Source organism: Streptomyces sp. NPDC002619 (assembly GCF_042889305.1).
GTDB lineage: Bacteria > Actinomycetota > Actinomycetes > Streptomycetales > Streptomycetaceae > Streptomyces.
On the sequence record NZ_JBIAQV010000033.1, the window covers coordinates 1 to 57,371 of the forward strand.

Annotated in this window: 48 protein-coding genes, 1 tRNA gene and 7 pseudogenes (1 of these 56 running past the window's edge); 28 read left to right on the top strand and 28 right to left on the bottom strand. The window is 69.4% G+C overall.

The window, feature by feature from the left end:
- Positions 1–191 precede the first annotated feature (191 nt).
- Both ACFYXB_RS34255 and ACFYXB_RS34260 read right to left on the bottom strand, forming a co-directional pair.
- A pseudogene (locus ACFYXB_RS34255) lies at positions 192–747 on the bottom strand (transposase); the annotation flags it as partial.
- Positions 743–1,552 (bottom strand): annotated as a pseudogene (locus ACFYXB_RS34260) (ISL3 family transposase); the annotation flags it as partial. The pseudogenes ACFYXB_RS34255 and ACFYXB_RS34260, both read right to left, overlap by 5 nt.
- Before the next feature lie 180 nt (positions 1,553–1,732).
- On the opposite strand from ACFYXB_RS34260, the gene ACFYXB_RS34265 reads away from it, so the two are divergent.
- The 5 genes from ACFYXB_RS34265 to ACFYXB_RS34285 are packed head-to-tail and all read left to right on the top strand — an operon-like array spanning position 1,733 to position 5,982.
- Complete coding sequence (locus tag ACFYXB_RS34265) at positions 1,733–2,317, top strand: RNA polymerase sigma factor (protein ID WP_389588968.1); 585 nt, start codon at positions 1,733–1,735, stop codon at positions 2,315–2,317.
- On the top strand, positions 2,317–3,045 hold the full coding sequence (locus tag ACFYXB_RS34270; RefSeq protein WP_389588969.1) for a hypothetical protein: 729 nt from the start codon (positions 2,317–2,319) through the stop codon (positions 3,043–3,045). Before ACFYXB_RS34265 ends, ACFYXB_RS34270 begins: the two co-directional genes overlap by 1 nt.
- Positions 3,042–3,788 carry an ABC transporter ATP-binding protein gene (locus ACFYXB_RS34275; RefSeq protein ID WP_389588970.1) on the top strand — a complete coding sequence of 249 codons (747 nt, stop codon included), beginning with the start codon at positions 3,042–3,044 and terminating at the stop codon, positions 3,786–3,788. Before ACFYXB_RS34270 ends, ACFYXB_RS34275 begins: the two co-directional genes overlap by 4 nt.
- A gap of 50 nt (positions 3,789–3,838) precedes the next feature.
- Entirely contained in the window at positions 3,839–5,341 is a 1,503-nt protein-coding gene (locus ACFYXB_RS34280; RefSeq protein WP_389588971.1) for a hypothetical protein, read from the top strand.
- Positions 5,338–5,982, top strand: coding sequence for a hypothetical protein (locus ACFYXB_RS34285; protein ID WP_389588972.1), 645 nt, complete (start codon positions 5,338–5,340; stop codon positions 5,980–5,982). The genes ACFYXB_RS34280 and ACFYXB_RS34285 overlap by 4 nt, the downstream gene beginning before the upstream one ends.
- A gap of 519 nt (positions 5,983–6,501) precedes the next feature.
- Here ACFYXB_RS34285 and ACFYXB_RS34290 read toward each other — a convergent pair.
- Positions 6,502–6,882 (bottom strand): annotated as a pseudogene (locus ACFYXB_RS34290) (ArsI/CadI family heavy metal resistance metalloenzyme); the annotation flags it as partial.
- A complete protein-coding gene (locus ACFYXB_RS34295) occupies positions 6,879–7,463 on the bottom strand; it encodes a TetR family transcriptional regulator (protein WP_351365675.1) in 585 nt (194 codons plus the stop codon). The pseudogene ACFYXB_RS34290 and the gene ACFYXB_RS34295, both read right to left, overlap by 4 nt.
- A 249-nt stretch (positions 7,464–7,712) precedes the next feature.
- On the opposite strand from ACFYXB_RS34295, the gene ACFYXB_RS34300 reads away from it, so the two are divergent.
- From ACFYXB_RS34300 to ACFYXB_RS34315, 4 genes are all read left to right on the top strand, one after another.
- Positions 7,713–9,302 (top strand): MFS transporter, encoded by a 1,590-nt coding sequence (locus tag ACFYXB_RS34300; protein ID WP_389589025.1) that lies wholly within the window; start codon positions 7,713–7,715, stop codon positions 9,300–9,302.
- Between the two features lie 405 nt (positions 9,303–9,707).
- On the top strand, positions 9,708–9,917 hold the full coding sequence (locus ACFYXB_RS34305) for a TetR-like C-terminal domain-containing protein (protein ID WP_389589026.1): 210 nt from the start codon (positions 9,708–9,710) through the stop codon (positions 9,915–9,917).
- Positions 9,918–10,113: 196 nt separating this feature from the next.
- On the top strand, positions 10,114–11,016 hold the full coding sequence (locus tag ACFYXB_RS34310) for an NmrA family NAD(P)-binding protein (RefSeq protein WP_389588973.1): 903 nt from the start codon (positions 10,114–10,116) through the stop codon (positions 11,014–11,016).
- A 211-nt stretch (positions 11,017–11,227) separates the two neighbouring features.
- Positions 11,228–12,760, top strand: coding sequence for a SpoIIE family protein phosphatase (locus ACFYXB_RS34315; RefSeq protein WP_389588974.1), 1,533 nt, complete (start codon positions 11,228–11,230; stop codon positions 12,758–12,760).
- Between the two features lie 1,182 nt (positions 12,761–13,942).
- Here ACFYXB_RS34315 and ACFYXB_RS34320 read toward each other — a convergent pair.
- Entirely contained in the window at positions 13,943–16,975 is a 3,033-nt protein-coding gene (locus tag ACFYXB_RS34320) for a SpoIIE family protein phosphatase (RefSeq protein ID WP_389588975.1), read from the bottom strand.
- Between the two features lie 645 nt (positions 16,976–17,620).
- Between ACFYXB_RS34320 and ACFYXB_RS34325 the strand changes: the two genes are divergently transcribed.
- Complete coding sequence (locus ACFYXB_RS34325; protein ID WP_389588976.1) at positions 17,621–18,034, top strand: hypothetical protein; 414 nt, start codon at positions 17,621–17,623, stop codon at positions 18,032–18,034.
- Between the two features lie 18 nt (positions 18,035–18,052).
- Positions 18,053–18,613 carry a hypothetical protein gene (locus ACFYXB_RS34330; protein WP_389588977.1) on the top strand — a complete coding sequence of 187 codons (561 nt, stop codon included), beginning with the start codon at positions 18,053–18,055 and terminating at the stop codon, positions 18,611–18,613.
- 84 nt (positions 18,614–18,697) lie between these two features.
- On the opposite strand, the gene ACFYXB_RS34335 is transcribed toward ACFYXB_RS34330, so the two are convergent.
- The 6 genes from ACFYXB_RS34335 to ACFYXB_RS34360 all read right to left on the bottom strand — a co-directional run bounded on the left by ACFYXB_RS34335 (position 18,698) and on the right by ACFYXB_RS34360 (position 24,132).
- Positions 18,698–19,108 (bottom strand): hypothetical protein, encoded by a 411-nt coding sequence (locus ACFYXB_RS34335; protein WP_389588978.1) that lies wholly within the window; start codon positions 19,106–19,108, stop codon positions 18,698–18,700.
- A 179-nt stretch (positions 19,109–19,287) separates the two neighbouring features.
- Positions 19,288–20,040, bottom strand: a complete 753-nt coding sequence (locus ACFYXB_RS34340) for an SDR family NAD(P)-dependent oxidoreductase (RefSeq protein WP_389588979.1) — start codon at positions 20,038–20,040, stop codon at positions 19,288–19,290.
- Positions 20,041–20,051: 11 nt separating this feature from the next.
- Entirely contained in the window at positions 20,052–20,855 is an 804-nt protein-coding gene (locus ACFYXB_RS34345) for an SDR family NAD(P)-dependent oxidoreductase (RefSeq protein ID WP_389588980.1), read from the bottom strand.
- Positions 20,852–22,204 (bottom strand): MFS transporter, encoded by a 1,353-nt coding sequence (locus ACFYXB_RS34350; protein ID WP_389588981.1) that lies wholly within the window; start codon positions 22,202–22,204, stop codon positions 20,852–20,854. The genes ACFYXB_RS34345 and ACFYXB_RS34350 overlap by 4 nt, the downstream gene beginning before the upstream one ends.
- Positions 22,205–22,206: 2 nt before the next feature.
- Positions 22,207–23,088, bottom strand: coding sequence for a polysaccharide deacetylase (locus ACFYXB_RS34355; RefSeq protein WP_389588982.1), 882 nt, complete (start codon positions 23,086–23,088; stop codon positions 22,207–22,209).
- A gap of 57 nt (positions 23,089–23,145) precedes the next feature.
- Entirely contained in the window at positions 23,146–24,132 is a 987-nt protein-coding gene (locus ACFYXB_RS34360; protein WP_389588983.1) for an asparaginase, read from the bottom strand.
- Between the two features lie 173 nt (positions 24,133–24,305).
- Here ACFYXB_RS34360 and ACFYXB_RS34365 point away from each other — a divergent pair, with 173 nt between their 5' ends.
- On the top strand, positions 24,306–25,331 hold the full coding sequence (locus tag ACFYXB_RS34365) for a LacI family DNA-binding transcriptional regulator (protein WP_389588984.1): 1,026 nt from the start codon (positions 24,306–24,308) through the stop codon (positions 25,329–25,331).
- Between the two features lie 104 nt (positions 25,332–25,435).
- On the opposite strand, the gene ACFYXB_RS34370 is transcribed toward ACFYXB_RS34365, so the two are convergent.
- The 8 genes from ACFYXB_RS34370 to fdh all read right to left on the bottom strand — a co-directional run bounded on the left by ACFYXB_RS34370 (position 25,436) and on the right by fdh (position 33,215).
- Entirely contained in the window at positions 25,436–25,615 is a 180-nt protein-coding gene (locus ACFYXB_RS34370; protein ID WP_389588985.1) for a hypothetical protein, read from the bottom strand.
- A gap of 325 nt (positions 25,616–25,940) precedes the next feature.
- Positions 25,941–26,351: an SRPBCC family protein gene (locus ACFYXB_RS34375; protein WP_351366613.1), complete on the bottom strand. Its 411-nt coding sequence runs from the start codon at positions 26,349–26,351 to the stop codon at positions 25,941–25,943.
- A 2-nt stretch (positions 26,352–26,353) separates the two neighbouring features.
- Positions 26,354–26,701 (bottom strand): metalloregulator ArsR/SmtB family transcription factor, encoded by a 348-nt coding sequence (locus tag ACFYXB_RS34380; protein ID WP_351366616.1) that lies wholly within the window; start codon positions 26,699–26,701, stop codon positions 26,354–26,356.
- Between the two features lie 12 nt (positions 26,702–26,713).
- The gene (locus ACFYXB_RS34385) at positions 26,714–27,175 is read right to left on the bottom strand and encodes an SRPBCC domain-containing protein (protein ID WP_389588986.1); all 462 of its coding nucleotides are present in this window, start codon (positions 27,173–27,175) and stop codon (positions 26,714–26,716) included.
- A 110-nt stretch (positions 27,176–27,285) separates the two neighbouring features.
- Complete coding sequence (locus ACFYXB_RS34390; protein ID WP_389588987.1) at positions 27,286–27,579, bottom strand: transposase; 294 nt, start codon at positions 27,577–27,579, stop codon at positions 27,286–27,288.
- A 280-nt stretch (positions 27,580–27,859) separates the two neighbouring features.
- Positions 27,860–28,915, bottom strand: coding sequence for an NrfD/PsrC family molybdoenzyme membrane anchor subunit (gene nrfD / locus ACFYXB_RS34395; protein WP_389588988.1), 1,056 nt, complete (start codon positions 28,913–28,915; stop codon positions 27,860–27,862).
- Positions 28,912–29,931, bottom strand: a complete 1,020-nt coding sequence (locus ACFYXB_RS34400) for a 4Fe-4S dicluster domain-containing protein (RefSeq protein WP_389588989.1) — start codon at positions 29,929–29,931, stop codon at positions 28,912–28,914. The genes nrfD and ACFYXB_RS34400 overlap by 4 nt, the downstream gene beginning before the upstream one ends.
- Entirely contained in the window at positions 29,928–33,215 is a 3,288-nt protein-coding gene (gene fdh, locus ACFYXB_RS34405) for a formate dehydrogenase (RefSeq protein WP_389588990.1), read from the bottom strand. The genes ACFYXB_RS34400 and fdh overlap by 4 nt, the downstream gene beginning before the upstream one ends.
- Positions 33,216–34,034: 819 nt before the next feature.
- On the opposite strand from fdh, the gene selA reads away from it, so the two are divergent.
- Entirely contained in the window at positions 34,035–35,366 is a 1,332-nt protein-coding gene (selA, locus tag ACFYXB_RS34410) for an L-seryl-tRNA(Sec) selenium transferase (RefSeq protein WP_389589027.1), read from the top strand.
- Between the two features lie 5 nt (positions 35,367–35,371).
- Positions 35,372–35,845, top strand: a pseudogene (locus ACFYXB_RS34415) (GTP-binding protein); the annotation flags it as partial.
- A 561-nt stretch (positions 35,846–36,406) separates the two neighbouring features.
- Here the strand turns inward: ACFYXB_RS34415 and ACFYXB_RS34420 are convergent.
- Positions 36,407–36,859, bottom strand: a complete 453-nt coding sequence (locus tag ACFYXB_RS34420) for a hypothetical protein (RefSeq protein ID WP_389588991.1) — start codon at positions 36,857–36,859, stop codon at positions 36,407–36,409.
- A 99-nt stretch (positions 36,860–36,958) separates the two neighbouring features.
- Between ACFYXB_RS34420 and ACFYXB_RS34425 the strand changes: the two are divergent.
- A pseudogene (locus ACFYXB_RS34425) lies at positions 36,959–37,120 on the top strand (SelB C-terminal domain-containing protein); the annotation flags it as partial.
- A gap of 34 nt (positions 37,121–37,154) precedes the next feature.
- Here the strand turns inward: ACFYXB_RS34425 and ACFYXB_RS34430 are convergent.
- A tRNA-Sec gene (locus ACFYXB_RS34430) sits at positions 37,155–37,248 on the bottom strand.
- Between the two features lie 176 nt (positions 37,249–37,424).
- On the opposite strand from ACFYXB_RS34430, the gene selD reads away from it, so the two are divergent.
- A complete protein-coding gene (gene selD / locus ACFYXB_RS34435) occupies positions 37,425–38,450 on the top strand; it encodes a selenide, water dikinase SelD (protein WP_389588992.1) in 1,026 nt (341 codons plus the stop codon).
- 234 nt (positions 38,451–38,684) lie between these two features.
- Here the strand turns inward: selD and ACFYXB_RS34440 are convergent.
- The 3 genes and pseudogenes from ACFYXB_RS34440 to ACFYXB_RS34450 form a co-directional block, all read right to left on the bottom strand.
- Positions 38,685–38,939, bottom strand: a pseudogene (locus ACFYXB_RS34440) (transcriptional regulator); the annotation flags it as partial.
- 81 nt (positions 38,940–39,020) lie between these two features.
- Complete coding sequence (locus tag ACFYXB_RS34445) at positions 39,021–39,167, bottom strand: hypothetical protein (protein ID WP_389588993.1); 147 nt, start codon at positions 39,165–39,167, stop codon at positions 39,021–39,023.
- Between the two features lie 369 nt (positions 39,168–39,536).
- Entirely contained in the window at positions 39,537–40,553 is a 1,017-nt protein-coding gene (locus tag ACFYXB_RS34450; protein WP_389588994.1) for a DNA-directed RNA polymerase subunit alpha, read from the bottom strand.
- Between the two features lie 304 nt (positions 40,554–40,857).
- On the opposite strand from ACFYXB_RS34450, the gene ACFYXB_RS34455 reads away from it, so the two are divergent.
- Positions 40,858–41,124 carry a Ku protein gene (locus ACFYXB_RS34455; protein WP_389588995.1) on the top strand — a complete coding sequence of 89 codons (267 nt, stop codon included), beginning with the start codon at positions 40,858–40,860 and terminating at the stop codon, positions 41,122–41,124.
- A gap of 242 nt (positions 41,125–41,366) precedes the next feature.
- Here the strand turns inward: ACFYXB_RS34455 and ACFYXB_RS34460 are convergent, their stop codons facing one another.
- From ACFYXB_RS34460 to ACFYXB_RS34470, 3 genes are all read right to left on the bottom strand, one after another.
- Positions 41,367–43,241, bottom strand: coding sequence for a SpoIIE family protein phosphatase (locus ACFYXB_RS34460; RefSeq protein ID WP_389589028.1), 1,875 nt, complete (start codon positions 43,239–43,241; stop codon positions 41,367–41,369).
- Positions 43,242–43,529: 288 nt separating this feature from the next.
- Positions 43,530–44,120, bottom strand: coding sequence for a cupin domain-containing protein (locus tag ACFYXB_RS34465; RefSeq protein ID WP_389588996.1), 591 nt, complete (start codon positions 44,118–44,120; stop codon positions 43,530–43,532).
- Positions 44,066–44,293, bottom strand: coding sequence for a DUF6188 family protein (locus ACFYXB_RS34470; RefSeq protein WP_389589029.1), 228 nt, complete (start codon positions 44,291–44,293; stop codon positions 44,066–44,068). The genes ACFYXB_RS34465 and ACFYXB_RS34470 overlap by 55 nt, the downstream gene beginning before the upstream one ends.
- Between ACFYXB_RS34470 and ACFYXB_RS34475 the strand changes: the two genes are divergently transcribed.
- The 9 genes and pseudogenes from ACFYXB_RS34475 (at position 44,256) to ACFYXB_RS34515 (ending at position 55,409) form a co-directional block, all read left to right on the top strand.
- Positions 44,256–44,456, top strand: a complete 201-nt coding sequence (locus ACFYXB_RS34475) for a hypothetical protein (RefSeq protein WP_389588997.1) — start codon at positions 44,256–44,258, stop codon at positions 44,454–44,456. The two genes, ACFYXB_RS34470 and ACFYXB_RS34475, sit on opposite strands and share 38 nt — an antisense overlap.
- A gap of 396 nt (positions 44,457–44,852) precedes the next feature.
- Positions 44,853–46,145: an extracellular solute-binding protein gene (locus tag ACFYXB_RS34480; protein ID WP_351362091.1), complete on the top strand. Its 1,293-nt coding sequence runs from the start codon at positions 44,853–44,855 to the stop codon at positions 46,143–46,145.
- Positions 46,142–47,110 (top strand): carbohydrate ABC transporter permease, encoded by a 969-nt coding sequence (locus tag ACFYXB_RS34485; protein ID WP_389588998.1) that lies wholly within the window; start codon positions 46,142–46,144, stop codon positions 47,108–47,110. The genes ACFYXB_RS34480 and ACFYXB_RS34485 overlap by 4 nt, the downstream gene beginning before the upstream one ends.
- On the top strand, positions 47,107–47,928 hold the full coding sequence (locus ACFYXB_RS34490) for a carbohydrate ABC transporter permease (RefSeq protein WP_389588999.1): 822 nt from the start codon (positions 47,107–47,109) through the stop codon (positions 47,926–47,928). The genes ACFYXB_RS34485 and ACFYXB_RS34490 overlap by 4 nt, the downstream gene beginning before the upstream one ends.
- A gap of 11 nt (positions 47,929–47,939) precedes the next feature.
- Positions 47,940–50,198 (top strand): alpha-xylosidase, encoded by a 2,259-nt coding sequence (gene yicI / locus ACFYXB_RS34495; protein ID WP_389589000.1) that lies wholly within the window; start codon positions 47,940–47,942, stop codon positions 50,196–50,198.
- A gap of 31 nt (positions 50,199–50,229) precedes the next feature.
- Positions 50,230–51,240, top strand: a complete 1,011-nt coding sequence (locus tag ACFYXB_RS34500; RefSeq protein WP_351362079.1) for a LacI family DNA-binding transcriptional regulator — start codon at positions 50,230–50,232, stop codon at positions 51,238–51,240.
- A 40-nt stretch (positions 51,241–51,280) separates the two neighbouring features.
- Entirely contained in the window at positions 51,281–54,184 is a 2,904-nt protein-coding gene (locus tag ACFYXB_RS34505; protein ID WP_389589001.1) for a glycoside hydrolase family 3 C-terminal domain-containing protein, read from the top strand.
- 88 nt (positions 54,185–54,272) lie between these two features.
- Positions 54,273–54,495, top strand: a pseudogene (locus tag ACFYXB_RS34510) (IS5/IS1182 family transposase); the annotation flags it as partial.
- A 65-nt stretch (positions 54,496–54,560) separates the two neighbouring features.
- Entirely contained in the window at positions 54,561–55,409 is an 849-nt protein-coding gene (locus ACFYXB_RS34515; RefSeq protein WP_389589002.1) for a hypothetical protein, read from the top strand.
- A 196-nt stretch (positions 55,410–55,605) separates the two neighbouring features.
- Here the strand turns inward: ACFYXB_RS34515 and ACFYXB_RS34520 are convergent, their stop codons facing one another.
- Positions 55,606–55,842, bottom strand: coding sequence for a dihydrofolate reductase family protein (locus ACFYXB_RS34520; protein ID WP_389589030.1), 237 nt, complete (start codon positions 55,840–55,842; stop codon positions 55,606–55,608).
- Positions 55,843–56,096: 254 nt separating this feature from the next.
- Here ACFYXB_RS34520 and ACFYXB_RS34525 point away from each other — a divergent pair, with 254 nt between their 5' ends.
- Both ACFYXB_RS34525 and ACFYXB_RS34530 read left to right on the top strand, forming a co-directional pair.
- Complete coding sequence (locus ACFYXB_RS34525) at positions 56,097–56,633, top strand: hypothetical protein (RefSeq protein WP_389589003.1); 537 nt, start codon at positions 56,097–56,099, stop codon at positions 56,631–56,633.
- A 263-nt stretch (positions 56,634–56,896) separates the two neighbouring features.
- Positions 56,897–57,371: the 5' portion of an acyl-CoA dehydrogenase family protein gene (locus tag ACFYXB_RS34530; RefSeq protein ID WP_389589004.1), read on the top strand. Its footprint extends 821 nt past the window's final position; the window shows 475 of its 1,296 coding nt (coding positions 1–475); its start codon is at positions 56,897–56,899; its stop codon lies beyond the right edge, outside the window.

Consider the following 57,371-nt stretch of genomic DNA (forward strand, 5'->3'; position numbering starts at 1 on the left):
GCTGGAACTGCCTCTCGCCAGAGGGCTACGATCATGAAGGCGCCCAGCGTCGCTGAGCCATGTTTGGTAAGTGAAGGGCACCGAGACCTGGCCGCGGGCGCAGGCTCACCCCTCGGCGCGCAGGAGCGGCGCATGGGTCACGTCCGCGGAAGCGGTGTATCGACGGCCACTCGGTGATCTCGTATTTGAGGCTATGCGGTGAGTTCGGTCGGGAGAACGGTCTCGTCGGTTTCTGACTCGATCGGGTGGAGGCGGGCCTTGGCGAGGAGTTCGCGGCCCATGTAGCGGCGGGCCTCGGTCCATTCGTCGCTCTGCTCGGCCAGCACCGCGCCGACCAGCCGGATCACGGCGGTGCGGTCGGGGAAGATGCCGACCACGTCGGTGCGGCGGCGGATCTCCTTGTTCAGCCGTTCCTGGATTGTTCGACCAGATCTGCCGCCAGATCTCGCGTGGGAACGCCGTGAACGCCAGCACGTCGTACCGGGCGGTATCCAAGTGGGCTGCCGTCTTGGGGAACTTGGCCTCCAGGGCGTCCAGGACGTGCCGGATCTGGGCCTGGACGGCGTCGATGTCGGGCTGCTCGAAGACCGTCCTGAGCAGGGTGGCCACCCAAGGCTGGGCCGACTTGGGCAGCTGGCTCGGCAGCGCGCGGGCGTAGTGGGTGCGGCAGCGCTGCCACGAGGCGCCGGGCAGGGTGGCGCCGATCGCGTTGACCAGGCCCATGTGGGCGTCGGAGATGACCACGGATCTTGGTGTTCATGCTCTCCACGCGACCGTTGCTCAAGCCGTGCTCGGCAGCGGCGGTGATGGCGTTCCAGTGCCGGACGATGGCGCGTTGCAGCTTCACGAAGGGATCCAGGCGGCAGCGCCTGGCCCACAGAACCCAGTCCCAGAGGGCTTCGACGATGTTCGCGCCCTGCTTGAGAGCGACCCGCAGACCCTCCTTGAGCAGATAGGCACGGTGCAGAACCGGATGCGCCTTGGCAATGAAGGCGAGTTGGGACTGCTGGCCGACGGTGAGGACCTCGGGATTCTTCCACAATGCCCAGCGGGCCCTCTTCAACGACTTCGAGCCCGGGGTGGAGCGGCCCTTGCCACCCCGTTCGGCGTTCCACACGGTCCGGCGGACCTGGTCCAGGGCCTCGGTGGCCCACTGCACGACGTGGAACGGGTCCATCACCCGCACCGCGTTCGGGCAGCGCTCCGCGACCACGGTGGAGATCCACTCGGCGGCGTCCGCGGTCACATGTGTGATCTTCGCCGAGCGCTCGGTGCCGAGCAGGTCGAAGAAGGAGCGCACGGTGACCGCGTCCCGGCCGGGTGCCGCCGCCCAGACCAGGCGCCCGGTGTCGTGGTCGACCACGACGGTGAGGTACTTGTGGTGGCGCTTGTAGAAGATTTCGTCAATCCCGATCCGACGCAGTCCGGCCAGCAGGTCCACGCGCTCCTCGACATCCGCCCACACCCGGGTGCAGATAGCGCCGACCGTGCGCCAGCCGATCCGCATCAGCTGGGTGATCGCGGTCTTGGAGCAGTGCGTGGCCAGCCAGGCCCGTGCCAGGCGGCCCCTAGCGGACGGCACCTTCACGGAGTCGGCGTACGAGGGATTCGGCTTGACGACCGCCTCTTCCGCACTCTTTGGACCTGCAAAGGGCCGCGTAGGAGGGTAGCGCTGTTGGGAAGTCCCGGGATCTGGTGAACCTGACCCCGGTACGCAGCAATAGAGGGAGTGATGGACGACGACGAGCTGATCGCCCGCCTGGCCGGCGGCGACGAGGGTGCGCTCCGCGAGCTGTTCGGCCGGCATGCGCCGTGGCTGTCGGTCCGGTTGCGCACGGCGCTTCCGGTCCAGGATGTCGAGGACGTGCTGCAGGAGACATTCCTGGCGGTCTGGCGCAGTGCGCGGGACTACCGTCCGCAGGGATCGGCGGGCGGCTGGCTTTGGGTGATAGCCCGTCGGCAGGCCGCTGGATGGCTGCGCCGCCATGGCTCTGACGCGAGCCCGGTCGACACCGCCGCTCTCGACGACACCACTTTCGACGGCGCTCTCGCGGCCGCGGGACGGGCCGCCGCGCGGGACCCGATGGAGGCCGTGATGGCGCGGACCGACCTGGCCGCCGCCCTGGCAGTGCTCGGCCCGGAGGGCAGCCCAGAGCGGGAGGTCTGGCGGCTGCTGTACGTGGAGGATCAGCCGGTCGCGCAGGTGGCGCAGCTGATGGGTGTGCCCCAGGGCACCGTCAAGAGCCGGGCCCACCGGGTGCGGCGGTTGATGAGGACGGCGCTGGTCGGGCGTGCGGCGCAGGAGGAGGGACTGTGATGGAAGTGCCGCGTGACGCGGACGGCGTGGCCCCGGACGGCGCGGGTCTGGACGGCGTTGACCTGGACCGTGTGTGGCTGGGCGTAGCCGCCCGGGTGTGGCGTCGCGAACCGGGGTGGATCGAGCGCCTGGCCGCGCGTCTGTTGTGCTCGCCCGGCCTGGCCCGGGCGCTGCTGACCACGCCGTCGCTGCTGCTGCCGTGGCTGATCGCCACGGTCGTGGTGTTCGCCGTCGGGGCCGTGGCAACCGCCGGAACCGGACAGCCGGTGGTGGCGTTGGCCGCCCCGGGGCTGGCCGGGGCCGCAGTCGCCTACTCCTACGGACCCGGACTGGACCCGGCCTGGGAGCTGTCGCGCACCATGGCGGTCGGCGACCGGATGGTGCTGCTGGCCCGGGTTCTCGCGGTCTTCGCGGTCAACGCCCTGCTGGCCCTGGCCGCCTCGGCGGTGTCGCCCACCGCTGCGGGCATCGCCTTCGGCTGGCTGGTGCCGATGGCTGCCGTGTCGGCGCTCGCTCTGGCCGTCGCCACCGTGGCCGAGTCGGCGAACAGCGGAGTCGGTGCCGCCCTCGCCGTATGGACCATCACCGTGGTCGGGGGCCAGTCCGCCACCGGGCAGTTCGCCGCTGCCGTCACCCGATCCGCCCTCGTCCTTCCCTATCTGGCGGTCGCCGCCTGCTGCGTCGCCGTCGTGCTGCACACCACCAGGACCACGAAGGGAACCCGGTGAACATCGAGATCACTGACCTGACCAGGCGGTTCGGCCGCACTCGGGCGGTGGACGGCGTGGACCTGAGCACTGGGACCGGCGTGTTCGGCCTGCTCGGCCCCAACGGCGCCGGCAAGACCTCGCTGCTGCGGATGCTGGCCACGGTCATCCAGCCGAGCTCCGGCAGCATGCGCCTGCTGGAGCGGGATCCGTCCGAGCACGGACCGCGCCGGGAGATCCGGCACAGGCTCGGCTATCTGCCGCAGAACCTGGGCTACTACCCCGGGTTCACCGTGGTGGAGTTCGTCGAATACTTCGCACTGCTCAAGGAAATGCCGCCGCGCCAGGTGCCCGGGGCGGTGGCCGCCGCCGTGGAGCGGGTCGGCCTGGGCGAGAAGGCCAAGGCGAAGCTGCGCACCCTGTCCGGCGGGATGCTGCGCCGGGTCGGGATCGCACAGGCGATCGTCAATGAGCCCGAACTTCTCCTCTTCGACGAGCCGACGGCCGGGCTCGATCCCGAGCAGCGCGTCGAGTTCCGGTCCCTTGTCCGGGAGTTGGGGCAGCGCTCCACTGTCGTGGTCAGCACGCACCTGGTCGAGGACATCGGCGCTGCCTGCGCCGAGGTCGCGCTGATGCACCAGGGCAGGATCGCCTTCCAGGGCACCCCCGACGAGCTCACCGCCCGCGGTGTGGGCCACGGCACCGGCGACGCACCGCCGCTGGAGCGCGGTTACAGCGCGGTCCTCGCGGCGGCGCGGGCATGAGCGCCGTCACGCTGCCGGGGCCGAGCCCCAGGATCCCGAGGATCCCGAGGGTGATCAGGCTCTCGGCGGGCCGGTTGCTGCGGCTGGAACTGCGCCGCAGCACAATGATGTGGATGGTGCCGCTGGCCCTGGTGGCCTTCTGGCTCGACACCTACCGCAGCAGCATGGCCCTTCCAGCGCTCTGGAGTTCACGCACCCTGATCCTGCGTCAGGGAATGGCCGTGGACGACTTCGCCCCGTTCGTGGTGGGCGCGGCCGCCTGGATTGGGGGACGCGACCACAGGCGCGGCATCGGGGAGCAGGTGGACGTCACCCCGCTGCCGCGATGGGCGGGCCGGTTGACCACCTGGGCCGCCACCGCCGGCTGGGCGCTGGGGACCTATCTGGCCTGCGCGGGCTTCCTGTACGGGATGATCGCCTGGCAGGGGGCCGCAGGCAGCCCGCTGTGGTGGCCGGTCGTGGTCGGCGCCGTGGCGCTGGCGGCGTTCAGTGCCCTGGGCTTCGCCGTCGGGGTCCTCGTCCCCAGCCGATTCACCGCACCGCTGGCCGCGATCGTGACCGCCCTCGTCCTTCGGCAGAGCCTGCGGAGCGGCGGACGGTACAACCTGCTCTCTCCCATGACCTCCCCCGCGTACTCGCTGGCCCCGCCCAAGAGCGACGCGGGGGTCTTCTATCCGTACCTGCCCGACCTCTCCCTCACACAGCTGCTGTTCCTCGGCGGCCTGGCCGTCGCGGCACTCGGCGTGTTGGGGATGCAGGCCGTCTGCGGCGGACCCGGGCTGCGTCGCCTGGCGGCGGCCGTCGTCGCCGTCGGCCTGGCCTCGTCCGGGACCGGAATCGCCCTGATCGGGACCGCCCGGGTGGAGGCGAACGGCGTGGTCGTACCCGCCCTGCACGACGCGGCCGACGACCGGCCCATCGCCTACACGCCGGTGTGCGGCGGTTCCGCGATCCAGGTCTGCCTGAATCCCGTCTACAAGGCATATCTGCCGACCCTGACCACGGCCCTGGATCCGCTGCTGCGCGAGCTGGCCGGATTGCCGGGCGCGCCCGTGCGTGTCGACCAGGTCGCCTTGTCCGGCCAGCGCGCGGCGCTCGCCGGGGCGACCGTCAGCGGCGAGCCGCCGGTGGTCCATCTGGCCCTCAACATCGGCTATGAAGGCGCGATGTGGATCGGATCCAGCCCGTCCGGGCAAGCGTCCCGCGGACGCTGCTGCACCTCTCAGCAGATGTGGTCCAGCGTCTCCCGGGTCACCGCGGAGGTGCTGCCCCCGGTCGCCGGGGCGGTCGTCGACAGTCTCATCGGCCACGCGGACCAGGCACAGCAGGCGGTCTTGGAGGGGCTGCTGCGGGCGGTCGGGGTACCGCTGGACAGCATGGCGGTCTTCGCCCGGATCGACGGGACGCTGATTGCCCTACCGCAGCCCGGAACCCCGGCCTACGCCGCAGGCGGCCGCTTCGCCGCACTTCCCGCGGCCGACCGGCATGCCTGGTTGACCACTCACCTCGCCGAACTGCGGGTTGGCCACATCACTCTGGAGCAGTTGCCGTGACCAGTACGATCCCCACGCTGGACCTGGCCGGCCCACGGCAGGCCGGACCCCGGCTGCTCCGACTCCATCTGATGAGCCGTCAAGCTCCAGGTGCGCTAGTGGTACTGGCCGGCTGCGCGGCGCTGCTGCGGATCGCCCTGCAATTGCACTGGATTCAGGGCGACGGCGCCGCCGCCCAGCAGATGCTGCTGTTGATCGAATGCGGGGCCGCCTCCGTCGTGGCCGTCGCCGCCCGGAATCCGTTCGGCGAGAGCGAGCGGACCACCGGCCACCTGGTGCCGCTGCTGCGCCTCGGCGCTGCCCTGCTGCTGAGTGGAGCCGCAGTCGGCGCCCTGGTGCTCGGCGCCGTGGACGCGCGGTTGCCGGGCGGCGGGCCCGAGACGCTGCGCGATGTCGCCGGGCTGGTGGGTGTCGGGCTGCTCACGGCCGCGGTGCTCGGCGGCGCGCTCGCCTGGGCCGGCCCGCTGGCCTACACCGTGGTGGCCGAGTTCGCGCTCCTGGAGGACTGGCGGACCCCGTGGATGTGGCCGGCCCGGCCTGCGCACGACCCGGGTGCGTGGTTGTGCGCCGGCCTCACCTTCGCCGCCGGGACAGCGGTCATAGCCGCCCGCGGCCCCAGGGACACCGGCGGCGACTCGTAGGGCATGGTCACGAGCTCCCGGATTTCCGGGCCGTTTCACCCGGTGGTGTCTTGGGTTGCGGCGAGGGCTGTGTCATGACGGCCCAGTCATCCAGGTTTCGGCTTCGACTGGTTCAGCCGATGAGGAGAGCGGCACTCCCGATTCTTCCACCCGCGGTCGGACGGTTTGCGGCTTCCAGATCGTCGCGCCGGTCTGGTGCCTCTTCGGTCTTCCCCTGGTCCAGGGCGAGTTCATCGCGGTGGCGCGGGAAAATCTGTTGCCCGTTGATTGCTGACCCGGGATGACGCGCGTGTCCGAGTGTGGGGGAGGATGTATGGCCGTATTCGTATGTGCGGGATGCGGCGCCGTGCTGACTACCTACGGATGATCGGTTGGGGGGCGCTCGCGGGGGAACGGCAGGGCACGCCGCCGGTCGAGCCGCCCGAGGTGTGGAGCCCGCGGTGGGAGGCGGCGGTCGGTGCGGCGCTGGCCCACCTGCTGGCGGCGTCTGCGGATACCCCCTTGGCTGTTCGCTGACCGCCCTGTCGCGGCTGTCGCCTCGGTGGCCTGGCTGGTGCAGCAGCCGTCGCCGGTGACGTCAGGGGCGGCGCTCTTGCCGAGGGTGTCGGCGTCGGCCTTCACGAGGTAGACCTCCCAGGGCTCCTGGCCGGGTCCGTGCACCCAGACCTTGTCCTGGAGGGCGTAGCAGCAGGAGGTGTCGTTCTCCTCGAAGGTGGCCAGTCCGGCGCTCTTCAACCGGTCGGTGGCTGCGTTGACCTGCTCGGTGGACTCGACCTCCACGCCGAGGTGGTCAAGGCGGGTCTTCTGCCCGGGCCCGGCCTGGAGCCGACCTGCGGGCCCCGGTCGGCCGTGCAGCCGGGCCCGGGCGGCGGCCGACGCCGTCGGCCGGCCCCCGGTCAGTCCGTGCGCTGCTGCGGTTCGGACTGCCCGGTGCCGCTCTCGGTGAGAGCCGTGCGCGCGGCCTGCAGCAGTTCTTCGGAGAGCGGGTTGCCCCGGGTGGCGCGGGCGAGGACGAGGGCACCGACCATGGTGCAGAGCTGGGCCATGCCGTCGTCGTCGCCGGTGGCCAGCCGAGCGGCGCGGTTCCGTACCCCGTTGATGTAGACGTGGCGGGCGCGGGCCGCCTGGTCGGGCTCGCGCCCCAGGTCAGCGGCGAATCCGGAGACGGGGCAGCCGTCCCCGGCGTGATCGCGGTGCCAGACCGAGAGGTAGTCCTCGATCAGCGTCCGGCGGGCGGCCTCGTGCTCCTCGAGCGCCACCACCGAGTGTGCCGCCTGCTCGGCGAAGGCGTGGGCGATGGCCTCGTCGACCAGGTCCTCCTTCGAGGCGAACTGCTTGTAGAACCCGCCGTGGGTGAGCCCGACGGCCTTCATCAGGTCGGCGACGCTGACCGCGGTGCCTTTCTCGCGGAACATCCGGGAGGCGGTGGCTACGACGCGCTGCCGGTTCTCCTGTGCTTGCGCCTGGGACACGCGGCCCACGGAATCACTCTCCTCGGATGGATGTCACTTGCCATCTATCCTAGCCTCCATTTAGATTCTTAGCGACATCTATTTGAGGCCGATGAGATCACCCCGGCAGGTCAAGCAGGACCTTGCGCTGCCTCCCACCGTCTGAGGCCGACGGCCTCCGCCCCGCAATCGCAGAACCGCCGACAGCACTGGAGACCCCCTGTGGCATCACCACCCACCCCCACCGACTCCTCGACGCCCGCGGGGCCCACGCCACCCGTGCCGCCTGCCCAGCGACGAAGCGTTTCCGAGGCGGTCCACCGCCGGCGCTGGGCCATCCTGACCGTGCTCTGTTCCAGCCTCCTGGTGGTGGTGCTGGACAACTCGATCCTCAACGTGGCGACGAAGACCATCGCCCAGCCCGCTCCGACCGGACTCGGCTCCACCCAGAGCCAGTTGGAGTGGGCGATCAACTCCTACACGCTGGTCTTCGCCGGACTGCTCTTCACCGCGGGTCTGCTCGGTGACCGGCTCGGCCGCAAGAAGGTGCTGCTCTTCGGCATGCTGGTGTTCGGCGCGGGATCGGCGCTGTCCGCGTCGTCGGCCTCCCCCGGGCAGCTCATCGCCTTCCGCGCTGTGATGGGCTTCGGCGGCGCCTTCATCCTGCCCGCAACCCTCGCGATCATCATGAACGTCTTCGAGCGCGAGGAGCAGCCCAAGGCCATCGGCATCTGGACCAGTGTGGTCGGTTTCGCCATCGCCCTCGGCCCCATCACCGGCGGCATCCTGCTGCAGCACTTCTGGTGGGGCTCGGTCTTCCTGGTCAACGTGCCCATCGTGGTCGCCGCGGCGGTCGCGATGGTGGCGATCGTCCCCGACTCGAAGAACCCCAAGCCCGGCAAGCTCGACCCGGTCGGCGTCGTGCTCTCGATCCTGGGCCTGGTCTCGCTGATCTACGGCATCATCAAGGGCGGCCAGGAGGGCGACTTCACTGTGCCCCAGTCCTGGGGCCCGATCGTGGCCGGCCTGGCGGTCCTCGCGGTCTTCATCGTCTACCAGCGCAGCAGCGACCATCCGGCCCTCGACGTCACCTGGTTCCGCAACCGGCGGTTCTCCGCGTCCGTCGCCGCCATCGGCCTGGTCTTCTTCGCCCTCACGGGCGTCACGTTTTTCAGCGTCTTCTACAACCAGAGCGTGCGCGGCTACAGCGTCCTGCAGTCCGGTCTGCTCGTGCTGCCGCTGGCCGCCTCCCAGATGTTCTTCGCCCCGCGGGCCCGGCTGGTCGTCGACCGCTTCGGTGCCCGAGCCGTGTGCGCCAGCGGCCTCGTCCTGACCGCCGTGGCCTTCGCCGGCTTCCTGCTGCTCGGCCAGGACACCCCCATCTGGGTGCTGGAGGTGCTGTTCTTCCTGATGGGCACGGGGATGGCGCATGTGATGCCGCCCGCCACCGTCATGATCATGTCGTCGCTGCCCCGGGAGAAGGCCGGCTCCGGATCCGCGATCAACAACACCTTCCGGCAGGTCGGCGGGGCCTTGGGGGTCGCCGTGCTGGGGGCGTTGCTGTCCACCAGCTACCGCAGCGGCATCGACGGCCACCTGGGCGTACTTCCCGCCTCCGACCGGCACGCCGCAGGTGAATCCGTCGAGGCGACCCTGTCCGTCGCCGAGAAGCTGGGACCGGCCGGCAAGGTGCTGGTGCAGCCCGCTCACGACGCCTTCATCCATGCCATGCACATCACCGCAATAGGGTCGGCGGCCGTCGCCCTGGTCGGCGCGGTCGTCGTACTGCTCTTCCTGCCGCGCAAGGACGCCGCCATGGCCGCCGGCGGTGATAAGTCCCAGCGCCAGACCGCGGGAGCCCAACGGTGATCACGAACCATCCCCGCGAGACACCGGAGGCGACCGCCTGCCGGGCACGTCCCCGCAGTGCCGCCGCCGACACCGCCATCATCGAGACCGTGCTGCGGCTGCTCGAGGAGGGCGCCACGACAGGCGGGCTCACCATGGAGGGCATCGCCCGCAGCGCCGGCGTCGACAAGGCCACAATCTACCGGCGGTGGCCCGGCAAAGACGCCCTGCTCATGGACGTCTTGAGGACCCTGGACGAGCCTACGCCGGAGCTGCCGGGCCGCAGCGTACGGGACGACCTGGCCCTGCTCGTCGAGTTCGTCCGGCGGTGCGGGCCGGCCAAGCGGGACTCCGCCGTGCTGCGCAACGTCATGCTGCAGTTCCTACGCGCCCGAGCTGTGGCAGCTCTACCGCGACACCGTCATCCTGGTCCGCCGGACCCAGGTCCTCGAGGTGCTGCAGCGCGGCATCGACACCGGGGAGATCCGCGGCGACGTCGATCTGGAGCTGCTCGGCGATCTGATCGTGGGGCCGATGCCCTCGCGCGCGATGCTGCGGCCGGGCTCCTCGCTGGAGGAGGGGCTGTCCGAGCAGATGGTCGACAAGGTGCTCGAAGGGGTGCGCCCACACGGGTGAGGCATATGCCGACTTCGGTGCCAGTGACCTCCTCCGCCCGGCAATCGCAGAACAACCGACAGCACTGGAGACCCCTGTGAAATCGCCACCCGGATCAGCGGTGACATCGCCGGGGCCAACGCCTTGCTGACAGCACCGCTGACGCTCTGATCACACCTCAACTCAGATATTCCATTGCTCCGAAGGAGATCGACTGATGATTGCCAACAACCTTGTTCTTATCCCCGGTGCCGGCGGCGTGGGCCGTACGGTCTTCGAGCACTTGCGTGCTCAGGATGTGCCGGTGCGTTTCATGGTCCGTCGCGAGGACGAGCGTGCGGTTGAGCTGCGGGCGCTCGGCGCGGAGGTCGTCATCGGCGACCTGACCCGGCCCGAGACGGTAGCGGCCGCGCTGCAAGGCGTGGCACGGATGTACTTCGCGATGCGCGTGTCGCCGGACCACCTGCTGGCGGCGACCGTGGTGGCCTCCGTTGCGAGGGAGTACGGGAAGCTGGAGGCCCTGGTCGACCTGTCGCAGATGACGGTGTCGCAGATGACCGCCACCAGCACCGAGGAGTCGCACCAGCAGCGGCTGCACTGGCTGGCGGAGCAGGTCTTCAACTGGTCGGGTCTGCCCGTGGTGCACATCCGGCCGACGGCGTTCCTGGACACTCCGCTCTTCACCACGATGGCGGCGCGGTCGATTCAGGAGAACGGCACGATCGCGCTGCCGTTCGGCACCGGACGCACCTCGCCGGTCGCCGTGGACGACGTCGCCCGGGTCCTTGCCACCGTGCTCCGCGACCCGGCTCCGCACATCGGGCAGGTCTACGAGCTGACCGGGCCGCGCTCGGTCAACATGACGGAGCTGGCCGCGGAATTCTCGCGGGCGCTGGGACGACCGGTGTCCTACGTGGACGTGCCGCCGGAGAGGTGGGAGGCACAGCTCCCGAAGCTGGGGATGCCGCCGCACCTCGAACAGCACGTCGCCACCATGGCCCAGCTGCACCGGGACAACCGTTACGACCGCACGACCGACGGCGTCAAGCGCGTGACGGGCATCCCCGCCCAGTCGATCGAGGCGTTCGTGGCCGCCCGCAGGGACTTCTACCTGGGCTGAGCCGCGTCCGATAGCCGGCGGAGAGCGCGATGTGCAGCGCTCGTTGACTTGCCTCGCCCATGGGGACTCCGCCGACCTCGCTCGGATTCGCTGTCTGAGTGGCGCCAGACAGAACCGGTGGAAAGGCTCCGGAGCTGGTGGAAAGGTGCCGGACCCGGCGACGGCGTATCGTCATCGTTTACGAGTTCCCTCGCACAACGAGGTCGGTGAGATGGGCACCCTGCATGGGGCATCTTCCGTCCGTACCTCGGACTTCTTTGGCGGCCCGGCTGCGTTCGTGGTGGACGCCCGAGGACTGGTGTCCGCGTGGAGTCCGACGGCCGAGCGTCTGTTGGGCTATGAGACGGCTGAGGTCGTAGGCCGGCCGGTCGCTGAGCTTTGGCCAGTATTCCCGTGGGACGCTCCCCAGCAGCTGTCGTCAGCCTTTGCGGCCGGCACCCCCGGGCCTACTGCCGTCCTCACACATCGGCAGGGTCATCCTGTGCCCGTCACACTCGCGGCCTATCCCGTGACATCGGTCGTACCTGGCAGCGAGGGGACGGTGATCCTGGTGACTGCCGTTTCGCGGGCGACGGCGGTCGAAGACTGGCTTCACCACCGCGAGCACATCGCAGCGGGTGCCCTGAGAAGCCGCATGGAGCCCGCCGATGCACCTGACCACAGCGCGGCTTGGATCACTCGCTCGTACGTACCCGCGCGTGGCGGCACGGGTGTGAACGGCTCCTGGGCTGACGTGATCCCGCTATCCAGTGCGCGTGTCGCTCTTGTGGTCTCCGATGTCCCAGCCTCCGGCATGCAGGCCACTGTGTGCATCGGACTGATCGGCGCCGCAGTCCGCGCCCTGGCGGAGCTGGATCTCGCACCTGAGGAAGTGCTTGCTCGGCTGGACGACATCGTGTCGCGCTTTACCGCAGGCCAGGGCAACAAGTGGTCTCTGTCGTTGGTGGAACGATTGGTCGGCGCGACGTACCTCTACGCGGTGTATGACCCCATCGCGCGCCGGTGCGTCATGGCGAGCGCTGGACACCCCCCGCCCGCGGTCGCCGATCCGGACGGATCTGTCCACGTCCCCGAGCTCCCCAGCAACAGACCTCTGGGCATGGGCGAGCCTGTCTTCGAGTCGCTTGACCTTGAGCTCGCCGAAGGCAGCACCCTTCTCTTCTACACCGGCGGTCTGGTGCGGGCATGCGGCACGGACGATGCCATAGCTGGGCTGCTCAGCAGAGCCATGCGTCAAAGCGGCCCGTCGATCAAGGACGCCTGGCGGGTCACCGTCGACACCATGACGCCTCTCCTGGCGGCTGAGGACGATCTGGCGCTCCTGGTCGTTCGGACACGCGCGCTCAGCGGCGACCGAGTGGTTACCTGGGAGCTGCCAGGGGACCCAGCCTCCGTCGCCGGCATTCGCTCCCTCGTTCTACAACAGCTCGATCAGTGGGACCTGGGGAGCCTTGGCTTCACCACGGAGCTGATTGCAAGCGAACTCGTCACCAACGCCATCCGGTACGGCCGTGAGCCGATGCAGCTGCGGCTGATCTACGACCGGATCCTGATCTGCGAGGTGTCCGACGGCAGCAGCACCTCTCCGCACATCCGCCGGGCGAGTGCCACCGACGAAGGAGGACGCGGCTTGTTCCTCGTGGCCGACTGCGCGCAGCGCTGGGGTGTGCGCTACACCAACCAAGGCAAGACCATCTGGGCCGAACAAGCACTCAACACCGAAGCTACTCCTGAACGGCCGTAGCACTATCTCCGTCGAGCAGCGCCGGGTTGCTAGCTCCGGTCAGCCGAGCGGCCCACCCCAGGCCGAGCAGGCCATTGGCCCCTCAACACCGTGCCCGCCTCTGTTCGGATGATGATGTCGACACCGGAGAGGGGCCAGGTCGTCACGTTACAATCCCAATTGACCCGCTATGCCCTGCTATACGAATCCGTGAACACGCCCCGGACGGGGCCTCAGCGGTCGGCGGAGTCTGATTCGAAAATCCCCCAACGCCGCAGTTCAGGCCGGTTCCGTTGATTGGAGGGACACTTGATAACCGAGCATGTTGAGCTGGCTGACCAGGCGCCGTGTCTGGCGTGCCCGGCCGGTTCGCTGGAGGAAGTAGTCCGCTCCGAGGTCGGCGTACTCGGCGTTGTCACGCAGTTAGACACTCACCCTGCGCCTCAGCCTCACTTCTTGCGGCGCTTGCTCGCCCTCCTCTTCAGTTCGGCCTGGCCGCGTTTCGTCCACTCACCTTGATGGAGGTAGCAGCGTGCCGTGCCCTTCATCGTCTTGGAAACACGGGCTATGTGGCCGCTCGATGCGTAGCGACCCGCCCGCTCTCAGCTTGGGAAGTTGGGGGCGTTTAGGGGAGGTTGCCGGACTGACCTGCGGCGAAGGGGCGTCGGGGCTTGGACGTCCATCGCCCTGATCCCCGGTGTTCCCCGCGGTTCCCCGTACGACCTGGCACGGGACTGGCACGGCCTCTTCGTCGAGGGGCACGGCAAGTTCTCTCAGATCGTTCGCGACCATGGCCCGAGCGAGGGGTCCGGCGGCTGCCACGACTTCTGGCCAGACGGATGCCTGGCGCTCGAGCACGACCCAGGGTCGGCCTGGGCGTTGCCGGACTGTCGCCGTCTTCCTGTCTGCCTCAGCGGCTCATAGGTCATGCGGGACGCACTGTCGCTGCGACTGACGACGATGCGTGTCGGCCGGAATGGCAGACCGTGCAGCGTCGGCACCGTCACCTCGAGCATGTGGCCCTTGCCTTGAGCCGGGATGCCACGCCGGGCGTGGGCCGGTGCGCGGAAAACGGGGACACACATCCTCAGCGGCCGTTCCTTCGCGCTCCGTTGCTCGACATCTCGAAGTCTGGGAACGGCCGTGTCACGTGCCCCCGGAAACGGGAGATCTCAGCAGGTCGGGTGACGTGCGAGGTTAAAATCAAACGGAGGCGGTGGGGAGGGGCTGTTCGGTCCAGATGGACTTGCCGGTGCGGGTGTGGCGGGTGCCCCAGCGCTGGGAGAGTGCGGAGATGAGCTGCAGACCGCGGCCGCCCTCGTCGGTAGCGGAGGTGTGGCGGATGTGCGGCGTGGTCAGGCTGGCGTCGGAGACCTCGCAGATCAGTACGCGGCTGCGGAGCATGCGCAGCCGGATGGGGCCGCCGGCGTGCCGGATGACGTTCCCGACCAGCTCGCTGACCAGGAGTTCGGTAGTCATGATCAGGTCCTCATCGGCCAGGTCCCAGTCGGCGAGCTGGGCGCGGACCAGGTCGCGGGCCTGGCCCGCCGCCACCGGGTCCTCCGGCAACGGCCACTCGGCGACGTTCTCCGCGTCCAACGGGTGGGTGCGGGCCAGCAGCAGGGCGGCATCGTCGATCAGCGCGCCGTGGGCGGGGAGGAGAGCGGAGGTGAGGGTGTCGCAGAGGGCGTCCAGGTCGGACGCGTCCGCCGGTGAGGTCGGCATGGCGTTCACGGACTGAAAGAGGAGCTCGGCGAGGCGGCTCATGCCGGTGGTGACATCCCTGTCCTTGCTCTCGACCAGGCCGTCGCTGTAAAGGGCGAGCAGGCTGTCGGCGGGCAGTAGGGTCTCAAGGGTTTCGAAGGGTGGAGTGGCCACCCCCAGCGGCGGGTCCGGGGTCATGGACAGGAAGGTGACGGTGCCGTCGGGGTGGGCCACCGCCGGGGGCGGCTGACCGGCGCTGGCGTACGACAGACGCCGGGTCACCGGGTCGTAGATGCTGTACAGGCAGGTTGCGAAGGCATCGGTGCCCGGCTCGCCGACGATGTCGTTGAGGTGGCCGAGGATTTCGTCGGGCGGCAGCTCCAGCTCCGAGAGGGTGCGGACGGCCGTGCGGAGCCCGCCCATGGTGGCGGCCTCGGCCATGCCGTGACCCATGACGTCGCCGATCACGAGCGCCACCCGGGCTGCGGAGAGCGGGATCACGTCGTACCAGTCGCCGCCGACGTCGGCTCCCTGCTTGGCCGGCTGGTAGCGCGCCGCCGCCGTCACCTCGGGCAGCTTGGGCAGTGCCTGCGGGAGCAGGCTGCGCTGGAGGGTACGGGCCCGGATCGTCGCCTCGTCGTAGAGCCCGGCCCGCTCCAGGGCCTGCGCGATCAGTCCGCTGAGCGCGGTCAGCAGCGTTCGTTCGTCATCGTCCAGCACCCGCGGTCGGCCGAAGCAGATCACCGCCGCGCCGATCCCGCGCCCCGATACCGCCAGCGGCAGAACGGCCCACGCCTGGTTGCCGCCCTCCCAGATCAGGATCTCGGTCCTCGGGTAACGCTTCAGGAACTCCTCCGGGGAGGAGATGTAGAGGGGGGTGCGGGTGCGCAGGGCGTCCTCCACTGGGTTCGTGGTGTCCCTCACTGTCCACTGCCCGTCCAGCAGCCGGGTGAAGCGCTCCGAATTTCCCCGGGAACCGACCACAGTCAGCCGCTCGCCGACCACGCCGAGCATGATGAGTCCGGTGGCTCCGAGGGGTGTCATCACGCCCTCGGCCACCGCCGCCATCACATCCTGGGCCGTGACAGCTTCGGCCAGCTCCCGCGTGATCCGCTGCACCAGGGCCGCACGCTCCGCGGCCGCACGCTCCGCGGCGACCCGCTCGACCTCCCGCAGATGCCGCTCGGTGGTGTCGGTGATGTAGAGCGTGAGGCCTTCCGGCACCGGCACCAGCCGCAGGTGGTACCAGGACGTCCCGTCCGGCCACGGTACGTCGAATCCGGCCGGCTGGCCCTCGGCCGCCGTGGCCCGGCACCGTTTCTCCAGCCCCGGCACGGCACGTACCGCGGGAACGTTCCAGAGCAGGGCTCCGGCCACATCTCCCGCGGCGCCGAAGAGCCGCTCGGCGGCCTGATTGAGAAATCCGATGCGCCACTCCGTGTCCAGGGAGACGAAGCCGTCGCTCATGTGTCGCAGGGCCCGCCCCACCGACTCGGCGGTGGCGTGCGTTTCGCTGCTGTCCCGGAGGGTGCCGATCACCTTCATCGGTGTCCCCGCTTCGTCCGTGATCGTCCGGGCACCGGCCTCGATCCAGAGGTATGTGCCGTCCTGGCGCCGGATCCGGTACTCGTTCTGGAAGCCGCCGCGCAGCTGGATGCCCGTGTCGAAGCCGGCTACCGCCCCCGGCAGGTCGTCCGGGTGGATCAGCGCTGCCCACGCCTCGATGCCGCCGCTCATCACCTCCGGATCGATGCCGGCCAGCACCTCCTCGACGGGCCGGTCAGAGGTCAGCCCGCCGGTGCGCAGGTCCCAGGTGTACGTGATGGAGGGCACCCCCTCCACGTCCCACCGGGTGGCCTCCCGCGGTCCTGGCCCGTTCTCCAGGGCGCGCAGCAGGGTGATAGACGGATTGAGGATCCCGGACGACCTGAGCCTCCCGGACATCCAGGCCGCCACCTCGTTCAGAAACGCGCGCTCCGCCGCGCTGGGCTCGGCGCCCGGGGCGAAGAGGACGGAGAGCGCGCCGCGTCGTCGGCCACCGCCTGGAATGGGGACGGCCAGGTGACCGATGCCGGCGGGGAGTCGGGAAGGCCACAGGGCGGCGGGGTCCCGGCCGGGCACCGGGTCAGGCGGGGCCAGGTCGGGCTGCCAGGTGATGGTGTCCTTGCGGGCGGCCCTGCTGGGCGGCGCCGTGCCCCGGACCGGGATGATCAGCCAGGGCCGGGTCATCGACTCCGGCAGGCCACTGTCGGCGACCAGGTAGAGGATGCCGCTCATGCCGCCGCCCGGGAGATGCACCATGCCGCCCAGGCCGCGCACCTCGGCTACCGCCTGCTGAAGCGCGGTCAGCAGCACCTCGACATCGCGCCGGTCCTCGTCCACGGCGTCGAGCAGCCGCATCCGGATGCGGTGTCGCTCCAAGGGCGCCACGGCCTGTATGGTCCGCAGCCCCTGCGGCTGGTGCAGCGGATGGGGGGCGCGGGGCATGGACGCCCCGCTGTTGTCCGCATCGCCGCCTCTGGCATTCACCACGGCCGACTGTCGCCTCCGCTCACCGCTCGGGTACCCGCTGGGCCGCATGTGATCGGGACCTGCAGCGATCTACATCCATCGAATCCATCTTAATCCGAATAATTTAGGCGATTTCATCTGTTCAGGGGAACCTTTCGCGTCCGATCAACTGCCTTAGCTCACCCTCCGTCACCCCTGAAACCTTCCAGCGTGCTCCGGTCGTCAATCACTCTGAATACCGAAACAACTGGCGGAAGCGTCCGGCCATGAGGTCAGCGCCCTTGTGCTGAGCGGTGATCTCGGCGCCGACCAATCCCATGCCAGGAAGCCGGGCAGCCTTCCGGGCCGAGAGGGAGCAGAATCACCGCTGGTTCCACGGTCGTCTCTGCGCCCTTCCCCATGGCCGCAATTACGGGAGCGCGCGATGAAGGCGAGGGAGATCGCCGCAGCAATCGGGGAGGACGAATACACCGCCCGGCGCCTCGACTCCGTCTACCTCCACGGCGATCCGGTCAACGGCAGCCGCTACAGCGACACCACATGGCAGACCGGTGTCGACAGTTGGGCGAGGGTCGCGAACACGCCGGTGATCTTCGTGGCGGGGCGGGGTACAGGCTGCCCGGCGATGCGCCGCGTCCGAGCCGATCACGCGGGCGCGACCATTGCATGCAGGTTCCGGGCGCGCGATGCCCATCTGGTGCTGTCTGCCGAGGGTCCTGCTCCGGTCCCACTCCGTGTCCTCGTCGATGGCCGGGACCTTCCCACGGCGCGGACGTCCACAAGGACGGTACCGGCGCGCTCCGCGGCGGCCGTTTGTACCAGCTGGTGCGCGAGACGGGCACAGTACGTGAGAGGACCCTGGAGATCACCTATCTGCGGCCCGGAGCCAGGGCCTATGTCTTCACGTTCGAGTCGTGTCCCGCTGCCCGCAGGGCACGACACAAGCAAGCGAGCGGGGCCCGGTGGCAGTCGGCGTCCGGGTGCTCGGCCCCTCGACGATGCAGCCTTGCAACTAGAGTTCTGATTGATAGCCCTGACAGAAGCGGGCTCGCCCGACCGGCTCGCCGGCCGCAAGGGTGAGCACGGAGGTGCTTCCTCATGCCCGACGGTGACGTGCTCCTCCTCCTCGACGAGGAGGGCCGGGTGGCCCAGCCCGACGAGCTGCTGGCCCGCTTGAGCGACACCACGGCCCGTCTGGTCGCCGCGCGTGCCGCGGTGCCGCCCCTGGATCCCCTCGCCCGCGATCCGCTCACCGCCGGCTGCACCATCGCGATCTACGACCCGGTCGATCTCACCTGCATCATCGCCCGTGCCGGACTCCCGGAACCCGTCGCGATCTTTCCCGACGGCACGTCGTCCACGCTGCCCGTCGCGCATCAACTCCCTTATGAAGCGCCGGGTGCAGTCCTGCCGCCGGGAGCTGTTGAACCGCCCTCTCATCTGGTACCAGTGCCACCTCCTGCACGCGTTACGCCAGTTCGAGGAGTTCTACAACGACCACAGGCCACACCAGGGCATCGCGAACGCCTGACCCCTCTGCACCCTTCCCAAAGCCAATCGACAACCCTGATCAGATCGCTCACCTCGACATACGCCGGACCGCCCGACTCGGCGGCCTCCTCCACGAGTACCAACATGCGGCCTGAGCAGGGCGGATGAGGTCTTCGGCAGCGGCACTGAAAAGGCCGGATGATTTGTCGGCACCCGCACTACCGTCCAGGCGCCCTGCACAGCGCGCGAACACTATGGGCCGGGTACTGCGCGGCTCGAGCCGGTGCCGAGGTGGTCGAGCAGATGGGCAGCGTACGCCTCGGCGTGCGGCCCATACAGCAGCACACTCGGCTGCGCGGTGCTGCTGGAATAGACACGCACTGGGGGCCGATCCGAAGGATCCGGTGGTGCGGGGGCAGTGTGGAAAGGGGCGGAGCAGAGGGCGTGGATCTCGATCGTGAGTCGTCCCGCGCCGCGGTGGGCGGTGGCCAGCGCCGCCCAGACGGCGAGATGCTGGCGGTCCGTGTCGGCGGGAAGGCTCACCAGGTGCCGTTCTTCTCCATGGCGGCACGAGCGGCACCCCGGCATCGCGAGGTGCAGGTGCGGGAGCAGGCCGATAGCGAGGTGTTCCAGGTCGGGGAAGGCCCTGAGAGGACCTGTCATCGGGGTGACAAGGTAACCGGCGGCACCCCAGGCACTGACTTTGATGCGGCCACCCGTTGCCTGACCGGCGGCCATCGCCCGTCGCCGCCGGTCAGCAGGGCGGTCGCCGGCCACGATGACCTCCCACGGAGGGCGGATCGTTCCGGAGCCACATGCACCACACATGATCTGCTTCTCTCTCAGGGCATGACATCGCCGCTATTGGGGCCGAGAACCTGCCCGACGTACAGGTTGCCCGAGGGGTCACCAGCGAGGAGGACGGCGGTCGGTGCCACCTCTGCCGGTATGCCGAAGCGGCCCAGGGGAAGTTCAGCCCTTTTGGCGCTCTTCCATTCCTCGCTGATCCCGGCCACGAGGGGCGTCTCGATCGGGCCCGGGGCGATCGCGTTCACCAGGACGCCCTGCGGAGCGAGTTCGCGGGCGAGAGCCTTGGTCAGGCCGATGACGCCCGCCTTGGCCGCGGAGTAGTGGACCAGGCTCTCCCCGCCTTTGAGAGCGAGTTGGGAGGAGACGTTGATGATACGGCCGGCGCCCTGCCGGACCATGATCGGTGCTGTCCAGCGGCAGCAGAGGAACACGCTGCGCAGGTCGACGTCGATCATCTCGTCCCAGATGTTCACCGGCATCTCGACGAAGGGCACCTCGGTGAGCAGTCCGGCGCAGTTGACGAGAATGTCGACGCGCCCGAACTCCTCATGTGCCGTATCGACCATGGCGCGGGTGGCGTCCGCGTCGGTGAGGTCGACCTGGTAGGTCGTTGCCTTGGCGCCTGCCGTCCGCGCTCTGGCCGCTGTGGCTTCGGCACCTTCGAGGTTGCGGTCGGCCAGGAAGAGGTGGGCACCCTCGGCAGCGTAGGCGTCGGCGATGGCCGCGCCGATCCCGCTGGCGGCGCCGGTGATCAGGGCAACGCGTCGCTGGAGTGAGTGACTCATGGTGTCTTCTTTCAGCTGGGCCAGCGGACGGTGAGCCCGCCGTCGACGATGAGTTGCTGCCCTGTCACATAGGCGGCGTCATCGCTGGTGAGGAACCGGATGGTGCGCGCTGCCTCGTCGGCGGTGCCCACACGTCCCCAAGGGATCAACCGGCCGGCGTCGGCCAGGCCCTGGGGGCCCAGTGAGTTGACCGGGTCGAGCGACTGCGGGCTTTCGATGAGACCGGGGATGACACAGTTGACGCGGATTTCGCGCGGGGCGAGTTCCACAGCCAGTGAGCGGCACAGCCCCAGCACGCCCGACTTCGCCGCGGCGTAGTGGGCGTGGTCGTCCCAGCCGTATACACCGCCGGCGATCGAGGACACGGCGACCATGGCTCCGGGACCGGTCATCACGCGTGCCGCGGACCGGAAGGTGCGCAGCACGCCCGTGAGATCGACCGAGAGCATGTCGTCCCACGCCTGGTCACTGAGCTCGGCGAGCGGGGCGCGGCGCAGGATCCCGGCCCCGGCTACGGCGATGTCGAGACGGCCGTAGTGGTCCACGGCTGCCTGGGCCAGGGCATCGGCCTGCCTCGGGTCACGAATGTCGACCTCGACGGCCAAGGCCTGTCCCCCGGCCGCCTCAACCTCGCCGATCGCCTGCTGCACATTGTGCGGGTCTTTCGGGTAGTGGCCGAGCACGCTGATCGCGCCGGCGCGGGCGTAGGCGACCGCCAATGCCTTGCCGATGCCGCTGGCGCCTCCCGTGATGACGGCGACCTTGCCGACGAGGCCGTCGTCCCTGGCCGGGGCGGACACGAGGGGTGCGGTCATGGGGTGGCTCCTTCCACCTTGAGGTGCACTGCCACGGACTCCTCGTGCTGATCCACGTGGCGGGTGCCGAGCATGACCAGGCCGGAGGCCAGCATGAAGGCCGAGCCGGTGATCAGGGCCGCCACGACCATGGAGGCTCCGGCGCCGAGCAGGATGCTCAGCAGTGCCGAGCCCACGATCGCGCCGACGGGGCCCATGGTGTGCGCGACGTTCGGGCCCAGCCCGCGCACCTGGGCGGGGAAGGACTCGCCCATGTAGAACAGCAGAGCCGCATAAGGGCCGGTCAGGAAAAACAGCGACAGTGCGTACAGGGGGATGACGAAGGTGCTGCTGGAGGGGCCGAGCAGCATGACTCCGGTCAGTACGGCCCCGACGGACCAGCCGGCGATGATGGTGGTGCGGCGGCCGATGTGGTCACCGACCCAGCCGTGGAACAGGTAACCGGCGAAGCCGACCGCGTTGGCCAGGACCAGGACCAGCAGGGCGTTGTTGAAGGGAACGTGCTTGCCCTGGGTGAGGACGGTCGTGCCGAGCACGGAGAACACCTGGATGGCCATCCAGTTGAAAAGCCATGCCAGGGAGAGGCAGACGGTGTGCCGCCTCAGGCCTGGCGCGAAGACGTCACGCAAGGTGGCCTTGGCCTCGCCGGAAACCGTCAGGCCGACCCGCTTGGCGAGGTCATCGGCGGCGGAGGTGTTCCCGCCTGCTCGCAGTCGGCGGACCTCCGTGAGGGCCGCGAACGCCGGGGATTCGGGCAGCCTGCTGGCCACCAGGGCGACCAGGATGGAGGGGACCACGGCGACGACGAAGGACCAGCGCCACCCCACGGTCGGCAGCAGCACGGCGGTCAGTCCCGCTGAGACCAGGGCGCCCACCGGCCAACCGCTCTGCACGAAGCTGTACATGAAGCCGCGGCTGCGCGCTTTTCCGTACATCTCGTTGAGGTAGACGGTGTTGACCAGCTCTTCCGAGTAGCCGAAACCGGAGAAGGCACGTATGACGACCAGGGAGACGGCTCCGGCGGCAAGGCCGGTGAAACCCGAGCTGACTGCCGCCCCAATGATGGTGATGACGAGGGCACGTTTGCGGCCGACGCGGTCCAGCAAGGGTCCGACGCTGAGTGCGATGACGAAGGTCCCGACGGTCACCCAGGTGGCGACGTTGGTGGCTTGTGCGGTGGACCAGCCGAAACTGTCGGCCATTTTGGGCAGCAGGGTGCCGAAGAGGGTGTAGTCGTAGACCGACACCACCCAGGCGAAGAAGCACACGACAGAGACATGCATCAGCGTCCGGGACGTCACGGGACGTTCCCAGGCCTGGGTGCCCCTGGCCGCGGAGGTGGATGACATGGTCAAGCCTTTCTGGGGCAGCGCTGGGCGAAGTCGTTGGCGATCGCGTCGAAGGTGGTCCACCGGACGCCTTCGTGGGAGTTGATGTGCTCGATCAGCCGCTCGAGGGCCATGAGCACCTGGGGCCTGCCGGAGACGTCGGGGTGGACGGTCATGGCGAACACCGCGTAGTCGCTCTCGCGGTAGACCCAGTCGAACTGGTCGCGCCACATCGTCTCGATGTCGCGGGGATTGACGAATCCGTGACTGTTGGGGCTGGCCTTGATGAACATCATCGGAGGCAGGTCATCGAGGTACCAGTTGGCCGGGATCTCGATGAGGTCGGTTTCCCGACCGCGACGGAGCGGCTTCATCCACGACTCGGCCGGGGCGTCGTAATCGATCTTGGTCCAGCTGTCGCCGACGCGTACGTAGTACGGCTCGAAGTCACGGTGCATCAATGAGTGGTCGTACTTGATCCCACGCTCCAGCAGCAGTTCGTTGGTGACCGGGCTGAACTCCCACCAGGGCGCGACGTACCCAGTGGGTCGGCGGCCGGTGCGCGACTCGATGAGGTCGATGCAGTAGTCCAGGACCGTCGACTCCTGCTCGCGGCTCATCGCGATCGGGTTCTCGTGCGAGTAGCCATGCACACCGATCTCATGGCCGGCGGCGACGCAGGCGTCGAACTGCTGCGGGAAGGTCTCGATCGAGTGCCCGGGCCAGAAGAAGGTCTGGGTGAGGTCGTAGCGGCGGAAGAGCTCCAGCAGGCGTGGTACGCCGACCTCTCCGGCGAACAAACCGCGCGAGATGTCGTCGGGGGAATCCTCTCCCCCGTACGAGCCGAGCCACCCGGCCACCGCGTCGATGTCCACACCGAAGGACACGAAGATCTCTTTGCTCATGATGCTCCTTGCTCTGGTTTACGGGCGCCGCCGGGGGACCTAGGGATGAGGGCGGCATCAGGAACCAGCAGGTGTCGCCTGCTGGAGCCACTGTCGAACGACGGCACCGGGATCTTCCGATTTATGACCGGTTGCGACGGAAAGCAGCATTCTGGCCTGCCAAGGACTCAGGTCACTCGCGAAGACGGCACCGGCACGCTCGAGATCGGCACCGCCGCCCGCGGTGTACAGCGGGGCAACCGGCCCGCTGAACGCCCGGGTGCACACCAGCACGGGTACGCCACGGTCCACCAGCCGTGCCACGGCGGCGGCCATCTCCGGAGACGCATTGCCGGCCCCCAGCGCCTGCACCACGACTCCGCGGGCTCCGGCGGCGACCGCGGCGTCCATCAGCGCCCCGTCGCTACCTGAGTAGGCGGCAACGACATCGACCCGCGGCAGCTCTCGCACGGAATCCAAGTCGAAAGTCGGCGGCCGTGACTGCGTACCGATGGGCAGCACACGATCGGGGGTCACGCGCAGACAGGGGCCGCGCCCGGGCGCCCCGAACGCCCGGGAGGCCAAGGTCTCCACCTTGCGCACCCCCCGGGCCTGCCAGGCCAGTCCGTCGAAGACCAGCAGCGGACCGATCCCGCGGGCGTGGGGACTCGCCGCCACGGCGAACGCCGCCGCCAGGTTGGCCGGACCGTCCGGGGCCGGACTGTCGAAGGGGCGCTGCGCGCCGGTGAGCACCACCGGGCGCGGGTCACCGTGGAAGAGGTCGAGCAGGAAAGCCGACTCCTCCATGGTGTCGGTGCCGTGCGTGATGACCACACCGTCCACGCCCTCCGCCAGCGCCTCATGGGTGCGGCGCACGAGTGCGACCAGATCGGTCAGCGTGAAGGCGTAGCTGCCCTTGGTCATGAAGTCGTCGACCTCCACCTCGACGGCACCGAGCTCGCTTCTCGCCACAAGATCCGCGCCGGTGGCCTCGGCCACCAGCCCCTGCGCCGACCGCCGGCTCGCGATGGTGCCGCCGGTGGCGATCAGACGGAAACGGGTCACGGGAATCCTCCACGGCTAGTGCGAGGGGCGTCGACCTGTCGCACGAACGATTGCGAGAACGTTTGCGAGAACGATTGCGAGGAGGCTACTCAAACGTTTGCGTGAGGACAAGAGGGATCTCGTTCTCGTCAGCGGTTTCCTGCCCGCACAGGTGATGGGGTAGAAACAGAGGCGTGACCGCCGACGCCCCGCCACCCTCTGACAACGCCGTCACGCTGGCCGTTGTGGCCGAGCGCGCCGGGGTACACATCTCGACCGTCTCGCGAGCACTGACTCCCGGGGCGACCGGCGTCAGTGCCGCCACCGCCGTACGCATCCGTGCGCTCGCCGCCGAGCTCGGCTACCAGCGGGATCCCGCGGCCGCGGCCCTGCGCACCCGGCGCAGCAGGGTCTTCGGCGTCCTGGTCCCCCGCCTGACCGACTTCGTACTGGCCCGCATCTACGAAGGCCTCGATGCGGCCGCGGCCGAGCAGGGCTACAACACCTTCGTCGCCAATACCACCGACGACCCGGCCCTGCGCCGCGAGCGCCTCGAAGAGCTCCTGGCACGCCGCGTGGACGGCATCGTCCTGGGCGACGCCCGGCTCGACGGCGACGACCTGGTCAAGACCCTCGCCGACAGGAACATCCCCTACGTTCTGGTCTCCCGGCGTCTGAAAGGGCACTTGTCGGTCACCACCGACGACCTCCTGGGCGGCCGACTGGCCGCCGAGCACCTCCTGGAGCTCGGCCACCGGCATGTCGGGGTGGTCGCCGGGGAGCCCTACGCCAGCACCGGGGTGGAGCGGACGACCGGTTTCGTACGCCGCTACGCCAAGGCCGGCCTGCCCGTCCCCCCCGACTACGTACTCGCCTCCCGCTTCGACACCGCAGGAGGGCACACAGCAGGCGCGGCACTCCTCAAGCTCAATCCGCGCCCCACAGCCATCTTCGCCGTCAACGACACAGCCGCGATCGGCGTCATCGGAGCCCTGCGGGAATGCGGACTGCGTCCCGGTGCCGACGTGGCCGTCGTCGGCTACAACGACATCCCCGTGGCCGCGGACATGCCCGTTCCTCTGACAACGGTCCACTCACCCATGTTCGACATGGGCTGCCAGGCGATGGCCCTTCTCCTCCAACGCTTGAAGGGGGAGCCAGTCCGCTCCAAACGACTGCACCCCCACCTCGTCGTCCGAGCATCAACACTCCAGGAGTAGTCGGCCACCGGCCGGGCAACCAGGGCGCCGGGGCCAGCCGGACCATTGCGTGACCCTGGCGGATTCACCGCCGACGACACGGACCCACCTGGCGCGGGGCGGCTTCAGTCGTCGCGCCCGGCACCGCGATCGGGTGCGCTCATGTCCCCCGTTCCGGGCGTGCCATCGGCGAGCCCGTAGCGCAGGTACACGGTGTCCTTCGGACCGGCTACCGGCGGTTCGAGGAGTGTGACGTTCGTGGGCACCGCGCCACCGTCGAACACCTTCTTCCCGACGCCGAGCACGACTCCGCCTCCTGTCCACCTGGGCCGCCACCCAGGACCAGCCGGAATCCGACCTCCACGAGCGCCTCACCTGACCAGCGGGGACAGCGAGAGGATGTCCTGCCGGCCACGCCATTCGCCAGGCTCTTCAGGCAGCACGGAGAGCCGGTCGTAGAGGTAGGCCACGATGGCGGGTTCCTCGGATGCAGGTCGTGGCCGTGGCGGCCGTCGCACGATGCCACCGGCTGAGCGTCCAGTCGCGGATCCAGACCTGCCACGAGGAGCCGGGCTCCGAGAAGGTGACGCGCCGCACGGTCGAGGAGTGGCTTGGTCACCTGTACCTGGGTCAGCCGGCCGCAGCGGGCAGGCGCCCGAGCTGGTGCTCCCAGCCGGCGCGGTGGTCGCCGATGTGGGTGGACGGCAGGCCGCGGTGCGTGAGCACGACCATCGTGTCGTCGCCGTCAGGGGTCAGCACGACCTCGACGGTCGAACCGCCGGGCGGCAGCGCGTCGCTGCCGGGGATGCCCCAGCTGAACACGACGCGGTACGGCGGGTCGACGGTGAGGTAGGCGCCGCAGGCGAGGACCTCGCCCATCCCGAGCGAGAACACGCCGCCGGGCTGCGGGTCGAGTTCGGCGCGGTCGCCGATCCACGTGACGATGAGCGCAGGGTCGGTGAAGTACGGGAACACCACCTCGGGCGGTGCCTTGATGTGCTCGGTCGCGACGATGACGTCGTTGCGGATCTCGGCGGTCACGGCTACCTCTTTGGTGGTCGGGGATGGGCCGTCTCGACGGCCTTCTTCAGGCGGCTGAGGGCGTCGGGCCAGAACTCGGAGAGCAGCTCGCGCACCGGCTCGAGCGACTCGTGGTGCAACGCGTAGAGGCGGCGGGTTCCCTCGCGGCGCTCGGTGAGGAGGCCGGCCTGCTTGAGCACGCCGATGTGCTGGCTGACCGCCTGTTGGGTGAGGGTGAAGGCCGCCGCGATCCGGCCCGCAGGCAGCTCGGTGTGCTGAACGAGGCGCAGGATCTGTCGGCGGTGCGGGTCGGCGAGCGCCCGCAGCACTGCATCGGGTGCCGCGGGCGTCGGCTGCTTCTGCTCGGTCATCGGGCTGGGGCCTCAGGCGCCGAACGGGGTGCCGGTGCCGGTCTCGGCGAAGGTCTCGATGCTCGCCATGAAGTGCGTCCAGGCGGCGAAGCAGTCGTCCCAGCATTCGAGCTGCGGGGTCAGGCCGGCGTGCCGGAAGCGAAGCTCAGTGCCCGTGCCGGCGGGGACGACGTCGAACTCCATCGTCGTGCCGAGCCACTCCTTCGTGTGTCCGGTGGGTGTGGTCCCGTCGGACGCGATGGACTCCCAGACCACGCGGGTGGGTCCGGCTTCGAGGACGCGCATCGTGTTGACGCCGTGGTCGCCGAAGCTGGTGACGAGCGTGCCGCCGACCGCTCCGTCGCCCTTGGTCGGGCCCCACCAGCGGCTGACGCCGACGGCGGAGGTGAAGAGCGCCGACACGGTGGCGGGGCTGGCGGGGAGGTTCAGGACTGCGGTGAAGTCCTCGGTCCTGCTGCTGGCGGTGCTGGTCATCCCGATCTCCTTTCGACTTGCACAAGGATTTCCTTGTACAAGATAGTGCTTGTAAAGCTAGTCGAGCACTGCCGCTTGTCAAGCGGTGGTGGCTTACCGACTTCGGCGTACTAGAGGGTCAGTTCGGTCTGTCGAGAGCGAGGCCCGTCCAGGCGAGGAACCCGCCGAGGATGCCGTGGCGGTACTGCAGCGTCTTGGAGCCGCCTGCGGAGCAGCGTCTCCAGCTCGCTGAGGGCTCGGGCGGCCAGGTTGGCCAGGCTCCGCTTGATATGCGCCCACAGGCCCTCGACCGGGTTGAGCTCGGGCGCATACCCGGGCAGTAGGACCACAGTCAGCCATTCCCGCTCGGCCACGAGCGCCTTCATCGTCTTGGAGATGTGGGTGCTCAGGCGGTCCCACACCACGATCAGGGGAGCCTTGAGCAGGTGGTGGGCGCCGTCGAGCAGGTGGATGTGGTCGCTCTCGCCGAGCGAACGGCGCTCGCCCTTGCGGCCGGTATGTCGGCGCAGCCGGTAGCACAGGCGGGCGGGTGGGCAGGCCGGGCTGGGCGCACAGCAGCCCAGCCACCGAGAGCCGTCCCCGGCCGTAGCCGACAGGGGGATCTGGCACGCCGAGCTCTCTCATGTGGGCCAGGGCGGGCGGCCCCCAGACCCCGGACGGCGACCAGGGTCGGGAGGGCCGACGTCACGTTGCTCGTCGATCGCCCTTTGCTGCCTCCAGGCGTTCACGTTGCGGGACCACGACATAGGCGGGGTCCTTCGTGGACGCGACTCCCGCGTCGAAGGTTCCGAAGCGCTGCAGGACGCTGCCGGCGAGCAGCGCCAGCCCGGCTGCCGCCGCGGCCGGGCGGCTGTGCCGGGCGATGGTCACGGCAGCAAGTGCTCCACCCAGCGTGAGGTACTCCGAGGCCTGGCGCAGTCGGTGGGGTCGGCCGGTGGTGTAGGCCTTGGGTACCAGGCCGGGCCGACGCTCGATCAGCCGGGCGGCGACGAGTTCCGCCGCCGCTCCGACCGCGCCGAGGCGGCGAGCGGGGCCCGCCTCGGCCACCGGCGCCAGGAGCATTCCGAGGCCGCCGCCGCTGGCGGCCGCGGAGCCGGTGAACACGAAGGGCAGTTCCCGGCGGGCTTCGTGCCAGGCCGGCACGGCGGTCTGGGAGAGCAGCACAGCGGTGTAGGAGGCGAGTGCCGGGGCGAAGGCTGCCGCGGACAAGCCGGCCGGTCGGGCTGCCCCGCGCAGCAGCCGGCCGGGCAGGCCGGCGCGCAGGGACGCGGGCAGCAGTTCGGCCGTGGCGGCCAGCCCGCTGCCGGGTCCGTAGGACACGAGGATCCAGGTGCCGACGGACATGGGCGAGGTCGGCTTGGCGACGCGCAGCATGTGGTGGAAGCGTTCGGGTCGGCCGAGGTCCGCGATCAGCAGGTAGGTGCTCGCCAGGAGGGCGCCGAAGCCGCCGATGCGACTCGCCCGGCGCAGTGCCGGGCGCCCGGTGAGGTCGGCACCGGCCGCGAGCAGGGCAGCGCCGGCCGAGAGCCCGCCGGTGAACAGGTAGGCCGGGACCTTCCACTCCCACACCGGTGGTTTCAGCACCGGCCTGCCGTAGTAGGAGCGGAACTCCCCCGGCGCCGCGGCGGACTGTTTGCGGTGTGTGCCGGCGCTTCGGCCCGAGCCGTACGTGTCTGTGTTCACGTCGGCCGCGTCTGTTTCGGTGCGCGGCTCGCGCGGGATTCCGTCACCTTCGGTCATCGCCGGCCTCCCTTCAGGAAGACGGCGGCCGAGGCGGCCAGCAGGGCCGAGGCGGCCGCTCCGGCGTACTTCCACATGGACGGCAGGTCACGCGTGGGGACGATGGGGTCCGGTGGCAGTCCGTACACTTCCGGCTCGTCCAGCAGCAGGAAGAAGGCGCCGTCGCCACCCACGCCGTCGTTGGGGTCGCGACCGTACAGCCGTGCTTCGCTCACACCCGCCTCGTGCAGCTGCTCCAACCGGCCGTCGGCCCGCTCCCGCAACTCGTCGAGCGGGCCGAACTGGATGGAGTCAGTGGGGCAGGCCTTGGCGCAGGCAGGCTCCAGGCCGCCGCGCAGCCGGTCGTAGCACAGGGTGCATTTTGCGGCCCGACCGTCGTCGGGACGCCGGTCGATGACGCCGTAGGGGCAGCCGGACACGCAGTAGCCGCAGCCGTTGCAGATGTCGGGCTGCACCACGACGGTGCCGAACTCGGTCCGGAAGAGTGCTCCGGTGGGGCAGACGTCGAGGCATCCGGCGTGCGTGCAGTGCTTGCACACGTCAGAGGACATCAGCCAGCGGAAGTCGGTACGGGTCTCTGCACCGCCAGTGGCGCCGGGCAGGTCGAAGGAGGGGAAGCCGAGGTCGACCGGGCCGGTGCCCAGCTCGCCGCCGCCTCGGTGGGACTCGCGCAGGGCGTCGGCCACCACCTCGGTCGTGGCCTCGATGCCGGATGGACCGGTGGGGAGGCCGAACAGTCCCGCGTCCTGTCGGCCCAGCGGGCGTTCCTGCTCGACGAAGGCGACGTGCCGCCAGGAGTTCGCGCCGAGCATGCCGGTGTTGTCGAACGACATGCCGAGCAGATCGAGGCCGTCCTCGGGGACGTCGTTCCATTCCTTGCAGGCCACTTCGCACGCCTTGCAGCCGATGCACACGGAGGTGTCGGTGAAGAAGCCCATTCGGGGCGGAGGGTCGTGGTGGCCGGCGTCCGCGGCAGGGTCGGCGAGAGGTCCGTAAAGGCTGTGCTCGTCCGTCATGAGGATCCCTCCGGCCGATCCGGTTCGGTGTGGGCCGGCTGGTCGTCGCCGGTCGTCACGATGCGGGTGCCGGTTTCCGGTGTGATCCCGGCCCGGCGGCGGTAGTCCTGGACGTACTCCTGCAGGGCGGGGCCTCTCGGCCGGCGTCCGGGGCGGATGTCGCAGGTCAGTACCTTGCTCTCCTGGATGAACACGTTGGGATCGGCCACCACGCCGATCAGGTCGTTGACCACGTCCCCTCGGGTGAGCCCCGCCTGTCCCCAGTGGTACGGCATCCAGACCTGGTGGATGATCCGGTCCTGGACCCGCAGAGGCGCCAGCCGGTCGGTGACGACGACCCGGGCGTCCACCGCCGTCCGGCTGGTGATCACGTGAGCCCAGTCCAGGTGGCGCAGACCGCGCTCTCTCGCCAGCTCGGGTGACACCTCCACGAACAGTTCGGGCTGGAGCTCCGACAGGTACGGCAGATGGCGGCTCATGCCGCCTGCCGTGTGGTGTTCGGTGAGCCGTGCCGCGGTGAACACGAAGGGGAACACCTCGCTGTGCGCCTCGGGCGGAGCGGGGTTGGACGGGTTGTCGGAGCGCCCGTACACCTTCCGGGTCGGGTTGCCCTGCTGGCCGTAGAGGAGATTGCGCATCGGCGACTCGTGCGGTTCGTAGTGGGTGGGCAGCGGGCCGTCCGCCAGCCCGGCCGGGGCGAACAGCCACGCCTTGCCGTCGGACATCATGATGAACGCGTCGTCGCCGGCGAGCGCCTGCGGTCCCGAGGCCCCCTCGGGCGGCTGGTAGTCGGGCGGCTTGTTCTTCTCGAAGTCCGGCGTGTCGTGCCCGGTCCACTCGCCGCGCTCCTCGTCCCACCAGACGAGGGCCTTGCGCTCACTCCAGGGCCGCCCCTGCGGATCGGCCGAGGCGCGGTTGTACAGCACGCGCCGGTTCAACGGCCAGGTCCAGCCCCACTCCGCGTCGTACGGTCCCTGCTCGAAGCGGGACTTCCGGCGGCGGGCCTGGTTGACCTCGTCGGCGTAGACCCCGCTGTAGATCCAGCAGCCGCAGGCAGTGGTGCCGTCGGCCTTGAGGTCGAGGTAGCTGCTGACCGTCCGGCCGGTGCGCAGGTCGATCCCGTTGATGTGGCGCAACACGTCGGCCCCGGACGGCTCGTCGCCCTCGGTCCGGTAGTTCCAGGCGAGATCCAGGACGGGGCGGTCGCGCTCGTCGGTCGAGCCGGCCAGCTTCTCCTTGATGCGCCTGCCGAGGTGATAGAAGAACCACAACTCCGAGCGCTGGTCACCGCTCGGTTCGACGGCCTGGTCCCGCCACTGCAGCATCCGCTGGGTCTGGGTGAAGGTGCCGGACTTCTCCACGTGCGAAGCGGCGGGGAAGAAGAACACCTCCGTGCGGCAGCGCTCGGGGACGATCTCGCCGGTCTCGATCTCGGGGGCGTCCTTCCAGAACGTGGCGCTTTCGATCATGGCGAGGTCGCGGACGACCAGCCAGTCGAGGTTCGCCATGCCCAGGCGTTGCAGGCGGCCGTGGGCCGAGCCCACCCCCGGGTTCTGGCCCAGCAGGAAGTAACCGAAGACCTTCCCGTCGACCATGTCCATCGCGGTGCGGTAGGTGCCGTGGTCGCCGCTGATCCGCGGCAGGTAGTCGAAGCAGTAGTCGTTCTCCGCCGTCGCCGCCTCGCCCCAGTACTCCTTGAGCAGCGAGATGGTGTAGGCGTCGGCGTTGCCCCAGAACCCCTTCTGGTGAGGACTGCGGATGTCGTCCAGGAAGGCGGTCAGGTTCCCGTGGCTGGTGTCCGGCATCGGCAGGTAGCCGGGCAGCAGGTTGAACAGGGTCGGGATGTCCGTGGAGCCCTGGATGCTGGCGTGTCCGCGCAGCGCGAAGATCCCGCCGCCGGGACGGCCGATGTTGCCCAGCAGCAACTGGATGATCGACCCGGCCCGGATGTACTGGGCCCCGACGGAGTGCTGCGTCCAGCCCACGCTGTACACCAGCGCGGCGGTGCGCTCGCGGCCGGAGTTCTCCGTCCAGGCGCGGCACACGTCCAGGAACAGCTCCTGGGGCACTCCGCAGATCCGCTCCACCATGTCGGGCGTGTAGCGGGCGTAGTGCCGCTTGAGCACCTGGAACACGCAGCGGGGATGCTGCAGGGTGGGATCGGCCGCGATGTGGCCGGCACCGCCGTGGACAACTGGGCCTCCGGCGCCGTAGTGGTCGGACGTTGCCTGCTCCTTGTGCCGGTGTCCCGGTCGCTCCTCGGCCTCGATGCTTTCGTACGCCCAGCTCGAGGCGTCGTAGGAGGCGGTGTGCGGTTCATAGCCGCTGAAGAGACCGTCCAGGTTCTCGGTGTCCTGATAGCGCTCGCTCAGGAGGAACGGGGCGTTGGTGTACGCCTGCACGTACTCCCGGAATTCCAGGCCGTGGGACAGGATGTAGTTGATCACGCCGCCGAGGAACGCGATGTCGGTGCCCGCCCGCAGCGTGACGTGCTGGTCGGCAAGCGCACTGGTGCGGGTGAACCGCGGGTCGATGTGGAAGACCCTGGCGCCGCGTGCCTTGGCTTCCATCACCCACTGGAACCCGACCGGATGGGCTTCGGCCATGTTCGAGCCCATGATGACGATGCAGTCGGCGTTGATCAGGTCCTGCTGGTAGTCGGTGGCGCCGCCGCGTCCGAACGACGTTCCCAGACCGGGAACGGTGGCGGAGTGTCAAATACGCGCCTGGTTCTCAATCTGGATCGCACCGAGAGCGGTGAACAGCTTCTTGATCAGGTAGTTTTCCTCGTTGTCCAGAGTGGCGCCGCCCAGGCTGGCAATGCCCATCGTGCGGCGGAGCATGTTCCCGGCCCCGTCGGTGTCCTGCCAGCCCCTCCGGCGTGCGTCCAGCACCCGGTCGGCCACCATGTCCATGGCCGTGTCGAGGTCCAGGTCCTGCCACTCGGTGCCGTAGGGCGGCCGGTACCGCACCTTCTGCTCACGCTGCGGTCCGGTGACGAGTTGCTTGCTGGCGGAGCCCTTCGGGCACAGACGACCCCGCGAGATTGGGCTGTCCGGGTTGCCCTCGATCTGGATGACCCGCTCGTCCTTCACGTAGACGCGCTGCGCGCAGCCCACGGCGCAGTAGGGGCAGACCGAGTCCGCCACCCGGTCCGCGCGGTCGGTCCGGGGCCCGAGGCCGGCCGAACGCTTGGACTCGGCCGCCTTGCCCCGCCCCAGCCGATCCGCCCCCGTGATCTGCCGGTACACCGGCCACCCGCCGATCCAGCGTCCCAGGCCCATTCGCCTGCTCCTTCATCCGGCGGCAGTCACCTCAACCAGACGCTACTCGGGGAGTGGCCTTCCGCAAGTCGGGCCGTGCGCCGGTCCAGGTCATGGCTCCGGGACGGACCTAGGGCTGCAGGTTGATGACGTGGGTCCAGCTGTACGGGTCGTTCCAGAGGCCGGTCGTCGCGACCGACCAGGCGATTTCCCAGCCGGGGCGCACACCGCGCACGCCCCAGCCGTCCGGCCTTCTGCCAGCGATGTGGAGTCCGCTCTGCTGGGCGGCGACGGCGGCGGCGTAGATCTTTTGCGCGATCTGTATGGCTGCCCCGGGCTTGTCGGCTTCGCCGGTGAAGATGCGCAGCCCGCGTCAGCCGCTGCTGTTCATTGTCGGGACGTTGACCTCGTAGTAAGGCAGGGTCGTCCGTCTCCCTTCGTGGTGCTGGTCCTTGAGAGACCTGTGCGCCGGGCCGCATCGGAGAAGGAGACCTCCATGCCGCCACTCCCCGGTCTGGTGATCTGCACGGTCATGCCCGTGCAGAAAACTGAACGTGTCGTTTTCCAGTCAGGCATCGAGCACGTTCTCGGCACGGTTCACATTTGCTGCTAAATTTCCGTTTTGTGATGGCGTCCGGATCGCCGGGCCGAATGACCGGCACCAGGACCCGCCGAGGGGCGATGGCGAGGCCTGCCGGACGTGAGTGGCAGGGCGCCGACCGGGGACCCGGCGGCGCGATGGGCTTTCTGCGGACGGCCGGAGACCGGTCCTGAAAGGGAGGGGGCTGCGTGGAGCAGCGGGTCACACCGGATAGCGCCGGAACGGACGCCGCAGCGGTCGTGTCAGGCGCCGTCGGCCCCTACCAGCACCGGAAGTTCGCCGACGAACGACGCCGGATTCCCCGCACCGATACCGTCCTGCGTGACGATCGTCTGCGGGAGGCAACACGTCAGCTGGGACCACAGGCGGTGAAGGCTGCGGTACGGCGGGCCCAGGAACAGGCGCGTGCGGGCACCATCCCTGCGGAGGACGTGGAGGACGTGGCAGTCGCCCAGCTGCCGCGCACTGCGGGCGGACTGCGACCGGTGATCAACGCCACGGGGGTGGTGCTGCACACCAACCTCGGTCGGGCGTCGCTGTCGGCAAGGGCCCGGCAGGCGGTGCAGGAGGCGGCCGGACCCACGGACGTCGAGCTGGACCTGCGGACAGGCGTACGGGCGCGCCGCGGGCGTACCGCCGTGGAGGCGCTCTGCGATCGAGTGCCGTCCGCGGCTGCCGCCCACGTCGTCAACAACGGGGCAGCCGCCCTGGTCCTGGCCGCGACCGCACTCGCCTCCGGCAGGGAGATCGTCATCAGCCGCGGCGAGATGGTCGAGATCGGGGACGGTTTCCGGCTGCCGGACCTCCTGGTCTCCACCGGAGCCCGGCTCCGCGAGGTCGGCACCACCAACCGCACGACCGCCGCCGACTATGCCGCCGTGGTCGGGCCGGAAACCGGCTTCGTACTGAAGGTGCACCCCTCCAACTTCCGCATCACCGGATTCACCCGCACCGCCGACGTCGGGGAACTGACGGCGCTGGGCGTCCCCGTGGTCGTCGACATCGGTTCCGGGCTCCTCGCCCCCCATCCGCTGCTGCCCGCGGAACCCGACGCCGAATCGCAGCTCCGGGCCGGCGCCTCGCTGGTCACGGCGAGCGGGGACAAGCTGCTCGGCGGACCCCAGTGCGGGCTGCTCCTCGGAGACAAGGAGGTCGTTCGCACCGTGTCCCGGCACCCCCTGGCCCGTGCCCTGCGCGTGGACAAGCTGACCCTGGCCGCGCTGGAGGCGACGTTGACCGGCCCTCAGACTCCGACCGCTGAGGCGCTGACCGCCGACTCGCGGCAGCTCATGCGCCGCGCGGAGCGGCTCGCCGCCGCGCTGAGCGCCGAACGGGTGGACGTACGGGCGGTCGACAGCACCGCAACGGTCGGTGGCGGCGGCGCGCCCGGCGTGACGCTGCCCAGCGCGGCCCTGTCCCTGCCGGAGTCGTACGCCGCCCTCTTGCGCACCGGACGGGTCCCCGTGGTGGGGCGCCTGGAGAGGGGACGGTGCCTGCTCGACCTGCGGGCAGTGCCGCCGGAGGACGACGAGCGGTTGTCCGAGGCCGTGCGATCGGCCGCGGAGAGGTAGGCGTCATGCGGGTCCTGGCCACCGCCGGGCACGTCGACCACGGCAAGTCCGCCCTGGTGCGGGCGCTGACGGGGATGGAACCGGACCGCTTCGAGGAGGAACAGCGGCGTGGACTCACGCTCGACCTCGGCTTCGTGTGGACCCGGCTCGGCCCTGACGGCGAGCACGTCGCGTTCGTGGACGTACCGGGACACGAGAGGTTCGTCGCCACCATGCTGGCCGGCGTCGGACCCGTGCCGGCCGTGCTGTTCGTGGTGGCCGCAGACCAGGGCTGGCAGCCGCAGTCGCAGGAGCACCTGGCGATCCTCGACGCGCTCGGCGTACGGCATGCCGTGCTCGCCGTGACCCGCAGCGACCTGGCGGACCCAGAACCGGTCCGCGCCGATGCCGTCGAGCGCCTGGCCGCCACCTCGCTCGGCACCGTGCCGTCCGTCGCGGTGAGCGCGGTGACCGGCGCCGGACTGGACGAACTACGCGCCGAACTGGCCCGCCTGGCCCGGGCGTTGCCCGTCCCGCACGCCGACGCGGACGCGCGGCTGTGGCTGGACCGCGCCTTCACGGTGCGCGGTCACGGCACTGTCGTGACGGGCACGCTCTCTTCGGGCACCCTGCGCGTCGGCGACCGGCTGGTGACGGGCGACGGCCCGGCCGCACTCAGGGTGCGCGGGCTGCAGTGCCTGCACGAGGAGCGGTCCGCCGTCAGCAGTGTGGCGCGCGTGGCGGTCAACGTGCACGGTCCCTCCGACGGTGCGCTGGGGCGCGGGCAGGTGCTGGTGGCACCGGGCCGTTGGTTGCTCACCGACCTGATCGACGTGCGCATCGTCGGAGAACCGATGCGCGAACTGCCCCGGACGGTCACCCTGCACATCGGCACCGCGGCAATCCCGGTGACCCTACGACCGCTGGGCGAGGACACCGCCAGGCTGACCCTGAGCCGCGGGCTGCCGTTGCGCGTCGGGGACCGGGCGGTGCTCCGGGAGCCGGGGGGGCAGCGCATGCCCTGCGGTGTGACCGTCCTTGACGTGCGCCCGCCACCGCTGTCACGGCGGGGCGCCGGACGGGCCAGGGCGGCGGAACTGGCGGTCATGACCGGCCGTCCGGACGGCGCGGCGGAGCTGCGGCGACGCAAGCTCGTCCGCCACTCGGAGCTGCTGGCGATGGGGGTGCCGCCACCCGCCGCCCCCGTCACGGGAGACTGGCTCGCCGACGAGGCCCACTGGTCGCGGCTGCGCGAGCGCCTGGCCGACGAGGTCGAGCGGTACGCGCAGCAGCACCCCCTGGAGCCGGGCCTGCCGACCGAGGCGGCCCGGCGCCTGCTCGGCCTGCCCGACCGGTCCCTCGTCGACACGCTCGCCGAGACGCCCGGATACCGCGCACTGAAGCGCCGGCAGGGCCGGTTGTACGGCCCCGGCAGCGCCCGGCCGACGCTTCCGCCGCCCGTCGAGGCGGCAGTGGATGCCGTGCGCCGTGCGTTGGAACGGGCGCCGTTCCACGCTCCGGAGGCCGACCGCCTGGCGGAACTGGGACTCAGCCGCAAGGCCGTGGCCGCCGCAGTCTCGGCCGGTGCGCTGCTGCGGGTCGGCGACGGCATCGTGCTGCTTCCCGGAGCGGATGCCCGGGCCGCCGCCGTCCTGGGCCGCCTGCCCCAGCCGTTCACGCTCAGCGAGGCCCGCCGAGCCCTGGACACCACGCGCAGGGTGGCCGTACCGCTGCTGGAGTTCCTGGACGCCCAGGGATACACCGAACGGGTGGATGACCAGCGCCGGTGCTGCAGGCCGGATGCGGGCAGCGGAGGCGGACGGGAATCGAACCCGCCTGCCCGAGATCCTCGGACACCTCGGTTTTGAAGACCGGGAGGGCCACCAGGCACCCACACGCCTCCACCGCGCGCCAGGCTACCCGGCAGCTCCTGCACAGCCGACCCGACCACACCGCGTCGTCCGCACGGATTGCCGATCCCACAGACGGAGTTGGGCGGCACCTTCGACGAAGCCGTACAGCGTTGCCCGACGCGCCGCACACCTGCGTTTGCACCCGACTCGACCCAGGAGATTCGCCATGACCTCGACGCGCGAAACGCCCGTACGGCTCACGCAGTTCGCCCACGGCGGCGGATGTGCGTGCAAGATCCCGCCCGGCGAGCTGGAGGACGTGCTCGGCGGCCTGTCGGCGGCGCTGCCGGCCCCGAGCGACACCCCGCTCCTCGTGGGGCTGGCCACCGGGGACGACGCGGCCGTCATCACGCTGCCCGCGCAGGCGGGGGTGGCCGCGCAGGCGGTGGTGGCCACCGCCGACTTCTTCACTCCGGTCGTCGACGATCCGTACGACTGGGGACGTATCGCCGCGGCCAACGCCCTGTCGGACGTGTACGCGATGGGCGGCCGCCCGGTTCTCGCCGTCAACCTCCTGGCCTGGCCTCGTGACGTGCTGCCGTTCGACCTGGCCCGAGAAGTGCTGCGCGGCGGGCTGGAGGTCGCCGCCGAGGCCGGCTGCCATGTGGGCGGCGGCCACAGCGTCGACGACCCCGAACCCAAGTACGGCATGGCGGTCACCGGCCTTGCCGACCCGCAGCGGCTGTTGCGCAATGACGCCGGCCGGCCCGGCGTGCCGCTGTCGCTCACCAAGCCCCTCGGCCTCGGCGTACTGAACAATCGCCACAAGGCCACCGGCCAGCGGTTCGAGCAGGCGGTGGCGACGATGGTGGCCCTCAACCGGGACGCGGCCGCCGCGGCCCTGGACGCCGGTGCGACCTGCGCCACCGACGTGACGGGATTCGGGTTCCTCGGCCACCTGCACAAGCTGGCGCGGGCCTCGGGCGTCACCGCCATCGTCGACACCGCCGCCGTGCCGTACCTGGACGGGGCCGGACAGGCCGTGCGCGACGGGTACGTCAGCGGCGGCACCCGACGCAACCTGGAGTGGGTGGCCCCGTTCACGGACTTCGGGGGCACGGACGCCGACACCCGGCTGCTCCTCGCCGACGCCCAGACCTCGGGCGGGCTGCTCATCGCGGGCGAGGTTCCCGGAGCGCCGGTGGTGGGGGAACTCGTCCTGCGCGGGCCGCACTCGATCGTGCTGAGGTGAGGCGCGGCGGGCACTTGCCCGGTCCGGCCGGCAGCGGGTGCCGATCTCTTCCTTCAGCAGTGCGAAGAACGACTCGGCGGCAGCGTTGATGCCCCAGCGGATGATCTCGCGGCGCGTTTTGCCCTCGGTGAGGCGTCGCCGCATGTAGTCCTGGGTGCGGCCCTCCCAGCGCAGGGCGAGGCGGGCATCGTCGGGGTGGGCCACCGCCGTGACGCGCAGGTCGGCCACCAGGGACTCCTCCTCGGCCTCGTCGCCCGCCCAGGACCGTACCGGCCAGGCGGCGATGGAATCGACCCGGTGGCCGCCGCTGGAGCGGAACATCCCGGCGACGAGATTGGCCTGGTCCCAGCCGTACGTACGGGGGTCGCCGATGGCGGCGGTCCACAGCCGGTTCCAGCTGACCAGCGTCCAGTCGGCGGCGTAGACCGCGACCGGCGCGTCGCCCAGTTGCTGGACGATCTGCGTGATCTGCCCGCGCAGCCACGCCAATTCCGCCGCCTGACCACGCCGGGCCAGCGCCCACTGATCATGCGTGGCCTTCGTAACACTGCCCGCCCACCGCGCCGACGACTAGCCGGTCAGCTCCCGCTTGCGCACCGCCCATGACGCGGCATCGTGCTCCAGCCGCTGCCCGCACCGCGCCGCGAGGTCACCGGCGGCCAGCCCGCCCAGGAACGCCCCGACCTCACGGAGCGCCGCCGCGTCCGTGTCCGACACCCGCAGCCGGGCCCTAATCGCCCCCCGCAGGGCCGGGCACCACGAACGGATCCGCCAACTCCCGCAACCCGCCCACAGCACCCGCCCCCGACCCCCGCCCCGGCCATCCGCCACCACCCACAACGAACCGCCCACGAGAAAGGTCACACGTTCGGCCCACAAACTCCCGTTCGCCCCATGGGGACACCCGCCCTCGCAATGAACCGCAGCAGTAACGCTCACTCATGGTCGCCGGAACGCGCTTGGGTTCGGTCAAGCGGCAGAAGTTCTGAACCCCCTGACCACGTCGTGCGGCAGGTCCGCCCTGGCCAGCGGATGCGAACCGCCCGTACCCCCTCGGACTCGCTGCGCCTTCAGGATGGAAACCCCTCAGTACTGCTCGGTTTCGATGTACCCGGTGTCGTCGTCGGCGCCGAAGGCGCCCACGGCAGCGGTGGGGTCGAATCCGGGCGGGCTGTCCTTGAATGCCAGGCCCATGCCGGCCAGCTTCGCCTTGACCTCGTCGATCGACTTCGCACCGAAGTTGCGGATGTCGAGCAGGTCCGCCTCGCTGCGCGCGACGAGCTCGCCCACGGAGTGGATGCCCTCGCGCTTGAGGCAGTTGTAGGAACGGACGGTGAGCTCGAGCTCCTCGATCGGCAGCGCGAGCTCAGAGGCTAGGGCGGCGTCCGTCGGGGACGGGCCCATGTCGATGCCCTCGGCGTCGATGTTGAGCTCGCGGGCGAGCCCGAAGAGCTCGACCAGGGTTTTGCCGGCCGAGGCCATCGCGTCACGCGGGCGCATCGCCTGCTTGGTCTCGACGTCGACGATCAGCTTGTCGAAGTCGGTGCGCTGCTCGACACGGGTCGCCTCGACCTTGTAGGTGACCTTGAGCGCCGGGCTGTAGATCGAGTCGACCGGGACCCGGCCGATCTCCTGGCCCACCTGTTTGTTCTGCACGGCGGAGACGTAGCCGCGACCGCGCTCGACGGTCAGCTCCATCTCCAGCTTGCCCGTGGCGTTCAGGGTGGCCAGGACGAGGTCCGGGTTGTGCACCTCGACGCCGGCCGGCGGGGCGATGTCAGCGGCGGTGACCACGCCGGGCCCCTGCTTGCGCAGGTGCATCACGACCGGCTCGTCGTGCTCCGAGGAGACGACCAGTTGCTTGATGTTGAGGATGAGGTCGGTGACGTCCTCCTTGACGCCCGGCACGGTGGTGAACTCGTGCAGCACGCCGTCGATGCGAATACTGGTGACGGCAGCGCCGGGGATCGAGGAGAGGAGGGTGCGACGCAGGGAGTTGCCGAGGGTGTAGCCGAAACCCGGCTCCAGCGGCTCGATCACGAACCGGGAGCGGTATGCGTCCACAACCTCCTCGGTGAGAGACGGACGTTGAGCGATCAGCATGAGGGTGCCTCCAGTTTTCGGCACCCGCTATGTGATGCCGGTCCACCGGGCGGGAGCCCGATGTTGATACGGCAAGGCTAGGGGCCTACGAGCTGAATAGTTCCGTACCACCAGTAATGAGGTGTGGCGAGCGCGCGGCGATCTTCGTTCTGGACGAATACTCCCTCGCCGCATCGGGGGCAGCTCCACAGCCACCGCTCTCCTGGACGGGCTGCATACCGACCCCGAGAGCCCGTTGCGGGGCATCCGCCCCACGTGGTGACCCCGTGATGCAGGCAGCCACTGATCGCCGGAGGCTGAGGGCATGAGCAGCAACCCGCCGACGAAGGCGATCTGGACCGGGGTCATGTCGTTCGGCCTTTATGTTCACGGTCTGGTGGTGCTGCCCGTGAAGCTGTTCGCGGCGACGGAGGAGCACCACCACCGGCTCCGGGAGATCCATCCGGTTGGCGGTGGGCGGATCCGCCACAAGCGCGTCTGCGAGTTCGAGGGCGGTGACCGGGAGAGCTCGTACGAGGACGTGGGCCGGGGCTACGCCCTTTCTCCGGGGGAACAAGCTGTTGCAGCGTAGAGATTCTCGCGTTGATGCAGCGCAGCGCCAGTGTCCGTGATCGTGATCGGCGCAACAGGTGTGGTGCGATCGCTGGATCGGATGACGCCACACTCTTGTCCGAGTCTCCGCAGCGCTTTGCCCATAACCCGCCTCGGCCGACAGCCGAACGGGCCTCATGCCCAGTTGGGTCCGAGTTCAGTGAGCCGCGCGAGCCGGTCCTTGGTGTGCTGTTCCCGCCTGGACCTCATGGCCGAGATCCGTCACGCGGCGCGGTGCGGGATGTCTTGCTCGGTCCAGATGCATTTGCCGTCGTGGTGGTAGCGGGCGCCCCAGCGTCTGGATAGGGCGGCGACGAGTTGCAGGCCGCGGCCGCCCTCGTCGGTGTAGGCGGCGTGGCGGATACGGGGAGTGCTGAGGCTGCCGTCGTAGACCTCGCAGGTCAAGGTGCGGCTGCGCAGCAGGCGCAGGCGGATTGGGCCCTTGGCGTGCCGGATCACGTTGCCGACCAGCTCGCTGGCCAGTAGCTCGGTGGTGATCGCCAGCTCGTCCAGTCCCCAGACGGCCAGTTGGTTTCGGACGTGTTCGCGGGCCTGTCCGGCCGCGCGCGGATCTTCCGGGAGGATCCAGGAGGCGACATCACCGGCGTCGATGGCCCGCGTGTGGGCGATCAGTAGCGCTGCGTCGTCGTTCGTCCGGCCATGGTCGGGCAGCAGGGCCGAGACCACCGTGTCGCACAGGTCGTCCAGGCGCCGGACGTCGTCGTCCTCGTCCGCTGCCGTGAAGGTGGACACCGCGTGCTGGGCGAGGACCTGTTGCAGTCGGGCCAGTCCTTGGTCGACGAACTGGGTGGCGGATTCGACGAGTCCGTCGGTGCACAGGACCAGCAGGCTCTCCTCGGGCAGGAGCATCTGGTGTGTTTCGAACGGTGGTTCGGCGGCCCCCAGCGGCGGGTCGGCAGTCAGGTCGGGCCTGTGGACGGTGCCATCGGGATGGACGACGACCGGTGGGGGATGACCGGCCAGAGAGAACGAACATATCCGGGTGATCGGGTCGAAGACCGCGTAGAGGCAGGTGGCGTAGCAGTCCTCGCCCAGGTCGCTGACCAGGTCGTTGAGACGGCTGAGCAGCTCGTCAGGGGGCATGTCCAGGTCGGCGAGGGTGCGCACCGCGGTGCGCAGCTGGCCCATGGTGGCCGCTTCGGGGATGCCGTGTCCCATGACGTCGCCGATCACCATGGCGACCCGGTCGCCGGACAGCGGGAGCACGTCGTACCAGTCGCCACCGACTTGTTCGCCCCTGCCCGCGGGCAGGTAGCGTGCGGCCGCGCAGGCAGCAGGCAAGCGGGGAAGTGTCCGGGGCAGCAAGGAACGCTGCAGCTCCTGCGCCCGAGCGTGCTCCCCGTCGTACAAGCGGGCCCGTTCCAGCGACTGGCCGACCAGACCACTCAATGCGGTCAGCAGCGTGCGCTCCTCGTCGGTGAAGGAGCGCTGCCGGGTGAACGACACCAGACACATACCGATGGCATTCCCGGAGGCGATCATGGGCAGGAACGCCCACGCGTTCTTCTCGGCCGCCGCCGGAATATTTTTCAGTGCTGGATAGCGTTCGCAGTATTCTGCGGCCGATTCGATGAATCGGGGAGTACAAGTCTCGAAGACATCGGCGGTCACGGAGTAGTCGGTGACTGCGAGCCCGTCGAGCAGGCTGAGGAACTCCTGTGTGTATCCGCGGGAGTCGACCACATGCTGTCGGCCGCTTTCGAACACCCAGACTATGAGCCCGTCGGCGCCGAACGGGGGCAGGACGTGCGCCGCCACGGCCTGCACGACCTCCCGGGAGGTGACGGCCTCGGCGAGCGCCGCGGTCAGCTTGCCCATCCGGACCGTCCGCTCAGAGCCGGCCACCGAACGACAAACGGGCGGTGTGCTGGGCAATTCCTCCAAGCGTGCAGCGACCCATCCCGCCACCGAACGCAGAAAGGATCGCTGTACCTCTTCCGGCTCGCCGCACCCTGCCGTGATCACGGACAGCACACCGATCGGCCCATCGGCACCGAGGAGGGGCACCGCTGCCGTGCCGGCTGCCCCAATACCCAGAATGTCCCCGCTCACCCAGGCGTAGTCACCGCGCCGCATGGCACGTACGGGCGCCACGTCCTGCTCATCGGACAGATCCGCCCACGCCACGGCGATGGCGCTCTCCGCGGCCAACCCGCTGGTCGCAGCCAGGCGCAGCTGGCGAGCGGCAGGATCCCACCAGTGCAGGAACGCGCCCCGGCCATCCAGGCACTCGGTGGCCTGGAGAGCCAGCGTCAGTGTCTCCGTGTCCCGTAGCGCTTTGTACGAGGCGGCCGGAAAGTTCAGCCCTGACTGCTGAGGGTGACTCCCGGCTTTGGCTGCCGCAGGTGCCAACACGCCTCCCGCTCACTCCTGGCTAACAGACCTGAACACGCGGTGACGAGGTGCTCCGCAAATCAGGCAAATATGTCTAAACACTACCCTGCCGCCCGTCCATATCCCCAGCCTCAGACCCAATCGGTGGGGACGGGCTGGTCGGGCAAGGGGACCACTCAGGCCCGGTGCCGGTCGCTGACCGTGTGCTGGGAGATCATCCGGCCGGGCGGTCGACATGCCGCGCCCGGCGTGCCGGAACATGCCCTCGATGCCGCCGGGCGTGCAGATCATCAGCAGGTCGGCGGTGTCCGAGGTGATCCGGTAGCCGTGGGGGACGTTCTTGGGCAGGTAGACGATGCCACCCTCCGGCAGTTCCATATCCTGGTCGTCCGACCACAGCAGCGCGGTGCCCTTGATCAGCATGAAGATCTCGTCCTCGCGGGGGTCCGTGCGGCCGACGGCCTGGCGTCTGCGCCGCCACTGTGACCAGCTTGTGAACGACCGCGCTCCACTCGGAGACGACCCGAAAACCGGGCGGGTCTCGTCGCAGCGCAGGTGGCAGATTCTCAGTGCTTCGCAGTCCGGCCTTGCGGGTCCTCGCCAGTTCCAGACCGGGACCACACGGCGAGGTCTCCGCCGGGCAACGAGACGAAGCGCCGTCCTCGTGGTCCGGCGATCTGCCAAGGTTCGAACGACGTGTCGGCCGAACACGTCAGATGCATGCCACTGTCGAACATCAGGCGCAGGGTGCCGGACTTGAACGCGACCGCGGACAGGACTGCCGCCCCAAACAGTGGAAGAGCCCCAGCTACGTCCTGGACTCCGGCCGCCTGCGGCGGCCTCGTCCTCTACGGCGTACTCGCCACGGGCGAGGACGGCGGTGAGCCGGAACACCGCACCCCCACCGCCTCGGTGACCTACGAGGTGACCGGCCAAGGCACCGCCGACATCACCTAACAGGCCCGCAACGAGGCCGGGAAGGCCACCGCCGGAATGAAGACCCCCGGCCAACCCCGTGGAGGTCTGTGCTTGCCGCGGACGGGCGCCGAGGTGGCCGGACCCGGCGGCTGGGCGGCGCAACACCTTTCGCCGACCCCGACTTCACCGCACCGACGACCGCCGCGGCCCTGGCCCTGCCGATCGCGACCGGCCATGCAGTCCACGCCCGTCGCCGGCGACGATCCCGATCGGCGAGCGGCACGAATCTCCGCTGATTTCGTACGCACCCATTGACGCACCCACAGCCCCCACCTACCTTCCACCGTCGAAGCGCTTCGACGTCACGCATCGAATCGATTCGATGAACGCTGCGTGACGCCCCAGGTACCCATCCGACTCCCCTGGAGGCACTGGATGTTGACGGCACGAAGGCGTGTGGTGGCGACGGCGGCGGTCCTCACCGGATCCCTGCTCCTGGCCTCCTGCGGTGGCTCGGACAGCGGTTCTTCCGACGGCAAGACACTCAAACTGTGGCACTACGAAGCCCCGAACAGCGCGATGGGTATCGCCTGGAACGAGGCCATCAAGGAGTTCGAGGCGAAACACCCGGGCGTGAAGGTGAAGTTCGAGGAGAAGGGCTTCGAACAGATCCAGAAGACCGCGCCTATGGTCCTCAACTCCTCGGACGCCCCCGACATCATGGAATACAACAAGGGCAACGCGACGGCGGGCCTGCTGTCCAAGCAGGGACTCCTCACCGATCTGACCGCCGAGGTCACCAAGCGCGGCTGGGACAAGGAGCTCAGCGCCGGGGTGAAGACCACCAGCCAGTACGACGCAGGCGGCGTCATGGGCTCAGGAAATTGGTACGGAGTACCCAATTACGCCGAATACACCATGGTCTTCTACAACAAGGACCTCTTCAAGAAGTACGGCATCGCCGAGCCGAAAACGTTCGACGACCTCACCGCAGCCATGGACAAGTTCGTCGCCAAGGGCATCACCCCGCTCGCCAACGCCGGCGCCGAGTACGTGGCCCAGCAGTATCTGTACCAGCTGGCGCTGTCGAAGGCCGACCGCTCCTGGGTCGACTCGTACGAGCTCTACAAGGGTAAGACCGACTTCCACGACGCCGCCTGGACCTACGGTGCGACCACCTTCGCCGACTGGGTGAAGAAGGGCTACATCAGCAAGACGTCCAGCGGCTCCAAGGCCGAGGACGCGGGGGTCGCCTTCATCCAGGGCAAGAACCCGATCCTGTTCAGCGGCAGTTGGTGGTACGGCCGCTTCAAGGCGGAGAACAAGTTCGACTGGGGCACCGTGCTGTGGCCGGGGTCGAACCTGACGCTCGGCTCGGGCGGCAACCTCTGGGTCGTTCCCAAGGGCGCCAAGAACAAGGACCTGGCCTACGACTTCATCGACATCACCATGTCGAAGAAGATCCAGAACCTGCTCGGCAACAAGGGCGGCGTGCCGGTCGCGGCCGACCCGTCCGCCATCACCGACCCGCAGGCAAAGACCCTCATCGCCGACTTCAACACGCTCTCCGGACGTGACGGGCTGGCCTTCTACCCGGACTGGCCGGTCGCCGGCTTCTACGACGTCCTCGTCTCCGAGACACAGAAGCTGATCACGGGCAGCGAGAAGCCCGACGCCTATCTGAGCAACGTGCAGAAGGCGTACGACAAGGGCGTGCCGCAGCAATGACGATCACGGTCGAACGGGGTGCGCGGGCCGCCGGCAAGCACCAGCACGCGGGCCCGCGCCTCCCCCGCCCGCGCACGTCGTACATCCTTTTCCTGCTCCCCGGCATCCTCGCCTTCCTCACCGTGATCGTCGTCCCGTTCCTGATGAACACGGGCGTGAGCTTCACGGACTGGAGCGGCGTCGGCTCGCCGAAGTGGACCGGGCTCGCCAACTACCGCGAGCTGATGGACGACTCGGAGTTCTGGGCGTCGTTCCGGCACAGCCTGTTCATGGTCGTCGCCATGGCCGTCGTACCGACGATGCTCGGACTCGTCCTCGCCGCCGCCCTGTTCGACTACATAGGCAAGCACTTCGGCAGCAAGACGGCGGCCGTCCTCCGCGCCTGCTTCTACCTCCCGCAGGTGCTGCCCATCGCAGTCGCGGGCATCGTCTGGAGCTGGATCCTCGCTCCCGACAACGGCGCCCTGAACGCCCTGCTGAAGGCGGTCGGCCTCGGCTCCCTGCAGCAGGACTGGCTCGGTGACCCGGGCATCGCCCTCTACACCGTCATGGGCGTGATGGTGTGGGTGCAGATCGGCTTCCCGCTCGTCGTCTTCATGGCGGGGCTCCAGCGCGTCGACCCGCAGCTGTACGAGGCGGCGGAGCTGGACGGCGCCGGCTGGTGGCGCCGCTTCTGGCACATCACGCTGCCGCAGATCAGACCCGAGATCTACGTCGTGCTGCTGTGGTGCACGATCGCCGCACTGAAGGTCTTCGGGGCCGTCTACGTCCTGACCAAGGGCGGGCCGGGCGGCGCCACCGACGTCCCCTCCTACTTCTCCTTCACCACGTTCTTCGAGAAGACCCAGGTCGGGTACGGCGCCGCCGTCTCCACCGTCCTCACCATGATCATCCTCGTCCTGGCCGTGGTCGGACTGAAGCTCCAGACCCGTGCCGAGGACGCCGAGGAGGGGGTCCGCACATGACCGCCGTACGCCGCTACCCGGTCCTCATCGCGCTCTGCATCGGCGCGGCCTTCATGGTCCTGCCGTTCCTCATCGTCGCGGTCAACGCCGTGAAGTCCCCCACCGAGTACTCCCAGCACGGCCCCCTCAGCCTCCCCAAGGGCCTCTACCTGGACGGTCTGAAGGACTTCTGGTCGCGCGTCGACTACGGCCAGAAGCTCTTCAACTCCGTCCTGATCAGCGGCTCGGTGGCGGTCCTGGCCGCAGTCCTGTCCGTGCTCAACGCCTACGCGATCGGCATCGGCCGGATCAAGGGCCGCACCTGGGCGCTCGCCTTCTTCGTGCTCGCCAACATGCTGCCGCAGGAGGCGCTCGTCTATCCGATCTACTACCTGTGCAAGCAGGTGGGCCTGTACGACACCCGGCTCAGCGTCGTGATCGTCTTCACCGTCGTCCAGGCCGCCTTCGGCACGTATCTGCTCTCCTCCGTCCTCGGGCAGTTCCCGCGCGAGATCATCGAGGCGGCCCGGATCGACGGGGCGAACAAGTGGCAGGTGCTGTGGCGGATCGTGGTCCCGGTCAGCCGTCCGACCATCGGCGTGCTGCTCGTCTTCTTCTTCATCTGGACGTGGAACGAGTTCCTGCTCCCCCTGGTCATGCTGATCTCCAACGACAACCAGACGGTGTCGGTGGCGCTCGGTGTCCTCCAGGGTCAGCGCCTGATGGACGCCACGATGACCAACGCGGCGGCCCTGCTCGGCGTCCTGCCCGCCATCGTCTTCTTCCTCGTCTTCCAGCGGACTCTCACCCGCGGCATCGCCGTGGGTGCCGTCAAGTAGGGGGCACACGCTTGAAGTTCACCGACGGCTACTGGCTGCTGCGCGAAGGCGTCACCGCGGCCCACCCGGTCGAGGTCCTGGACGTGACCGCCTCCCCGGGGGTCCTGGAGATCGACGCGCCGACCCAGCCCATCCGCCACCGCGGCGACCTGCTGAAGGGACCGGTCGTGACGATCAGCGCACACGCGCCGATGCCGGACGTCATCGGCGTCACCTTCACGCACTTCGAGGGCGAGCAGCCCCGGGGGCCGCGGTTCGAAGTGCGGCGGGAGGACGACTTCACACCGCAGGTGGAGTACGACGAGGAGCACGCCACCGTGACCGCGGGCGCCCTGTCCGTGCGCGTCGCCCGCACCGAACCCTGGCACGTCGACTTCCTCGCCCACGGCCGCGTTCTCACCACCAGCGGTCGCAAGGGCATGGGCATCATGCGCGACGCGACCGGCGCCCACTACCTGCGCGAGCAGCTGGACCTTCGCGTCGGTACCTCGGTGTACGGTCTCGGCGAACGCTTCGGGCCGCTCGTCAAGAACGGCCAGGTCGTCGACATGTGGAACGCCGACGGCGGCACAGCGACCGAACAGGCCTACAAGAACGTCCCCTTCTTCCTGACCGACGCGGGCTACGGCGTCTTCGTCGACCACCCGGGCAAGGTGTCGTTCGAGGTCGGCTCGGAGGCGGTGTCCCGGGTCCAGTTCAGCGTGGAGAGCCAGCAGTTGACGTACTACGTCATCCACGGCCCCACCCCGAAGGACATCCTGCGCAAGTACACGGCCCTCACCGGCCGGCCGGCGCTCCCGCCCGCCTGGTCCTTCGGCCTGTGGCTGTCGACCTCCTTCACCACCTCGTACGACGAGGCCACCGTGACCTCCTTCATCGACGGCATGAAGGAGCGCGAACTGCCGCTCTCCGTCTTCCACTTCGACTGCTTCTGGATGCGCGAGTTCAACTGGTGCGACTTCCAGTGGGATCCGCGGGTCTTCCCCGATCCGGAGGGCATGCTGGCCCGGCTGAAGGACAAGGGCCTGCACATCTGCGTCTGGATCAATCCGTACATCGCGCAGCGCTCGCCGCTCTTCGCCGAGGGCAAGGCCCTGGGGCATCTGCTCAGGAAGCCCGACGGGAGCGTGTGGCAGTGGGACCTGTGGCAGCCCGGCATGGCGCTCGTCGACTTCACCAGTCCGGCCGCCCGCGACTGGTATGCCTCCAAGCTGGAGGCAGTGCTCGCGCAGGGCGTCGACTGCTTCAAGACCGACTTCGGCGAGCGGATCCCGGTCGACGTGGCGTACGCGGACGGCTCAGACCCGGAGCGGATGCACAACTACTACACGTACCTCTACAACCGCACCGTCTTCGAGGTGCTGCGCAAGCACCGCGGCGAGCAGGAGGCCGTCGTCTTCGCGCGCTCGGCCACGGCCGGCAGCCAGCGCTTCCCGGTGCACTGGGGCGGTGACTGCGAGGCCACGTACGAGTCGATGGCCGAGTCGCTGCGCGGCGGCCTCAGCCTCGGCATGTCGGGCTTCGGGTTCTGGAGCCATGACATCGGCGGCTTCGAGGGGACGCCGACGCCGGCCCTGTTCAAGCGGTGGCTCGCCTTCGGGCTGCTGTCCTCGCACAGCCGGCTGCACGGATCGTCGTCGTACCGGGTGCCGTGGCTGTTCGACGAGGAGGCCGTGGACGTCCTCAGGCTCTTCACCCGGCTGAAGCTGCGACTCATGCCGTACTTGTACGAGGTCGCCCGCACCGCTCACGCGGAGGGTGTGCCGATGATGCGGGCGATGGTGCTGGAGTTCCCGGACGACCCCGGCTGCGCGCATCTGGAGCGGCAGTACATGCTCGGGCCCGATCTGCTGGTCGCGCCGGTCTTCAGCGACGACGGGGACGTCTCGTATTACGTGCCTGAGGGCACCTGGACCCACTACCTGAGCGGGCAGAGCGTGACCGGGCCGCGCTGGGTGCGCGAGCGCCACGGGTTCTCCAGCGTTCCGCTGCTGGTCAGACCAGGTGCGGTGATCCCGGTGGGCGCGGTGGCCGACCGGCCCGACTATCCGTACGCCGACGGGGTCACCCTGCGCGCCTACGGCCTCGAGCGCGGGGCGCGGGTGATGGTGCCGGTGGGTGAGGTGACTTTCACCGTCGTCCGGGAGGGGGACACGCTACGGGCCTCCAGCAGTGATCCGGCGACCGACTGGGCGCTGGCTGCCGGTGAGCGGATCGTGCGGGCGGCGGCGGGGACCGGATTCCTGTCGCTGGAGCTGGAGTCGGAGTGATGGTTTCTCCCCCACTGGAGCTGGACTGACCATGGTGAAGATCACGGACGTGGCGCGGCACGCGGGTGTCTCCCCCAGCACCGTCTCGTACGCCCTGAGCGGCAAACGCCCGATCTCCGAGGAGACCCGGCGGCGCATCGAGGCGTCCATCCGCGAGCTGGGCTACCGCCCGCACGCCGGCGCCCGCGCGCTGGCCAGCAGCAGGTCGAACGTGCTGGCGCTGGTGATTCCGCTGCGGTCAGGTATCCACGTCCCGGTGGTCATGCAGTTCGCGGTCTCGGTGGTGACCACGGCACGGACGCACGACCACGACGTGCTGCTGCTCACCCAGGAGGAGGGCGAGGAAGGACTGCGCAGGGTCGCAGACACGGCGCTCGTGGACGCGTTGATCGTCATGGACGTACAACTCCACGACCCTCGGCTGCCGCTGCTGCGCACCCTCGACCGGCCCTCCGTGATGATCGGGTTCCCCCAGGACCCGGCGGGCCTGACCTGCATCGACCTCGACTTCAAGGCGGCGGGCGAGCTGTGTGTGGAGCGGATGGCGGGGCTCGGGCACCGGGTCGTGGCGCTGGTCGGGTCGCCGCCCGAGGTCTATGTGCGCGAGACGGCGTTCGCGCAGCGGGTGGTGCAGGGGTTCACGGCGGCCGCCGACCGCAACGGGCTCACCTCGTCCATCCACCCGTGCGAGGCCTCGCCCGCCGCCGCACGCCGGATCGCCGAGCAACTGCTGCGCGAACAGCCCGGGCTGACCGGGGTCGTCGTGCACAACGAGGCGGTTCTGGAGCCGCTGATCGACGCCTTCGAGCAGCTCGGTCTGCGGGTCCCCGGCGACCTGTCCATCACCGCCATCTGCCCCGACGAACTCGCCGAGTCCCTCCGCGTCCCCCTCACCTCGGTCGCCCTGCCGTCCGCCGAGCTGGGCGCGCGGGCCGTGGAGCTGCTGATGAAGAAGCTGGACGGCACGGCCGTACCCGAGGCGACGCTCCTGCCGCCCCGGCTGACGGAACGCGCGAGCACGGCGCCACGCAACGCGCCCTGAAGTTCCTCATGTGCAAGGCACTCACCGAAGGAGCCGTGACATGCAGAAACGCGCAAGAAGAAGGAGAACCACGCTCGTCGTCGCGCTCGCACTCGTGGCCGGCCTCTCGGTCGCCGCCCCGGCCGGCGCGGACGACCCCGCGTACCCCTTCCGCAACCCGAACCTCGCCGCCGACAAGCGCGTCGACGACCTGCTCACCCGTCTGACACTCGACGAGAAGATCTCCCTCCTCCATCAGTACGAGCCGGCGATCCCGCGCCTCGGCATCCAGGCGTTCCGCACCGGCACCGAAGCCCTGCACGGCGTGGCCTGGCTCGGCAAAACGACCGTGTTCCCGCAGGCGATCGGGCTCGCCTCCACCTGGGACCCGGCGCTGATCCGGCAGGTCGGCTCGGCGGTCGGCGACGAGGCGCGCGGCTTCCAGCAGCAACGCCCGGCCAGCTGGGGCCTCAACCTGTGGGCGCCCGTGGTGAACCTGCTGCGCGACCCGCGCTGGGGCCGCAACGAGGAGGGGTACTCCGAGGACCCCTACCTCACCGGCTCGATCTCCACGGCGTACGGCACCGGCCTGACCGGCGGCGACCCGAACCACCTGAAGACGGCCCCGACGCTGAAGCACTTCCTCGCCAACAACAACGAGGTCCAGCGCGACACGACGTCCTCCGAGCTGCGCCCGCGTGTGCTGAAGGAGTACGACGAGCAGGCCTTCAAGCCGGCGATCGAGGCAGACGCGGCCACCGGCGTGATGTCGTCGTACAACTTCGTCAACGGCCGCCCGGATACGGTGAACCCGGCCCTGGACGACACCGTGCGCACCTGGACTTCGCAGGACCTGCTGAACGTCACCGACGCCTTTGCGCCGGGCAATCTGGTCGGCAGCCAAAAGTACTACGGCACGCAGGCCGAGGCGGACGCCGCCGCGCTGAAGGCGGGCATCGACACCTTCACGGACAACGACACGGACTCCGGACCGACGACGACCGCGATCAAGTCGGCTTTGTCCCAGGGCCTGTTGAAGGAGTCGGACATCGACGAGGCCGTGGGGCATGTGCTGAACGTCCGCGTCCGGCTGGGCGAGTTCGACCCCGGCGGCGGCAGGTACGGATCCATCGACGCGTCCGTCATCGACAGCCCGGCTCACCGGAAGCTGGCGCGCGAGGCGGCCACCGAGGCTGCGGTACTGCTGAAGAACGACGGCGTGCTGCCGCTGAGGAAGTCCGGCAGCGCGGCCGTGGTCGGCCCGCTGGCCGACACCCTGTACACGGACTGGTACTCCGGCACTCTCCCGTACGCGGTGACGCCCAGGGACGGCATCGCGTCGAAGCTCGGCACCTCCGTGGCGAGCAGCGAGGGCGTGGACCGTATCTCGCTGAAGGACACGGCGACCGGGAAGTACGTCACGGCGGGAACGGGCGACGCGGGCGCCGCCCTGAAGGAGACCACGGACTCGGGGCCGGGTTCTCAGTTCGACGTGTTCGACTGGGGATCGGGCATCGTCACACTCCGCTCGGCCGCCAACGGAAAGTACGTCGGCTACAACTGGTCGAACTTCGTCAACGACCAGACGCAGCCGAACGGCTGGTTCGTGCAGCAGCAGTTCAAGCTGGAGCGGCAGGACGACGGGACGTACCTGCTGCGGTACGCGGGCTACGAGACCGGCGAGTCTTGGTGGTCGAACCCGGTCTACCTCGGCCCGGCCGGCGACGACGGCACGCTCGGCCTGGTCGACAAGGACAAGGCCGCGCACTACACGAAGGACATCGTGCGCAATGGCGTCGACGAGGCGGTCGCCGCGGTCAAGGGCAAGGACACGGCGGTCGTGGTCGTGGGATCGATGCCCTCGATCAACGGGCGCGAGGCCCACGACCGCACGGACATGGGGCTTGCCCCGTCGCAGGAGGCCCTGGTCAAGGCGGTCCACCGGGCCAATCCTCGGGCAGTGGTGGTCGTCGAGAACAGCTACCCCACGACGCTCGGCTCCCTGCAGAAGGAGGTCCCGGCCCTGCTGTGGACCACGCACGCGGGCCAGGAGACGGGCAACGCACTGGCCGATGTGCTGTACGGCGACGCCAATCCGGCGGGCCGCTTGACGCAGACCTGGTACAGGTCGGAGTCCGACCTCCCGTCCATCCTGGACTACGACATCATCAAGGCCGACCGCACCTACGAGTACTTCAAGGGGCAGCCGCTGTACCCGTTCGGGTACGGACTGTCGTACACGAGCTTCCGCTACGGCGAGCTGAAGCGGGTCGACGACGGCTACGAGGTGCCGGTGACGAACACGGGCAGCCGGGCGGGCGACGAGGTCGTGCAGCTGTACGTCCATCAGCGGGTGTCGCGTGACAAGCAGCCGCTGAAGCAGCTGAAGGCGTACGCTCGGGTGTCGCTGAAGCCGGGTGAGACGAGGACGGTACGGCTGAAGCTGCGGACTTCGGACCTGGCGCACTGGGACGTCACCCGCTCGAAGTGGGTCGTGGAGACGGGGACGTACGACGTGATGGTGGGCGCGTCGTCGGCGGACATCCGCGCACGTACGTCGCTCATGGTTCGGGGCGAGACGATCCCGCCCCGTGACCTCTCGAAGGCGACCCGCGCCGAGAACTTCGACGACTACGACGCGATCAGCCTGGTGGACGAGTCGAAGGCGCGCGGGACGGCGGTGGCCGCGACGGCCGACGGGGCGTGGCTGAAGTTCGCGGACACACGGCTCGGCTCGGGCGCGTCGACGCTGACCACCCGACTGGCGGGCGCCTCCGGCACGCTGGAGGTGCGCCTCGGCTCTCCCACCGGCACGTTGGCCGGTAGGGCGCACTTCGAGGGCACATCGTCGCCGTACACGTACAAGACGGTGACGGCCCCGCTGACGGCCGCGGCGAAGGGCCGCCGGGACGTGTACCTGGTCCTGAGCGGCGGCCTTCGCCTGTCGACGTTCAGCCTGCGCTGACGGGCACGGTGTCGATCGCGTACCGGCTCAGCCAAGGCCCCAGGGCCGCCCGAGCCGGTACGCGGCGCCCGCTGGCGCGGTGGCCGCGGAAGACCCGCCACATCAGTTGACCGGCCAGGCGATCGGCCGGTCACCGTGCGAGCTGACCACCAAAGTGCACCTGGCGGTGATGGCTGTGGCTTGCCGCCGGCCATGGTGGTCACGCCGGGCATCGTTAACGACTCCACGATGTTCGGCACGGTGATGGACGCGGTGCTGGTGCCCCGCCCGTCCGCGGGCAGCCTCGCCGCACTCGCACTGCCGTCGTGGCAACAGGCCGCAGCGACCATCCGAACCAGATCAACAATCGCCGCACCCTTCCCCGCATCTTCGCCGGATGGCCCCGCAATTGCCGAGGCAGTCACGGCCACCGCCCGGCTCACAGCGTGGCGCGGCACTGACCCATCCGGCCGAATCTTCGGCTGCCCTCGGGGTCAACCAACGGGAGGCGCGGAAGGAAACCAATGTGAATGATCTGCTCACCAAGGCCATCGAAGCCCATGGCGGGATCGAACGATGGCAGGTATTGACCCAGGCGCAAGCCACCCTTGTCAGCGGTGGCGACCTGTTCGCCATCAAGGGCCTGCCGCAGGACGCCACGCCGCGCACGATGACCGTCCGGCTGCACCAGGAGCACGCCTCGGTGCACCCCTTCGGGGCTCCCGACCAAAAAACCGACTTCACGCCCGGACGAGTCAGCATCAAAAAGCTGGACGGGCAAGTGGTGGCCGAACGCAAAGACCCTCGGACGTCATTCACCGGACACACACTGAAGACCCCCTGGGACGCGCTGGACCGCGCCTACTTCAACGGCTATGCGCTGTGGACCTACCTCACCACGCCCTTTCTTCTCGCCATGCCCGGCTTCACGGTCACCGACATCGAGCCGTGGCGGGAAAGAGACGAGGTCTGGCCAGGACTGCGCGCCACCTTCCCGCCTCAGATCGCCAGCCACAGCACCCAGCAGGACTTCTACTTCGGCCCCGACCGGCTCCTGCGGCGCCACGACTACCACGTCGACGTAGCCGGCGGATTCGCCGCCGCACAGTACGTCTACGACTACGCAGAGGCGGACGGCATCATGCTGCCGACCAAGCGCCGGGCCTACCGCCGCGACACCCTCGGTCGCCCGCGCATGGACCAAGTCATGGTTTCGATCGACCTCAGTGACATCCACTTCACCTGACAGAGCCCCCGGTCGATGCGCCGCCTCTGTGACTGCGTGTTCGGCACACCCGGCCTCTTCAGGTAACCGGATTTGCCGAGACCGGCTGAATCGGCCGTACGCGACAGGACTGTGACATCCCAAACGGCCCAGACCACCGACGCTCGGTCCCGGCGGCCGCAGCGGGCTGCCGGGGCCGAACTTTGTCCGTACCGGTTCACTTTACGAAGCGGTACTTCAGGTGGGTGGCGAGGGGCGTGTCGACCACCCTGACCGGCTCGAGGTTCCGCTGCCCGGCGCCCAGTCCCTCGAAGAGCGGCAGCCCCTCTCCCAGGAGCGCGGGCACCACGTGCAGCTGCAGCTCGTCGATGAGCCCCTCCCTGAGGTACTGCTGCACCGTGCTCGCCCCGCCCGCGATGTCGACGTTCCTGTCCCCGGCGGCGGCCCTGGCCAGGTGGGAGCTTCCGCCAGCGGGAACGGATCTTCTTCAAGTGGCCGCGGACCAGGCCGGAGACCAAGTCCAGGGTGGCGCTCGACAGCGGCAGGCGGCACTGGTAGACGAGCCCCTCGGAGCCCTCGACGGGGCGGTCGTTCATTCGCACGGGCACCCCAACTCCCGTCGAGGGCCCTCGCGTTACGCCGACATCCGGCCGGTGTCCGCCATGGCGGCGGCTGCGGCAGAACGATGAAACGGCCGACAGGAGTGCAGTGCAGCCAGCCCCGGTCCGCCAAGCGCCTGAGCTTGTCGCGCACCGGCTCGACCTGCCCGGGCCCGGTGCCCTTACCGAGCTTGACGCTGACGTCCTTGGCCGGGACCGGATCCGCCACCGCGGACACGATCTTCATGATCGCCCGATAGTCGGCAGGCAGCGCGCTCTCGTCCACGCCCGGCCCGCGGTGCGGGACCAGCAGCATCCCGCCCGCCCCCGGACCTGCCGTCACCCGCTCCAACTCGGCGGCCACGACCGGATCGTCGACCTGTCCGCTCCGCTCGGCCTCAATGAACTGCCCGATCACCACCTCGGCGGCCTCCAGCCGGGCCACCTCGGCATCGATCTCGGCGAGCTCCTTGCCCAGCCGCTCGGCGCGGTCGGCCAGCACCACCCGCCGCTCCATCACCCACACCAGTACATCCGCCAGCAGCAGCCCCTTCCCACCCCCGCTCCCTTCGGAGCCTACGAGGCGTCCGGAGCCCGACACCGCGATTCCGACGAAGAGGCCGCACGACGGACGATCACCTGCTAGCGATCACACCCACGACCAGCACGAGCACCCCATCCACAACCCACGCCTGCCCCCTGACCTGCAACTTCAAGATGAAACAAGCTCACTGGGTTTCGACGGAAGGCCGACCCGTGCACATCAGGACAAAAATAGGCATGATATCAATTCTCACCTAAAATTGGCGCTCTGCGCCTAATGCCCGTCTTGCTGTCGGCTCCTAACCTCGTCTGCATGGACGCGATCAGACGCAATCCGATCCCCTCACCCTGGAAGGAACGCAGCAAATGAGCGCGACGCAAGGCACAGCACAAGGCATGGGCGAGGGCGTCCTGGGCGCCGTGGGCCCGGCCGGGAACGGGCAGGTGGTGCAGCCGCCGGTGCTGGGCGGCCCCGAGCACTCCGACTACTACCTGCTCGGGGAGCTCCTCACGGAGGAGCAGCAGCAGCTCCGGCACAAGGTCCGGGAGTTCATGGACCAGGAGGTCATCCCGGTCATCAACCCCTACTGGGAGCGCGCCGAGTTCCCGCACGACCTGGTGCCCAAGCTGGCGGAGCTGGGCATCGCCGGCTTCCAGATCCCCGGCTACGGCTGCCCGGGGATGAGCAATGTGACAGCCGGGATCGTGATCATGGAGCTGGCCCGCGGCGACCTGAGCATGTCCACGTTCATGGGCGTCCACTCGGCCCTGGCCATGACCTCCATCGCCCTGCTGGGCTCGGAGGAGCAGAAGCAGCGGTTCCTGCCCCCGATGGCGCGGA

What these genes read in the sequence shown, in the direction of transcription:
- ACFYXB_RS34385 (WP_389588986.1), bottom strand. Translation starts at nt 27,175, where the DNA reads ATGACCAGCACCGCCAGCAGCAGGACCGAGGACTTCACCGCAGTCCTG.
- ACFYXB_RS34335 (WP_389588978.1), bottom strand. Translation starts at nt 19,108, where the DNA reads ATGACAGGTCCTCTCAGGGCCTTCCCCGACCTGGAACACCTCGCTATC.
- ACFYXB_RS34265 (WP_389588968.1), top strand. Translation starts at nt 1,733, where the DNA reads ATGGACGACGACGAGCTGATCGCCCGCCTGGCCGGCGGCGACGAGGGT.
- nrfD (WP_389588988.1), bottom strand. Translation starts at nt 28,915, where the DNA reads ATGACCGAAGGTGACGGAATCCCGCGCGAGCCGCGCACCGAAACAGAC.
- ACFYXB_RS34330 (WP_389588977.1), top strand. Translation starts at nt 18,053, where the DNA reads ATGCCCGACGGTGACGTGCTCCTCCTCCTCGACGAGGAGGGCCGGGTG.
- ACFYXB_RS34345 (WP_389588980.1), bottom strand. Translation starts at nt 20,855, where the DNA reads ATGACCGCACCCCTCGTGTCCGCCCCGGCCAGGGACGACGGCCTCGTC.
- ACFYXB_RS34515 (WP_389589002.1), top strand. Translation starts at nt 54,561, where the DNA reads ATGGCCCCGCAATTGCCGAGGCAGTCACGGCCACCGCCCGGCTCACAG.
- ACFYXB_RS34315 (WP_389588974.1), top strand. Translation starts at nt 11,228, where the DNA reads ATGGGCACCCTGCATGGGGCATCTTCCGTCCGTACCTCGGACTTCTTT.
- ACFYXB_RS34380 (WP_351366616.1), bottom strand. Translation starts at nt 26,701, where the DNA reads ATGACCGAGCAGAAGCAGCCGACGCCCGCGGCACCCGATGCAGTGCTG.
- selD (WP_389588992.1), top strand. Translation starts at nt 37,425, where the DNA reads ATGACCTCGACGCGCGAAACGCCCGTACGGCTCACGCAGTTCGCCCAC.
- ACFYXB_RS34500 (WP_351362079.1), top strand. Translation starts at nt 50,230, where the DNA reads ATGGTGAAGATCACGGACGTGGCGCGGCACGCGGGTGTCTCCCCCAGC.
- ACFYXB_RS34480 (WP_351362091.1), top strand. Translation starts at nt 44,853, where the DNA reads ATGTTGACGGCACGAAGGCGTGTGGTGGCGACGGCGGCGGTCCTCACC.
- ACFYXB_RS34485 (WP_389588998.1), top strand. Translation starts at nt 46,142, where the DNA reads ATGACGATCACGGTCGAACGGGGTGCGCGGGCCGCCGGCAAGCACCAG.
- ACFYXB_RS34460 (WP_389589028.1), bottom strand. Translation starts at nt 43,241, where the DNA reads ATGCGGCGCGGTGACTACGCCTGGGTGAGCGGGGACATTCTGGGTATT.
- ACFYXB_RS34355 (WP_389588982.1), bottom strand. Translation starts at nt 23,088, where the DNA reads ATGAGCAAAGAGATCTTCGTGTCCTTCGGTGTGGACATCGACGCGGTG.
- ACFYXB_RS34350 (WP_389588981.1), bottom strand. Translation starts at nt 22,204, where the DNA reads ATGTCATCCACCTCCGCGGCCAGGGGCACCCAGGCCTGGGAACGTCCC.
- ACFYXB_RS34310 (WP_389588973.1), top strand. Translation starts at nt 10,114, where the DNA reads ATGATTGCCAACAACCTTGTTCTTATCCCCGGTGCCGGCGGCGTGGGC.
- ACFYXB_RS34505 (WP_389589001.1), top strand. Translation starts at nt 51,281, where the DNA reads ATGCAGAAACGCGCAAGAAGAAGGAGAACCACGCTCGTCGTCGCGCTC.
- ACFYXB_RS34340 (WP_389588979.1), bottom strand. Translation starts at nt 20,040, where the DNA reads ATGAGTCACTCACTCCAGCGACGCGTTGCCCTGATCACCGGCGCCGCC.
- ACFYXB_RS34455 (WP_389588995.1), top strand. Translation starts at nt 40,858, where the DNA reads ATGAGCAGCAACCCGCCGACGAAGGCGATCTGGACCGGGGTCATGTCG.
- ACFYXB_RS34490 (WP_389588999.1), top strand. Translation starts at nt 47,107, where the DNA reads ATGACCGCCGTACGCCGCTACCCGGTCCTCATCGCGCTCTGCATCGGC.
- ACFYXB_RS34325 (WP_389588976.1), top strand. Translation starts at nt 17,621, where the DNA reads ATGCAGGTTCCGGGCGCGCGATGCCCATCTGGTGCTGTCTGCCGAGGG.
- ACFYXB_RS34400 (WP_389588989.1), bottom strand. Translation starts at nt 29,931, where the DNA reads ATGACGGACGAGCACAGCCTTTACGGACCTCTCGCCGACCCTGCCGCG.
- ACFYXB_RS34270 (WP_389588969.1), top strand. Translation starts at nt 2,317, where the DNA reads ATGGAAGTGCCGCGTGACGCGGACGGCGTGGCCCCGGACGGCGCGGGT.
- ACFYXB_RS34450 (WP_389588994.1), bottom strand. Translation starts at nt 40,553, where the DNA reads ATGCTGATCGCTCAACGTCCGTCTCTCACCGAGGAGGTTGTGGACGCA.